Below are 53925 nucleotides of genomic sequence, written 5' to 3'. Positions count from 1 at the left end.
GACATTCCTGGTCGAGGTGGCGACCAGCAGCTCGATGTCGGGATGCTTGGACTGGAAGCGCTCCAGGCGCGGGATCAGCCAAGCGGTGGCGAAGGTCGAGAGCGTGCTGATCCGGAGCTCCACCCGGCGCCGGGTGAAGTCGGACAGGGCCTGGTCGATCCGGGCGAACGCCGGTACCACGGCATCGGCCAGGCGCCTGCCGTCCTCGGTCGGCACCAGGCCCCGGCCGACCCGGTCGAACAGCGGCACGCCCAGCCGCGCTTCCAGGTCGCGCAGGAGGTGCGACAGCGCCGAGCCGGTCACGCCGAGCTCGGCGGCGGCCTGGGCGACGCTGCCATGACGGACGATCGCGGCGAACGCCTGGACCGCCTTCAGCGAGATCATCGGACCGGTCCGGAAAGCATGAGCTCGTCTCAGCAGTAACGCTGCATGATCCGCTCTAGGATCGACCAGGACAAGACGTTTTGCGCAGCCTGCCTGCACCGGGGAGATGGGGGATGAGCCGATGACGAGCCAGACCTGGAACGCCGCCAGCTACCAGGAGAATGCCGGCTTCGTGCCGATCCTGGGCGGGCCCGTCCTGGAGCTGCTGGGCGAGGTGGCGGGGCAGGACGTGCTCGATCTCGGCTGCGGCGACGGCGTGCTAACCGAGCGGCTCCAGGCGGCCGGGGCCAGGGTGATGGGCGTGGACGCCTCGGCCGAGATGGTGGCGGCGGCGCGAAAGCGCGGCGTGCCGGCCGAGCAGATGGACGGCCAGGACCTCCGCTTCGACGCGCGGTTCGATGCCGTGTTCAGCAACGCGGCGCTCCACTGGATGCGGGACCAGGATGCGGTGCTGCAGGGGGTGTTCCGGGCGCTGCGGCCGGGCGGGCGGCTGGTGTGCGAGATGGGCGGCCAGGGCAATGTCGCCGCCGAGGTCGTGGCCCTGCACCAGGCGGCCGCGGAGTTCGGCCTGGACGGGGCGGCACTGCATCCCTGGCGCTTCCCGAGCCCGCAGGAGCAGGGCGACCGGCTGGCCGCCATCGGCTTCACGGTCCAGCGGATGGAGCTGATCCCGCGGCCGACCCCGCTGCCGACCGGCATGTATGGCTGGCTCATCACCTTTGCCGGCCCGTACACCCGCCATCTGCCGGTCGAGCGGCAGGAGCCGTTCCTGCGGCGGGTCGAGGCGATGCTGGCGCCGGCCCTGCGCGATCAGCAGGGCAACTGGACAGCGGACTATGTCCGGCTGCGCTTCGTGGCCGAGCGGCCCTGAGCCGTCAGCCGGTCGGGCGGCGGGTGAAGCCTGCTTGGCCTTCGGGCGGCAGGTCGCTGACCTGAACCGCGTCGACCCTGGCCAGGTACGGGCCCCTTCGGCAGCGGTCGGCCAGTTGGTCCAGTGCGGTGGCCGGCCCTTCGGCATGCGCCTCCACCGAGCCGTCCGGCCGGTTGCGCACCCAGCCGGCCAGCCCCAGCGCCACCGCCTGGCCCACCAGCCAGTCGCGATAGCCCACGCCCTGGACCCGCCCGGTGACCCGCAGCCGGGCCGCCCTGCGTGCCGGCGGAGAGGCCGGGGAGGCGCCTTCTGCCTCACCCCCATCGATGGCTATGGACACTGAAAACTCCGTGGCGCATCACGAGCGGCTGGTGTATAGGGACGAACGGAATGTGTCGCTACGCGAGAAGACGCCCTGTTCGTGACAGTCGCTTCATCTTTGACTTTCTCACCCTGCTACGGTGATGCGGCGGTTGCGCCTAGCTTCGTCGGGCTGATGGGGTTGGTCGGAGCGGGGCCCGTTGCAGCAGACGGGTCACGCGATCTGCATCCGACGACGCGCGCATCCCTTGCTTCCTCGATCGTACTCCCCACCCGCTTCCGCGGTTTTGCCGGACTCGCCGATGACTCGTAAGCTCTTCGTAGCCAATTTCCCCTATTCGACCACCCCTGAAGAACTCGAGCAGCTCTTCGCCCCGCACGGTGGCGTCGTGGCCGTCAAGATCGCGACCGACCGTGAGACGGGCCGCAGCCGCGGCTTCGGCTTCATCGAGATGGAGTCGGAAGAGGCCTGCGAGAACGCCATCCGCAAGATGGACGGCTTCCAGATGGCGGGCCGCGCCCTGGCCGTGCGCCAGGCCGAGGATCGTCGTCCGGCCGGTGGCCCGGGTGGCGGCGGCGGTTTCGGCGGCCCCCGTGGCGGTGGTGACCGTGGCGGCTTCGGCGGCGACCGCGGTGGTTTCGGCGGTCCGCGTGGCGGCGGCGACCGCGGCGGCTTCGGCGGCCCGCGCGGCGGCGGTGGCGGCTTCGGTGGCCCGCGCGGCGGCTTCGGTGCCGAGCGCAGCGGCGGCGGCTTCGGTGGCGACCGCGGCGGCTTCGGCGGCCCCGGTGGTGGTGACCGTGGTGGCTTCGGCGACCGCGCCGCCCCCAGCAGCCCGGGCGGCTTCGAGGATCGTGGCTTCGGCGATCGCCCGGCGCGCTCCCCCGGTGGTGGCCGTGGCCGTGGCCGTGGCGATCGCGGCGGCTTCGACGACAACTGGAACTGAGCAGTCCAGACGGGTCCAGGCGACCTGCAGGAAAGGGAGGGTCCCGCAAGGGGCCCTCCCTTCTTGCGTTCTGGGGCACTGAATCGGCGGCCCGGGCCGGGAAGGGCGCCGATGACGGAAGGGAGACCTGCCGCGGGTCCTGACGCTCAGGCAGGCTTGGCAGGCACGGGCGCGGCGACGGCGACGGCAGCCCGATGGGGATGCCGCCAGCCGTGCTGGATCAGCGCCGGGCGTGGTCCCCGTCGGGTTCGAGTGCGGCAGCCGGCTGGGGCTGGTCCACCGACACGCGCCAGACCGTGTTGGACAGGTCGTCCGCCACGATCACGGCGCCGCGCGGGTCCACCGTGACCCCGACCGGCCGGCCGCGGGTGTTGTTGCCGTCCGCGGTCAGAAAGCCGGTGACGAAGTCGATCGGCTCGCCGGCAGGCTTGCCGTCCTGGAACGGCACGAAGATCACCTTGTAGCCGGACGGATCGGTCCGGTTCCAGCTGCCGTGCTCGCCGACGAACGCCCCTTCGGCGAACTGTTCACCCATGACCGGGCTGGAGAAGGCCAGGCCCAGCGCTGCCACATGCGAGCCCAGCCCGTAGTCCGGGCGGATGGCCGCTGCGACCTTCTCCGGGTCCTGTGGCTGCGCGCGCGGGTCGACGGTCTGGCCCCAGTAGCTGTAGGGCCAGCCATAGAAGCCGCCCTCCTGCACGGACGTCAGGTAGTCCGGGACCAGGTCGGGGCCGATCTCGTCCCGCTCGTTCACCGCCGCCCAGAGCTGGTCGGTGCCCGGCAGGAAGGCGAGTGCCGTGGGGTTGCGCAGACCGGTGGCAAAGCGCTTGTGCATGCCCGTCTCGGCATCGATCTGCCACACCACCGCCCGGTCGACCTCGGCATCCATGCCGCGCTCGGTGATGTTGCTGTTGGAGCCGATGCCGACATAAAGGAAGCGGCCATCCGGACTGGCGGTCAGTGCCTTGGTCCAGTGATGGTTGATCGCGGACGGCAGCTCCGTCACCAGCTCCGGCGGCCCGCTCGCCTGCGTCTGGCCGTCGGCATAGTCGAAGCGCACCAGTGCATCCTGGTTCGCGACATAGATGGCGTTGTTGACGAAGGCCAGGCCATAGGGCGCGTTGAGATTGTCCGCGAAGACGCCCTGCGCCTCGTAGGTGCCGTCGCCATCGGCATCGCGCAGCAGGGTCAGCCGGTTGCCGCTCTTCACCGAGGTCTTGCCCAGGGCCTTGATGAAGTTCGCGATGATGTCCTTGGGCCGGAGCGCCGGTGCACCGCCGCCCGAGCCCTCCGCCACCAGGATGTCCCCGTTGGGCAGAACCAGGGTCTGGCGCGGGATCATGAGATCCGTGGCAATGGCCTCGATCCGGTAGCCCTGCGGCACGATCGGGCGCTCGTCGCCCCAGCCGGCCGGTCTCGGGATCTTCATGGTCGGCAGCAGGCCACGGTTCGGCTCGGGCAGGTCCGGGTTGGGGCCATACTGTGCGGGCTGGGCCCTGGCGTCCCAACTGGACAGGGCGATCACCGCGGCACCAAGCAACAGAAGCGAGCGCATCATTCCACCTCTCTGGTCCGGAACCCAGCATAGCCGATCCACGATGCGACCAGCGCCAGGAGCGCGGTGATCACCGACAGATAGAGGCCTTCCGGCATGGTGCCCCAGGCATCCTTGGCGTGGACCAGGGCGTTGATGAAACCCAGCACCCACATGGCGAGCAGCACGATGAAATAGACGACCGGGCGCTTGCGATGGCCGGCATGGCTGCGGAACAGGTTGATCAGCGCCCAGAGCAGGGCGAAGGCCCCGACCAGCAGCCCCCCGGCGATGAGCCAGGACGAGAAATTGGCCCACTGGATCTGGAAGGTTCTCCAGTAGGCGATGTCGCTCAGCAGCGCGCCCAGGAACAGGGGCAGCGGAAACGCCAGGAGGATGGCGTGAAGCGGATGGATCGGCCTCGGCAGGCTCGGGGCGTGTATGGCAACCACGGCGTCTCCTCTCATGCCAGGGCACGGCCGCGTGGCCAGCGCCCGGCAAAGCGTCGCCGGGGTAACGGATCAACCGTCAGAAAGTTGCGGGGCGGGGCTGGCCGCCTGGCTACTTCGGTGGCGTCGCCCCTGGTCCGGCCGGTGGGCGGGAATGCCGCTCAGTCCCGGCCTTCCTCCACCGCATGGCAGGCGACGAGTTGCGCGCCCGCCTGTGTCAGGCCCGGCACCTCCACCCGGCAGCGCTCGTTGGCGAGCGGGCAGCGCGGGTGGAACGGGCAGCCGGGCGGCGGGGCCAGCGGCGAGGGCAGCTCGCCCCGAGCCTTGATCCGGTCGCGCCGGCGGCGCGGATCGGCGATCGGGGTGGCCGCCAGCAGCACCCGCGTATAGGGGTGGCGCGGCGTGGCGAAGATCGCCGCCTTGGGGCCCTTCTCCACGGCCTTGCCCAGATACATCACCATCACGTCCTGGGCGATGTGCCGGACCACCGACAGGTCGTGGCTGATGAACAGATAGGCCAGCCGGAACTCGTCCTGCAGGTCCATCAGGAGGTTGAGCACCTGGGCCTGGATCGACAGGTCCAGCGCCGAGACCGGCTCGTCCAGCACCAGCACTTCCGGGTTGGGCATCAGCGCCCGGGCGACCGCGATGCGCTGGCGCTGCCCGCCGGAGAACATGTGCGGGTAGCGCTCGGCCTGCTCGCGGCGCAGCCCGACCTTCTCCAGCATGGTGAGGACCCGGTCGCGCCGCTCGGCGGCACTGGTGCCGCCCAAGATCTCCAACGGCTCGGCCAGCGCGTCGGCGATCTTGCGGCGCGGGTTCAGGGACCCGTAGGGGTTCTGGAACACGAGCTGGACCTTGCGCCGCAGCTCCGGGGTCACCTCCTCCGTCGGCTGCCCGTCCAGGCGCAGCCGGCCGCCCGAGGGCGGCTCGATCAGGGTGACGATCCGGCCGAGCGTGGACTTGCCGCAGCCGGATTCGCCGACCACCGCCAGGGTCTTGCCGGCATCGAGGGTGAAGCTCACCCCGTCCAGCGCCCGCACGGTGGCAGGCTTGGCGAACAGGCCGCGCCGGACCGTGTAGTGGCGGGACAGGTTGTCGGCTTCGACGATCGGGCTGGTGGGCGGGTTCGCGGGCAGGTTCACGGGCGCGTTCACCGGCGGGCTCATCGGGTCCCACCCAGCGGATAGTGGCAGACCGCCTGGCCCAGCTCCGGCCCGGCCGGCACCGGCCGGACCTCCACGCAGCGCTGGTCGGCGCGCGGACAGCGCGGATGGAACAGGCAGCCCGAGGGCTTGTCGAACTGGCCCGGCACCACGCCCGGAATCGAGGCGAGCCTCGCACCCTCGACGGCACGCTCCGGCAGGGCCGCCAGCAGGGCCGCGGTGTAGGGATGGTGAGGATGGTCGAACAGGCCGTACACGTCCTGCTTCTCGACCTGCCAGCCGGCATACTGGACCACCACGCGCTGCGCGGTCTCGGCGACCACGCCCATGGCATGGGTGATCAGGATCAGCGCCATGCCGCGCCGCTCCTGGAGGTCGACCAAGAGGTCCAGGATCTGCGCCTGGATGGTGACGTCCAGTGCCGTGGTCGGCTCGTCGGCGATGAGCAGGCGCGGGTCGCAGGCGATCGCCATGGCGATCATCACCCGCTGGCTCATGCCGCCGGAGAGCTGGTGCGGGTATGCGGACAGGCGCTGGGCGGGCGAGGGGATGCCGACCTGAGTCAAGAGCTCCACCGCCCGGTCGCGCGCCTGGCGCTTGTTCAGGCCGAGATGGAGCCGCAGCGACTCCTCGATCTGGAAGCCCACGGTGAAGCAGGGGTTCAGCGAGCTCATCGGCTCCTGGAAGATCATCGCCATGTCGGCACCGGTCAGCGCCCGGCGCCCGGCCGGGCTGATCGTCAGCAGGTCTTTGCCGTCGAAGGCGAGCACGTCGGCGGTGACCTGGGCGGTCGGGGGCAGGAGGCCCATGACCGCCAGCATCGAGACCGACTTGCCGGAGCCGCTCTCACCCACGATCGCGACGATCTCGCCCTTCTCGACGGAAAGGTCGACGCCCTCCACTGCGGTGAACCAGCCCGACGCCGTGGCGAAGCGGACCGTGAGGTTGCGGATCTCGAGGAGGCTCATGAGCGCTTCAGCTTGGGATCGAGGACGTCGCGCAAACCGTCGCCCATCAGGTTGACGGCGAGCACGGAGATCAGGATGGCGAGGCCGGGGAAGGTCACGACCCACCAGGCGCGCAGGATGAACTCGCGGGCATCGGCCAGCATGGTGCCCCATTCGGGCGTGGGCGGCTGGGCACCCATGCCGAGGAAGCCGAGCGCCGCCATGTCCAGGACCGCGGTGGAAAAGCCCAGTGTGGCCTGGACGATCAGGGGCGGGGCGCAGTTGGGCAGCACGGTGCGGAACATCAGCCGCCAGACCGAGGCGCCGGCCACCCGGGACGCGGTGACATAGTCCTTCTGCAGCTCGCTCATCGCCGAGCCGCGGGTGAGGCGGGCGTAGTGCGGCATGTACACCAGGGCCACGGCGAACATCGCGTTGAACAGGCCAGGGCCCAGGATCGCCACCACGACCAGCGCCAGCAGCAGGGACGGGATCGCCAGCAGCACGTCGAGCACGCGCATGATCAGTGTGTCGACGAAGCCGCGGGCGAACGCGGCACAGAGACCCAGCAGGATCCCGCCGGACATCGAGATGACGATCACGACCAAGCCGATGAACAGCGACCAGCGCCCGCCATGCATGATGCGGGAAAGCAGGTCGCGGCCGACCGCGTCGGTGCCCAGCAGGTGCGCGGTGCTGCCGCCTTCCTGCCAGAACGGCGGGACCAGCACGGCGGCGCGATCCTGGGCGTCCGGCGAATAGGGGGCGAGCCAGGGGGAGAAGGCCGCGATCAGCACGAAGGCCACGAACACGATCAGCCCGGCGAGCGCACCCTTGTTCTGCTTGAAATAGTGCCAGCCCTCGACGAAGGGATGGGGCGGGCGGGTGGCGATCTCAGCGGCCATGGCGGATCCTCGGGTCGATCAGCCCGTAGGTCAGGTCGACCAGGAGGTTCACGATCATGACCACGCTGGCGATCAGCAGGAGCCCGCCCTGCACGGACGGGTAGTCGCGGCGGAAGATCGAATCGATCAGCCACTTGCCCACGCCCGGCCAGGAGAAGATCGTCTCGGTCAGGATCGCGCCGGCCAGCAGCACGCCGGTCTGCAGGCCGATCGTGGTGACCACCGGGATCAGCGCGTTGCGGAACGCATGGAGGCCGACCACGCGGCGGGTCGGCAGGCCCTTGGCCCTGGCGGTGCGCACATAGTCCTCGCTCAGGACTTCCAGCATGGCCGAGCGGGTCTGCCGGGCGATCACCGCCAGCGGGATGGTGCCCAGCACGATGGTCGGCAGCACCAGATGGGAGAAGGCCGACATGAAAGCGCCGTCCTGGTCGGAGAGCAGCGAATCGATCAGCATGAAGCCGGTCACGGGCTCGAAGAAATAGAGGAGGTCGATCCGGCCGGAGACGGGGGTCCAGCCGAGGATCCCGGAGAACAGGATGATCAGGAGCAGGCCCCACCAGAAGATCGGCATGGAATAGCCGGTCAGCGTCGCGGCCATCACGCCATGGTCGAAGATGGTGCCGCGCCGGCTGGCGGCAAGCACGCCCGCGGGCAGGCCGAACAGGATCGCGAACAGGATGGCGCAGATCGACAGTTCCAGCGTCGCCGGGAACAGGGTCAGGAACTCGCTGAGGACCGGCGCCTTGGTGACGATCGAGTTGCCGAGGTCACCCTGAAGCACGTTGCCGAGGAAACTCGCGTACTGCTCCCACCAGGGCCGGTCGAAGCCGAAGCGGGCCATCAGCTCGGCATGGCGTTCCGGGCTGGTGCCGCGCTCGCCGGCCATCATCTCGACCGGGTCGCCGGGCAGGAGGCGGATGAACAGGAATGCGACCAGCGTCACCCCGAGAAAGGTGGGGATCAGCACCGCGATGCGGGACAGAAAGAAGCGGAGCAAGCTCGTCTCGATAGGAAGCGGGGCGGGAAGATCCCGCCCCGGCCGGGTTGCTCAGGTCATTCCTCGATGTCGACCTGGTAGAACTGGTGGCCGCCGAACGGGTCGATCTTGAAGCCCTTTACGCTCTTGAGCATCGGCTTGAACACCACCGAATGCGCAATGGTGGCCCAAGGATTCTGCTCCTTGAAGATCACCTGCGCCTCTTCATAGAGCCGGGTGCGCTCCTCCTGGTCGGTGACCCGCTTGGCCTGCACCACGATGTCGTCATAGGGCTTGTAGCACCAGCGCGCCCGGTTGGCGCTGCCGACCGCATCGCAGCCGAGCAGGGTGTGCAGGAAGTTGTCCGGGTCGCCATTGTCGCCGGTCCAGCCCATCAGCAGGGTCTGGTGCTCGCCGGCCGCGGTGCGCTTGAGATACTCGCCCCACTCGAAGCTGACGATGTTGGCCCGCACGCCGATCTTGGCCCAGTCGGACTGGATCATCTCGGCCATGCGCCGGGCGTTCGGGTTGTAGGGCCGCTGCACCGGCATCGCCCAGATGTCGGTCTCGAACCCGTCGGCGAAGCCGGCCTCGGCCAGGAGCTTCTTCGCGCCCTCGGTGTCGTAGGGCACGTCCTCGACGGCTTCGTTGTAGGACCAGATGGTCGGCGGGATCGGGTTCTTCGCGACGGTGCCCGCACCCTGATAGACGGCGTCGATGATCGCGGCCTTGTCGATCGCCATGGTCAGCGCGGTGCGGACCTTGGCATCATCGAACGGCTTCTTCTCGGTATTGTAGCCGAGATAGCCGATGTTCAGGCCTTCCTGCTGCATCAGGTTGATGTTCGGGTCCGACTTCATCCCCTCCAGGTCGGCGGGGTTCGGATAGGTCATCAGGTGGCATTCGCCCGCCTGGAGCTTCTGGAAGCGCACTGAGGCGTCCGGCGTGATCGCGAAGATCAGGTTGTCGATCTTCGCCTTGCCCTTCCAGAAGTCCGGGTTGGCCTGGTAGCGGATCACCGCGTCCTTCTGGTAGGCGACGAGCTGGAATGGCCCGGTGCCGACCGGGTTGTTGTCGAGCTTTTCCGGCGTGCCGGCCTGCATCATCTGGTCGGCATACTCGGCCGATAGGATCGAGGCGAAGTCCATGCCGAGATTGGCCAAAAACGGCGCTTCCGGCTCCTTCAGCGTGAACTTCACCGTATGATCGTCGATCTTCTCGATCTTGGTGATCAGCTCAGGCAGGCCCATCGAGTCGAAATACTCGTAGCTCGCACCGCCCACCGCGTGGAACGGGTGGTTCTTGTCGAGCTGCCGCATGAACGTGAACACTACGTCGTCGGCGTTGAACTCGCGGGTCGGGGTGAAGTCCTTGGTGGTGTGCCACTTCACGCCCTGGCGCAGATGGAAGGTATATTCCTTGCCATCCTCGGAAATATCCCAGGACTCGGCTAGGCCCGGCCCGAGCGTGGTCTCGCCATAGTTGAACTCGACCAGCCGGTTGAAGATCGTCTCCGACGTGGCGTCGAAGGTGGTGCCGGCGGTGTAGAACTGCGGATTGAAGCCCTCCGGGCTGCCTTCCGAGCAGAACACGAAGGTCTTGGCCTCCACCGCGCCGCTGCCCGCCGCAACGGCCAGCATGGCCGCGGACGCCAATAGTAACTTCTTCATGATATGTACTTCCGCATGCACCGACTCGGACATCGGTGCCGCAGGCCCGCCGCGGCACCGTTCCACTGCAAGGGAGGAAGGCACTCCGGTTGTGCCGAGTCAATCAGGTCGTGTGGAACCGCTCCAGAATGAAGGCGGCGACCAGGGCCCGCTCGTCCAGCGCGTCATATCGGCCGGACTTGCCGAAATGGCCCGCCCCCATGTTGGTCTTGAACAATAGTGGTGCGTCGTCGGTGCGGGTCGCCCGGATCCGCGCCACCCACTTGGCGGGCTCCCAGTAGCCCACGCGCGGGTCGGTCAGGCCCGCCGTGACCAGCATGGGCGGCCAGGCCTGCGGCCGGACATTGTCATAGGGGCTGTAGCCCAGGATGGTGCGGAACGCCGCCTCGTCCCTGATCGGGTCGCCCCATTCCGGCCATTCGATCGGCGTGAGCGGCAGGCTCGGGTCGGACATGGTGTTGAGCACGTCGACGAACGGCACGTCGGCCACCGCCGCTGCCCACAGATCCGGGCGCATGGTGACGACCGCACCCACCAGCAGCCCCCCGGCTGAGCCGCCCTGGAGCGCGATCCGGTCCTTGGCCGTCCAGCCGTCCCGGATCAGCATCTCGGCAGCCGCGACCGTGTCGGTGAAGCTGTTGCGCTTGTGCTCGCGCCGCCCGGCGAAATACCAGGGCCGGCCGAGCTCGTCGCCCCCGCGCACATGCGCGATCGCCACGGCGATACCCCGCTCCAGATAGGTCAGGCGCTGCAGCCCGAAGGAGGGGGAGAGGCCCATGCCATAGGAGCCGTAGGCGGTGAGCAGCACCTTGCCGCTGCCGTCCTTCGGGAAGTCCTTCGGATAGACGATGCTGACCGGCACTTTCGCGCCATCGTCCGCCAGGGCCCACAGGCGTTCGGTCCGCCAGCGCTCCGCCTGATAGCCGGACGGGATCCGCTGGACCTTGCGCACCTCCAGCCGCTCGTCCGCGACCTGATAGTCGTAGACGGTGGGCGGGGTGACCATCGAGGAGAAGCCCAGGCGGAGCGTGCCGGTGTCGAACATCGGGTTCTCGCCCAGCCCCGGGTTGCCCACGGCCTCGGGAAAGACGATCGGCCGTTCCCGCCCGTCGGCATGCGCCACCACCAGCCGGTCCAGCCCGTCCAGCCGCTCGCTGCGCACCAGGAAGCCGTCGAAGCAGTCCACGCCCAGCAGGTAGCGCTCGTCCGAGCCCGGCAGCACCTCCTCCCAGTTGGCCGGCTCCGGTGCCGACAGCGGTGCCCGGCACAGGCGGAAGTTCGGATGGGCGTCGTCCGTGCGGATCCACAGCGTGCCGTGGCGCTCGTCCACCTCGTACCAGCGGCCTTCCTTGCGCGCGTCGATCAGGCGCAGCGGCCCCTCCAGCGAGGGGTCGAGCAGCCGCACCTCGGCGGTCACATGGGTCGAAGTGGTGACCGTCACCGTGGCGCGCGAGCGGGTGCGGCCGATCGAGACGAAATAGGCGGGATCGCTCTCCTCATAGACCACCGGGTCCGGCCCGCCCGCACCGATGACATGCCGGCGCACCCGGAACGGCCGCAGCGACGGGTCCAGCTCGACATAAAGGAAGGAGCGGCCATCCGTCGCCCAGACCACCGCGCCGGACGTGCCGGTGGCGAGGCTGCGGGTGGTGTTGCCGGTGCCGGTGTCCAGCAGGTGGATCAGAAAGCGCTCCGAGCCGTCCTCGTCGGTGGCATAGGCGACCAGGCGGTGGTCGGGCGCCGGCATCGGCCCGGTGCAGCGGAAGAAGTCCAGGCTGGCGGCCAGCGCCGGCTCGTCCAGCAGCACTTCCGGCTGTTCCGCCTCCAGGGCGCGGCGGAACCAGGTGCGGTACTGGGCGCCGTCGCGAAACGCCCAGTGGTACCAGAACCCCTCGCGGCGCACCGGCACCGAGGCGTCATCGGGCGCCATGCGCGCCTTCATCTCCGCCTTGATCCGGGCGATCTTCGGCTGGAGGCCGGCGGTGGCAGCCGCCAGATAGTCGTTCTCCGCCGCCAGATGGGCCAGGATCTCCGGATCGGTCACGTCGGGAAAGCCCGGGTCGCGCAGCCAGGCATACGGGTCGTCCCAGCTCGTGCCGAACCGCTCGTGCCGCACGTTCACGGTGCGGGCCACGGGCGGGCGGGGCAGGGCTGGGCGGGCGGAGGGGTGGTCGGTGCTCATGGGGGTGATGTAGACAATGGATAGCGCCGGAAAAACCCGGCGATGTCCCATCCGCGAATCGACCGGGCGCTCGACCAGGGCAGCCGGGGCGCGATTGGCGGGTCGCGATTGGAAGTGGAGTGATGCAGTCTGCCCGGGCCGTCCCGTACCGTTTGCCGGTGATCCGCCTCCTGGCGGCCGGCCTCCTGCTCGGCACCGCCGTGGCTTGTGCCCCCACCTGGACGCCGGAAAGCGGCCGGCCGGCCACCGACTACAACGTGCCGGCGGATGCGCAGCGGGCGTTCGAGCGCGCGCGGTTCGCCGAGAAGTTCGGTGACCGCTACGGCGCCACCGCCAATTACGAGCTGGCCGCTGCCAGCGGCCACCCCAAGGTCCTGCTGTTCGAGGCGCGCTATTATCTGCGCGGGCCGGAGGGACGCGACCCGGCCAGGGCCAAGGCCGCCCTGGAGCGGGCGGTGCTGGTGGAATCGGAATGGCGGGGCGATGCCCAGTACCTGCTGGGCAAGATGCTGGTGCGCGGCGACGACGGCGTGCCGCCCGAGCCGGAGCGGGGCATGCCGCTGCTGGAGGCTGCCGCCGCGGCCGACGCGCCAGGGGCCGCCGCCGAGCTGGCCCGGACGCTGGAGCGCAGCGGCAGCACCGACCAGGCCCGGATCGACGGGCTGTGGGCACAGGCCGCTGCGGCCGGCGACGAGCAGGGCATCGTGCGCCATGCCGAGCGGCTGGTGGCTTCGGGCGATGATGGGCCGGCCAAGGCGGCCGCGGTGGCCGCCGCGATGTCGGCCCTGAACGAGCGGGCCGACAGCGGCGACGTGAACGCGATGCGCTCGCTCGCCCGGGTCTATGAGCGAGGTACCCTGGCGCCAGCCGATCCCGAGCAGGCCAGGCGCTGGCTGGCGCGGGCCGCCGAGGCCGGCGATGCCAGCTCCGCCACCCGGCTGGCCCGGCTCACCCGCGAATCCGGCGGCAGCGACGATGAGTGGCTGGACCTGCTCCGCCGCGCCGCGGACGGGGGCGACCCGCGTGCGGCCGGCGGGCTGGCGCGGGCCTATCTGGACGGCGACGGGGTCGAGCGGGATCCGGAGCAGGCCGAGGCCTGGGCGGCCAAGGCGATTGCGGGGGGCGACACCGGGACGATGGCGGTGTTCGGCCGGGCCTATGCCGAAGGACGCGGGCTGCCGCAGGACGTGCCGCGCGGCTTGGCCCTGCTGGAGGAGGCCGCTGCCGCCGACGAAGTGCGCGCCCATGCCTATCTGGCACGGCTCTATCTGCGTGCGGAGGACGTCCCGCCCGACCAGGCCAAGGCGGTCCGCTATGCGGAAGAGGCGGTGGCGGCCGGCGACGTCGCGACCAAGGGCAATTACGGCCGGGCCCTGCTGGAAGGGAAGGTGGTGCCGACCGACCCGAAGCGCGGCATCGCGCTCTTGCAGGAGGCTGCCGCCGAGGGCGACGCGCTGGCCAGCACCCAGCTCGGCATCGCTTATCTGGACGGCACCGGTGTCCCGGTCGACACGGGCCAGGCGGTGCCGCTCCTGGAGGTAGGTGCGGCGTCCGGCAATGCCAGCGCCATGTACCGGCTGGCCCAGGTGCTGCTGGATCCGGGCAGTGGCCAGCACGATGGGGCGGCAGGGCTGGCCATGCTGGAGCAGGCGGCGGCGGCCGGCCATTCCAGTGCGATGTTCACGCTGGGCCGGGCCTATCTGGAGGGCAACGGGGTGGCAAAGGACCCGGAGCTCGCCCGGCAATGGCTGACCCGGGCCAAGGCGGCCGGCCGCGGCGACGCCGACCGGCTGCTGGCCCAAATCCCGGAGGCCTGAGCCGGGCCGTCGTTCAGGCCGGGTGGCGGCGCATGACCAGGCGCTCGGCCAGGACGACGATGCCGAAGAACAGGAGGCCCAGCGCGGACGACGTGATCACCGCCGCATAGAGCCGGTCGGTCTGGTGGTTGAAGGTCGACTGGATGATCAAAGCACCCAGGCCCTGGTTCGCCCCGATCCACTCGCCGACGATGGCGCCGATCACGCAGGTGGTGGCGGCGATCTTGAGCGAGGTGAACAGGAGCGGCAGCAGCACGGCGGCGAGGTTGCCGATCAGGAAGCCCGCTTGACCGGGCGCAGGTCGACGATCTCGCGGACCCGGCCGGGGTATGCTGCCAGCACCATCACGCGCTGGCCATGACACCCTCGCATCCGCTCTGCGCCGGGGCCATGGAAGAGCAAGCGGTGGAGCAGGTAAAGCGGGCCGGCACCGGCCGGCCGGTGCCCGCCTCAGGCCCGGCGGCCGGCCGGCACCATCTGCGCCGCCGGTCGCCCGGCGGCCGCCGCCCCGCTCCGGCCGGCCAGCCAGTCGGCCGCGCTGGAGAGATCGCCGCCGGTCCAGCGGGTGGGCAGAAGGTCGACATGGTCGTGGATGAGCAGGTCGCGCTCGGCCAGCGGCAGCTCGCGCGGCCGGCTCGCCAGCCAAGCCCTCATCCACCGCCTGATCGCCATCCTCCCTCCACCACCGCGAAGTGCCGCACCGGTCGTGGTGCCAGGCATCGGTGGCAAACGGCCAGGACACTCGTCAACCGGAAGTGGCGGATTTCCGGCAACACCCGCAGGTCTAGCGTACCGAGGAGAAGCTGGTCGGCACCAGGATCTGGTTGCTGACCCGCTGGAGGATCGGCCCGTCCTGCTCGCTCTCCGCACGCTTGGCCAGCCATTCCGGGTCGCTCATGAACGCGTTCCATTTCTGCTCACGCTCGGCCAGCGACTCCCATTCGAGCAGGTAATAGAGCGTCTGGTTCGACTCGCCGATGCCGACCGTCCAGAACCCGGCCTGGCGGATGCCGAACCGTTCCCAGATGGCGAGCGTCACCGTCTCGAAGCGCTTGAGCAGGGCCGGCAGCCGGCCGGGCACGCAGTGATAGACACGCAGTTCATGGATCATCGTCGGACGCCCTCCTGACCCCGGCGGCTCATCCCGCCGGGTGCTGCCACCGATGGTCGATGCAGCGGCGAACGTCCATGGTCGTCTGGGTGCGGCGCCTGCCAGGAGGCCGGCACTGGTCAGCGATACACGAGCACCGGGATCTTCGAGAAGGCCAGCACCTTCATCGTCTGGCTGCCCAGGACCACCGCCGACAGTCCCCGTCGCCCGTGGGAAGCCATGGCGATCAGGTCACAGTTCCGCTGCAGCGCCGTTCCGACGATCACCTCATGGGGCTGATCATGCTCGACGCTGACCGTCGTGCATTGCACCCCGAGGGAGTTGGCCTGCGCCTCCGCCATGCTCAGGATCCGTTCGGCCTGTGCGGTCGCGTGCTTGTGGTAGTCGGCCGCGGTACTGCTGACCTGCTCCGGCGCCAGCGAGAACAGCTGGAACGGCTCGATCACCGTCAGCAGCGTCGCCTGCGCTCTGATCTCCCGCGCGAACCTCAGGGCCTTCTCCACGGCGGACGACGACAGGCTGGAGCCGTCGGTCGGAATGAGAATGTGACGGAACATGGATCCTCCCTTCCTGATCGAATCGCGAACCTGGAGCCTCCCATCGCCGCCGCAGGTTCATGCAGCGGCAGCGGCAGCGCATCGCAGGCGCCATTGCCCGGACCATCGCCCGTTCATGCAGGATCCGCCTTGATCTGACTCAAGGCAACCGCCGCCAGAGACGGCATGTATCGCGACGGCAACCGGATCTGGGTGTGCTCCTGCTCCGAATGGCAAATAGCCCGGGCCTGGCTGGGTGCGGTCCCTGGTCCAGCTGGGGAGCGTACTGACCGCAACGCTGCCGGTGGCGGCTGCAGCCAGCCGGAAAGCGCGCTACGCATCGGACTGCTGGCCTTCTGGCCCTGGGACCTTGCGGCCCAAGCCCAGGGGACCAGCGAGTTCGGTTCGCTCTACGCGGATGCGCACTTCCAGGACGTCGAGCAGATCGAGGGGATGCCCCCTAAGCAGCCGGCGGAGCTCCCCAAATGGCACCGAAACAACAACGGCCCGCTCCAAAGGAGCGAGCCGTTGTCGGACGAGGTTGCGTCAGATGAGGCTTCCTCGCTTGAAGGTCTTTCGGTCAAGGCCGGTAGCCAACTACGCAAGAGCATAGATCCTTCTCGCGGCCACACCTCCATATAGTCAACGAGCGTGACCTGGGGCAAGCGTTGGGTACCGACAACTGGTCGAGTGTATCCGGAATACGTAGCAGGGCAGGGACCCATGGAGGATTTACCCCTCCCCCGAGGTGTGGGAGTAGCCGGCTCCATGCTGTCGCGTTTCTCGTCGACGTTTGTGGCCAGGGATGAACGTTCGACCCGCGCCAAGCGTCGGAGCAGCGGAACCGGTGAAGGCTGGGCTCTTTGGCCGGCGTGCTGTCAGGGTCGCTTGATGTGAGAAGAGGCTGCGAAAGAGGCAGTCGTTGCCAAGCCTCACTTGATCTGGAGGGAACAGATGAGGGATGCGAGGTTCAAGCAGGGTGAGCCGCGTGGCGGTTCAAGGGACTGGGCCACGGGCCATACCAGCCGACCACGGACGGCGAACATCAGCCCGCCGCGGTGATGGTGCTTCCGGAGATCAGGGGCTTCCTGACGCTCTGCCGCGGCTAGACAATAAGTCTTTGAATTAGCTAGGGAAATGGTGCTGTCGACTGGAATCGAACCAGCGACCTCGTCCTTACCAAGGACGCGCTCTACCGACTGAGCTACGACAGCGCACCGCGTGCGGCAGCGGGTGACCCCTTGCTGCGCCGCGCGCTAGATGCCACGGGTGCCGCGGCGTGGCAAGGGGTAGTTGTGGCGATGGACAAGGTCGGGGGCAGGACGGCGAAGGAGGAGCGCGCAGCACGGCTGGCGGCGGCGATGCGCGAGAACCTGAAAAGGCGCAAGGCGCAGGAGCGGGCGCGGCAGGAGCGGGCGGAGCCTGCGGGAGCAAGGGAAGAGGGGGCGGAGCCGGACGGCCAGCCCGGTTGACCGCTTCTGCACCTGCGGTAGAAAGCGCGATCATGTGCGCACGTGCCCCCCAGCGCGTGCGGCGCCCACGCCTGACTTTTGGACGATGCCGACATGTCGATCATGCCCGACCACTGGATCCGGCAGCAATGTCTGGAGCACGGCATGATCGAGCCGTTCGTGGAGCGGCAGACCCGGGTCGAGGGCAAGGAGCGGCTGATCTCCTATGGCCTGTCGTCCTACGGCTATGATGCCCGGCTCGCGCGCGAGTTCCGGATCTTCACCAATGTCGACAACGCGCTGGTGGACCCCAAGAACTTCTCCGCCCAGAGCTTCGTCGAGCGCGACGGGCCGTTCTGCGTGGTGCCGCCCAACAGCTTCGCGCTGGCCCGCACGGTCGAGTATTTCCGCATCCCGCGCGACGTGCTGGTGATCTGCCTGGGCAAGTCGACCTATGCCCGCTGCGGCATCATCGTGAACGTCACCCCGCTCGAGCCGGAATGGGAGGGGCATGTCACGCTGGAGATCTCCAACACCACGCCGCTGCCGGCCAAGGTCTATGCGGACGAGGGGATCTGCCAGTTCCTGTTCCTCCAGGGCGCCAGCGCTCCGGAGGTGAGCTATGCCGACCGGGCCGGCAAATATATGGGGCAGCGGGGCGTGACCCTGCCGAAGATGTGATGGACCGGATCATCATCGAGGGCGGGGCTCCGCTCGAAGGCCGGATCCAGGTGAGCGGGGCGAAGAACGCCGCGCTGCCGCTCATGGCCGCGACCCTGCTGACCAGCCAGCCGGTCGAATTGTCCAACGTGCCCGACGTGGCCGATGTGGGCACGATGCAGCGGCTCCTGCAGCGGCTCGGCACCGCCTCGACCATGCAGCCGGGGGCACCCGGCACGCTGCGGCTGCAGACCGAGCAGCTCATGTCGACCACGGCACCCTATGACCTGGTGCGCCGGATGCGCGCCTCGGTCCTGGTGCTGGGGCCGATGCTGGCGCGCCAGGGCCTGGCGGCGGTGTCCCTGCCGGGCGGCTGCGCCATCGGTACCAGGCCGATCGACCTGCACCTGATGGGCCTGGAGCGCATGGGGGCGGTGATCGAGCTGGAGCAGGGCTACGTCAAGGCGACCGCACCCAGGGGGCTGAAGGGGGTCGAGATCAAGCTGCCGCAGCCTTCGGTCGGTGCCACCGAGAACCTGATGATGGCGGCCTGCCTGGCGGACGGCGAGACCGCCATCCTGGATGCGGCCCGCGAGCCCGAGATCGTGGACCTGGCCCGGCTGCTGAACGCGATGGGTGCGCGGATCGAGGGGGCCGGCAGCGCCACGCTCACGATCCGGGGCCAGGCGGCACTCGGCGGCGCCACCCACCGGATCATCGCCGACCGGATCGAGGCCGGCACCTATGCGATGGCGGCCGGCATCACCAGGGGCCGCCTGGTCCTGCAGGACGTGCGCGTCCAGGACCTGGGGGTGGCGGCCGAGCGGCTGGAGGAGGCCGGCCTGGTGCTGGCCGATGGCGAGGGCGGCCTGTCGGTGCGCCTCGGCAATGGCGGGCTCAAGGGCGTGGACGTGATGACCCGGCCGTTCCCGGGCTTTGCCACCGACCTGCAGGCCCAGTTCATGGCGCTGATGTGCCTGGCCGAGGGTGCCTCGATGATCACCGAGACGATCTTCGAGAACCGCTTCATGCATGTGCCGGAACTGGCGCGGATGGGGGCCAGGATCACCGTGCATGGCGGCTCCGCCCTGGTGCGCGGTCAGGCCCGGCTCACCGGCGCGCCCGTGATGGCGACCGACCTGCGCGCCTCAGTCTCGCTGGTTCTTGCAGGTCTTGCTGCATCCGGCCCTACAACCGTCAACCGCGTCTACCATCTGGATAGGGGATACGAGCGGCTTGAAGAGAAGCTGCGCGGCGTGGGGGCCCGGATCGAGCGGGCCGGCTGACGGAGGGCGAGACTTGGCCGAGAAACGCGTGCGCCTGCAGGCGACGGATGTCGAGGATCTGGCGGTGATCGCGGCGTTCCTCCAGGACGCGCGCACCTGCGTGGCCGAGATGGCCTACGATCCGGGGGCCAGGCGCTTCATGATCGCCTTCATCCGCTACCGCCGCGAGCAGTACCGCGACACCACCCGCTGCGAGGGCCTGACCGAGTGCTCGTCCGCCTTTGTGGTCGATGAGGTGACCAAGGTGCGCTACCGCGGCATCGACGAGACGGCGCGCCTGGCGGAGCTCAACCTTCTGACCATCGCCACCGAGCCCGCCCCGGGCACCGACCTGTTCGTGGACCTCGTGTTCGCGGGCCAGGGCACGATCCGCCTCCAGGTGCCGGCGGTCCGCGCCAAGCTCGACGACTTCAGCGATCCGGTACCGTGCCAGATCAGCCCCTGCGATCATTTCAACGCCGCCTAGACTAGCCGGCAGGGGGTCCTGGTCGCCGGGCCCCGGCTGGCCGATCCGGAGTTCCATCGCTTGCGCTTTCTTGATTCGCGGGCAGCCGACTTTCCCGCCAGCTTCGCCGCTCTGGCCGAACGCCGTCACGACGAGGCGGGCGATGTCGGCGCTGCCGTCCAGGCGATCATCCAGGACGTGCGCCGCCGCGGCGATGCGGCGCTGCTGGAGCTGACCCGGCGGTTCGACCGGTTCGACCCGGGCGAGATCGGCCTGCGGGTCGAGCCGAGCGAGCTGGAGCGGGCCTGGGCCGCCTGCCCACCTAAGCAGTTGCAGGCTCTGGAGGTCGCGGCGGCACGGATCGAGGCCTTCCATTCCCGCCAGAAGCCGAAGCCGCTCGACTGGACCGACGAGGCCGGCGTCCGGCTGGGCCAGCGCTGGACGGCGATCGATGCGGTGGGCCTCTACGTGCCGGGCGGCACGGCCGCCTATCCGTCCTCCGTGCTGATGAACGCGATCCCGGCCAGGGTGGCAGGCTGCCGGCGGCTGGTGGTGGCCGCCCCGACACCGGATGGGCAGAGCAATCCGCTGGTGCTGGCCGCCTGCCGGCTGGCCGGGGTGGACGAGATCTACCGGATCGGCGGCGCGCAGGCGATCGCGGCGCTGGCGTTCGGCACCGCCACGATCCGCCCGGTCGACAAGATCACCGGCCCGGGCAATGCCTATGTGGCGGAAGCCAAGCGCCAGGTGTTCGGCGTGGTCGGGATCGACATGATCGCCGGCCCCAGCGAGGTGGTGATCGTGGCCGACCGCAGTGCCGGCGCCGACCTGGTCGCGGCCGACCTGATCGCCCAGGCCGAGCACGACGTGCTGGCGCAGAGCATCCTGATCACCGACGACCCGGACCTGGCGCGCCGGGTCCCGGTCGAGGTCGAGCGGCAGCTTCAATCGGCCCCTAGGCGCGAGATCGCGGCACGGAGCCTGGCCGATCTGGGCGTGGTGATCCTGGTGGGCGGGCTGGACGAGGCGGTGCCGCTGGTCGACCGGCTGGCGCCGGAGCATCTGGAGCTGATGGTCGAGGACCCGGATGCGCTGGCGGCCAGGGTGCGCCATGCCGGGGCGATCTTCCTGGGTACGTGGACGCCGGAAGTGATCGGCGACTATGTCGGCGGGCCCAACCATGTGCTGCCCACGTCGCGCAGCGCCCGGTTCTCGTCCGGCCTGTCGGTCTACGACTTCATGAAGCGCACCACCCTGCTGGGCTGCGGCGAGCCGGGCTTCCGGCAACTGGCCGACGCCGCCCGGATCCTGGCCGAGGCGGAGGGGCTGGACGGGCACGCCAACGCGATCCGGCTGCGGGGGGCGAGGTGACCAGGCGATCCGACGGCCCCGACCGGATCGTCGCGATCGAACTCGACCAGGGAAGCGTGGTGCGCTGGACGCCGGAGGTGCAGCACGAGCGCAATGTCGCGATCTTCGACCTGCTGGAGGACAATTCCTTCCAGTTGAAGGACGGGTTTCCGGGACCCTACGAGGTGGCGCTGTCCTTGCGCGACAATAATCTGGTGATGGACGTGGTCCAGCGGGACAGCCGCACGCAGCGCGAGCTGATCCTGGCGGTGCGGCCGCTGCGCCGGGTGATCAAGGACTATTTCATCATCTGCGACAGCTACTTCCAGGCCATCCGGGGCGCCCCGCCGTCCCGGATCGAATCGATCGACATGGCCAGGCGCGGCCTGCACAACGAGGGGGCGGAACTGCTGCGGGAAGCGCTGGTGGAGAAGGCCGACGTCGATACCCAGACGGCGCGGCGGCTGTTCACCCTGGTCTGCGTCCTGTCGTTGCGGCGCTGATGGAGGGTGCGGTTCCAGGCGAGGTACCCGGCAGCGTGCTGTTCGCCTGCACGCATAACGCGATCCGCTCGCCCATGGCCGAGGGGATCCTGAAGTACCTGGCCGGCCACAAGGTCTATGTCGACAGTTGCGGGGTGCGGCCGCTGGGGATGGACCCGTTCGCGATCGCCGTGATGGACGAGATCGGCATCGACCTATCCCGCCACGCCCCCAAGGGCTTCGACGACCTGGAGGATGACTTCTTCGACCTGGTCATCTCGCTCTCGCCCGAGGCCCAGCACAGCGCGGTCGAGCTGACCCGGACGATGGACGTCGCGATCGAGTTCTGGCACATGCCCGATCCTTCCCTGGTCGAGGCGAGCCGCGAGGTGCGGCTGGACGCCTATCGCAGCCTGCGCGACGACCTGATGCGGCGCATCCGCCGCCGCTTCGCCGCTGTCCGTCCGCCCGGGTCGTGAGCGCCGCCGGGGCGGCCGCTGTGCCTCCTGTGCGCTTGACCCGCAGAAAAGCAGCGCGCAGAAGCCAGGGCAGCATGGCGCTCGCGCAAGGATGCGCCATATATCGGTAGAACGACGACCAAGTAAGGCCGCGGCGCCAAGCCACGCGCCGTGGACTGCCAATGGAGTGTCAATGGCGAAGGAAGATCTGATCGAGTTTGGTGGCGTGATCGCTGAAGTGCTGCCCAACGCGATGTTCCGGGTCAAGCTCGAGAACGATCACGAAGTGCTGGCCCATACCTCGGGCCGCATGCGCAAGAACCGGATCCGCGTGCTGACCGGCGACAAGGTCACGGTCGAGATGACGCCCTACGACCTCAGCCGGGGACGCATCACCTACCGGTTCAAGTGAGCCCCACTAGCGGGGAGCGCGTGCCCCTGGGGCTGGCGTCGGCGTCGCCGCGCCGGCTCGACCTGCTGCGCCGCTGCGGCATCGAGCCCAGCTGGGTGGTGGGACCGGATGTCGACGAGACGGCACAGCGGGGCGAGCTGCCGCGTGCCTATGCAGTGCGGGTGGCCAGGGCCAAGGCAGCGGCCGGTGCCGCGCAGGCGCTGGCGGCCGGCGCCTTCGTGCTGGCCGCCGATACGGTGGTGGCCTGCGGCCGCCGCATCCTGCCCAAGGCGCTGGACGAGCCCACCGCCGCTGCCTGCCTGGAGCTCCTGTCGGGGCGGCGTCACCGAGTCATGACCGCGGTGGTGGTCGCGACCCCGGAGCGCCGGCTGGTGGAGCGGCTGGTCGAGACGGTGGTGCGCTTCAAGCGGCTGAGCACGGCGGAGCGGGATACCTATCTCGCGTCGGGCGAGTGGCACGGCAAGGCCGGGGGCTATGCGATCCAGGGCCGGGCCGAGGCGTTCGTGCCGGCGATCCAGGGCAGCTACTCCAACGTGGTGGGGCTGCCGCTGTGCGAGACGCTGGGCCTGCTGGAAGGCCTTGGCTGGAAGAGGACATGAGCAGCGGTCTGGTGATCGAGGATACCGGGTTCGGCCTGCGCGCCGCCCGGCTGGAGGATGGCGATCTCGTCGAGGTGGTCGACCTCGACCATGACGAGGGCCGGGTGACGGACCGGCTGTTCGCGGCCCGGGTCGTGCGGGTCGAGCCCAAGATCGGGGCCGCCTTCCTGGACATCGGCCTGGGCCACAACGCCTTCCTGAACGTCAAGGACGCCCGGCACCTGCCGGGTGCTGACCCACGCATGCCGATCGAGCGGATCGTCGCCGAGGGCCAGCGCATCGTGGTCATGGGGCTGCGCGAGGCGGTCGACGAGAAGGGGCCCAGGGTCACCTGCGACGTGCGCCTGATCGGGCTGCACCTAGTGCTGCGGCCGTCCTCGCAGGCGGTGGAAGTGTCGGGCAACCTGGGCAAGCGCCAGCAGGCGCTGCTCAAGGAGCGCGGCCAGGCCCTGTTCCCCAAGGGCGGCGTGCTGCTGCGCAGAGGTGCCCAGGACCAGCCGGACGAGGTGCTGCTGGCCGAGCAGGAGGCGCTGCGCCGCCGCTGGCACGACAGCCTGGACCGGGCCAAGCTGAAGACCGGCCCGCTCGATGTCGACGACACGGTGGAGCGGCTGTTACGCACCATCCTGGGCAACCCGGTGGATGCGATCACCGTGGCCGACCCGGCGCTGGCCGCGCGCATCCGGGCGTTTCGTGACACGCATTTCCGCGCGAACGAAGGGCCGCTGGTCGAGCTGGTCGGCGGCGACGCGTTCGAGGTGACCGGCGTTGCCGAGCTGATCGAGGCGGCGCTGCAGCGCGAGGTGCCTCTGCCCGAGGGCGGGCGGCTCTGGATCGAGCGGACCCGGGCACTCACCGCGATCGACGTGGACAGTGGCGGCCAGCCGTCCTTCCGGGTCAATCTCGCCGCGGCCAGGGAGATCGCCCGGCAGCTCCGCCTGCGCAATATCGGCGGGATCATCGTCGTCGACTTCATCGACCTCGTGAGCAAGAACGAGCGGTTCCGCGTGGTCGAGACCCTCAAGAAGGCGCTGGCCGCCGATCCGGTGGCGGGGCATGTCCATGACGTGTCGCCCCAGGGCCTGGTCGAGATCGGCCGGCCGCGGCGCGGCATCGCCCTGGCCGAACTGCTGCTGCGCGACTGCCCCAAATGCCGGGGCGAGGGCACGGCGCCCTCCTTGCGCGCCAGCACCGAGCGGCTGGTCAAGGCGCTGCGCTGCTCGGCGCAGCCGCCCGCCACGCTCAGGGCCGCCCGCGACCTCGCCCGCTACCTGGCCGAAGCCGCTCCAGCCCGCGCACTGGCGGCAGCGGGCTTTGCCGGTGCCGTGACCGCGGATGACCGGCTGGCCTCGGGAGGCTTCGAGCTGGGATGAGCGATACGCCAGCCGCGACCCCGCGCTGCCCGATCTGCGGCAACCCCCGCGAGCAGCGGTTCCGGCCGTTCTGCTCGCGCGCCTGCCGCGACCGCGACTTCCTGGCCTGGGCGGACGGGCGCTACGCGATCCCGGCGGTGGAGGCCGAGGAACCGGATGGGGACGGGCAGCCCCTGCCGGAACGGCCCCAGGACGACCGCTGATCCGGCCGGAATGCCGGGCGCCATCGGCCATGGCTGTTTCTCTCCTGGGCCGCTAGGATGCTTCCATGAGCATATCCGACCCCCCGGCTGGGCAAGGCCTCGTCGGCGAGGAACCCGAGCGGCTGGCGTTGTTGCGGTCCTACCGCATCCTCGACACGCCGCCGGAAGCCGGCTTCGACGACCTGACGGCCCTGGCCTGCCATGTCTGCCAGGTGCCGATCGGGCTGGTGGGGCTGATCGACCTGGACCGGCTGTGGTTCAAGTCGGCGCTCGGCATGGCGGCGGACGCGGTGCCGCTGGATGGTGCCATCTGCAGCCATACGATCCGTTCGGCAGAGCCGCTGGTGGTGGAGGATCTCGCCGCCGACCCGCGCTTTGCCGGCAATGCGCTGGTCACCGGCGGGCCGCGGGTGCGCTTCTATGCCGGGGTGTCGCTGCGCAATGCCGACGGGATCCCGCTCGGCACGCTCTGCGTCATGGACCACCAGCCCCGCCGGCTCGGGGATGCGCAGCGGGACATGCTGGGCCGGCTCGGCCGGCAGGTGGCGTCCCTCCTGGAGCTGCGCCGGCTGAGCGTGAGGCACGAAGAACTGCTGGCCGAGCGCGTCGTGGCGCAGGATGCCGCCGAGGCGCTGGGGCGCGACCTGCAGCACCGCTTCAAGAACAGCCTGCAGACCATCGACAGCCTGATCAGCCTGCAGAGCCGGCGCGAACCGGACGAGCAGGTGCGCCGTGCGATCGCCCGGATGCGCGACCGGCTGCGGCCGCTCTACCTGATCCAGGACCAGGTGCGGTCCGGTTCCGCCGGGATGGTCGAGCTGCGGCCGTTCCTGCGCGACCTGGTCCGGGTGATGGTCGACTCCCGGCGCGACGCGGCGGGCGGGACCGTGGTGGCGGAGGAGCTGGCCGAGCTGGAGGTGGCGCGCGAGAAGGCGCTGCCCATCGGCCTGATCGTGAGCGAGTTCCTGTCCAACAGCTTCCAGCATGCCTTCACCGCAGGCGGCAGCCAGGCCGGGCTGGCGCTGGCGCAGCCGGAGAACGGGCGCGCCCGACTGGAGCTGTGGGACGACGGGCCCGGCATGAGCCTGCCGGCATCGCCCGCTTCCGGCGGGCTGGGCCTGCAGCTCATCCAGGCACTCAGCAGCCAGGTCGGCGCCAAGCCAGGCTGGGAATCAGCGGCCGGCACGCGGCTCGTGCTGGAGTTCCCGCTCCGCTAGGGGCGCGCCCAGGCCTCAGGTGACCTTGGCCGGGTCGAAGCCGTTGGCCAGCGCCTGGAGCTGGAGGAAGCGCCGGTCGTTCATGCTCCAGGCGCGCAGCGCGTAGCGCTCCTCGCCATGCACCACCAGCCGGACCTGCATGGCCAGCCCGAAGCCGCTGCTGTCCCAGTGGCATTCCAGGTCGGAGCGCTCGGGGCCGAGTTCCGGCTCGCCGCAGCCGCTGAGCGGCAGGGCGCCGAGCGAGGCGATGGTCGAGCCGGTGTCCTCCAGCCGGCGTGCGAGATCGCCGTCCTGCCCGGGCAGGTCGGGATCGTCGGCGAGACCCGTGAAGAAGCTGCCCAGGCCACTCAGGTCGACCGTCACCTGACGCTGCAGCCAAGCCGCCCGGTCGCTCGTGTCCTCGTCCGCGGGCAGGCGGCGGATGGTCAGGCCGGTGAACGCGCTGAACAAGGAGGCTTCGGGCGCGATGCTGGCCGAGGGCGGGGTGAACGCGTCACCCGGCCGGTCGGTGCAGGTCAGGCCCAGCTCCTCGGGGATCGGGATGGCCGGGCAGATCGCCGCCTGGGCCGAGCCCGGCAGGAGCCACAGGAGGAGCAGGGTGCAGAGCGACAGCCGCTTGATGAACTGCTCCACGACACGACCTCCGGCGCGTCAGTCCGGGACGAGCGAGCCCAGGAACTGGCGCAGATGAGCGCGGCCGTGCTGCGAGACGCGGAAGCGGCCGCGCGCGACCAGGAAGACCCGCTTGGCGACCAGCGACTGGCGCACGCACTGCGACGGGTTGCCGAGCTTGATGCCCTGCTCCAGCAAACGCTTGTTGGCTTCGGCGGTTGCGAACGTGTCGTCCGCGGAATTGACCTGGCTGTAATAGCCCGCGGCCAGCATGGTATCGACTTCCGTGGCCGTGCCGGGCAGGCGCTGGATGAAGGCGCCGAACTCGCCGAGCTCGGTGTCGGCCTCGCGCGCCGGTGCCGGCTCGGCGGCGGCGGCGAGCACGGGCCCGGCGCCATTGGCCAGCCGCTCCAGCAAGAGCTCGATCCGCTCGGTATATTCGCGCACGAAGGCCTCGCTGCCGGCCACCTCGAACTCTCGCTGGGCGAGATTGACCCTGAGCTTGGTCTGGATCGTGTCCACCCCGATCTCCGCGCGGTACCCGGCCCGGTTGGCACGGATCCGCCTTCGGGTAAAGTCAGATGGCAGCGCCCGTCAGCGGCTCCATCATCTGGCGCAGCGCTGGCGGGATCGGGGTCGGCCGGCGGGTGGCGCGGTCGACGAAGACGTGGACGAAGAACCCGTCCGCGGCCGCCAGTTCGGCACCGGCCAGGAACACCGCGCATTCCCAGCGCACCGAGCTGGTGCCGAGCCGGCCGACCCGGATGCCCACCTCCAGCGCATCGGGAAAGCCCACGCCCTCGTGGTAGCGGCAGCCGCTTTCCACCACGAAGTCCATCACCGGGCCGCCGGTCGGGTCGAGGCCGCCTTCCTCGATCATCAGCCGGTTCACCGCCAGGTCGAACCACTCGTAATAGAGCGCGTTGTTGGCATGGCCGTACATGTCGTTGTCGGTCCAGCGCGTCTGGACCGGGAAGAAGCGAAGGTAGTCGCCGCGCCCGGTCCGCCTCGGCCGTTCGCTCATGGCCGGTAGCGCCTGGCGATGGCGGCGTGGAGGGCCTGCAGGCCGGTGGCCTCGCCACCTTTGGGCCGGCCCGGCCGGCTCTCGGGGTTCCAGGCGAACAGGTCCAGATGGGCCCAGCGCTGCGTGCGGGTCACGAAGGACTGGAGGAACAACGCAGCGGTGATGGCGCCGGCGAACGGGCTCTGCCCGGCATTGTTCAAGTCAGCGACGCTGCTCTCGATCATGCGCCGGTAGGGCGCGTGCAGCGGCAGGCGCCAGAGCGGTTCCCCGGCATCCAGGCCGCCCTGGAGAAGCTCGGCCGCCAGCGCCTCGTCGGGCGTGAACATGGCCGGCAGGTCGGGGCCGACCGCCACCCGCGCCGCACCCGTCAGGGTCGAGGCGTCCAGGAGGAGATCGCACTCCTCCTCGTCGGCCAGCGCCAGGGCATCCGCCAGGATCAGCCGGCCCTCGGCGTCGGTGTTGCCGATCTCGACGGTGAGCCCCTTGCGCGAGCGCAGGATGTCGCCCGGCCGGAACGCGCTGCCCGAGATGCTGTTCTCGACCGCCGGCACGATCAGCCGCAGGCGTACCGGCATCGCACCCGCCATGATGGCGCTGGCCAGGCCGGTCAGGACCGCAGCACCGCCCATGTCCTTCTTCATGAGCAGCATGTTCGAGGACGGCTTGATGTCGAGGCCGCCGGTGTCGAAGCACACGCCTTTGCCGACCAGCGTGACCTTGGGATGGCGGGGATCGCCCCAGGTGAGGTCGATCAGGCCCGGCTGCCTGGCCGCGGCCCGGCCGACCGCATGGACCAGCGGGAAGCCCTTGGCCAGCAGCTCCTCGCCATGGATGCGGCGCACCTCCGCGCCATGCCGCTGCCCCAGGGCGGCGATCGCTTCCAGCAGCTCGCCCGGGCCCAGCTCATTGGCCGGCAGGTTGATCAGGTCGCGCGCCGTCCAGACCGCTTCCGCCAGCCGGACACCCTGCTCCGCCGCACCCCCGCCCGGCAGCACCAGCCGGGGCAGGCCGGCATCGAACCGGCGGAACCGCTCGAACCGGTAGGCGGCGAGCGCCCAGCCGAGCGCTGCCCGGTCGGCCGGCAGGAGGCCCTGCGGGTCGTCCAGCGCCCAGTCTCCCTCCGGGAGGGCACCCACTGCCTGGGCGATGTCGCCGGGCTCGGCCGGGTCGGAAAGGAGCAGCAGGGTGGCGGCAGGCTCGCCCCCATCACCCGGGACGAACAGCATTGCACCGGGCCGGGGCCGGAAGCCGGTGGCCTCCGCCCAGGCAGCGGCGGCTGGCGCCAGATCGGCCAGGCTGTCGGCCCAGCGGGCCGCGGGCACCAGGGTGATGCGGCGGGCGGGTGTGCCGGCCGGCAGGAAGCAGGCGAGGGTCATCCGGCGTCCCTTGCTGGGGGAAAAGGGGAAGGCAGGCGGGCGTCAGCCGCGCTTCTTGCCGATCTCCTCGATCTGGCGCTGCATGGCGGCCAGCTGGTTCTTCAGCTCCGTCACTTCGTCGCGGACCGGATCGGCCGCCGGCGGCGCGGGCTGGGCCGGCTCCTTCGTGCCGGCGGCCGCTGCCGCGGCGGCGAACGGATTGAACATCCGGGCGGCGTTCTGCAGCAGGGCCATGTTCTGGCGGGTCATCTCGTCGAACCGCTCGGCCGGGAAGAACGGCCCGAACGTGCCCTGGAGATAGGCGCGCATCTGATCCTGCTGCCGGGTGAAGCTCTCCATGCTGATGTCGAGATAGCGCGGGAGCACCTGCTGGAGGCTGTCGTCGTAATAGCTGATGAGCTGGCGCAGAAAGCCGATCGGCAGGAGGTTGCGGCCCTTGCCGTCCTCCTCGAGGATGATCTGGGTGAGCACCGAGCGGGTGATGTCCTCGCCGCTCTTGGCGTCGTAGACCAGGAAATGCTCGCCGTCGCGGACCATCCGGCTGAGCTCGTCCAGCGTCACGTAGCTGGAAGTCGCCGTGTTGTAGAGGCGGCGGTTCGCGTATTTCTTGACGATCGCGACCTTCTCGCTGCCGGTTTCCGCCGCGTCCGCCGTACGTGTGCTCATCTGGCGCCCCTTCGATGGACTTCGCCCATCCTGCAACCGAAAAGGGGCCCCCGAAGGAGCCCCTGATCTTCACCTGTATCCTGGCCCATCGACGGCCAGTTTGTGCACACGCACACAGGCTTTGCAACGCGGTTGCGCAGTGCAGCGAAACCCGACCCCGAAGTGGGGTTTTTTAGCGGATCGCCAGGATCTGCGCTTCCAGGTCGTCCTCGTCGTCGAGCTCGGCCTCCTCGGCCTCCTCCTCTTCGACCGGGGCGGCCTTGCCGGCCTGGATCTCGGCTTCCTCGACCGTGCGGGCGACGTTCACCGTGATGGTGACCTCGACCTCGGGATGCAGGGCCACGATCACCGGATGGAGGCCCGACGTCTTGATCGGGTTCTCCAGGCGGATCTGCTGGTGGTCGATCGACAGCCCGTCGGCGGTGAGCGCGGCGGCGATGTCGCGCGCGGTCACCGAGCCGAACAGGTTGCCGGCCTCACCGGCCTGGCGGATCTGCACGATCGTGCGGCCCTCGACGCTGCCGGCCAGGCTCTGCGCCTCGCCCTTCAGCTCGAGATTGCGGGCTTCCAGCTGCACGCGCCGCTTCTCGAAATCCTCACGCGCGGCCTTGGTGGCGTTGACCGCCTTGCCCTGCGGGATCAGGTAGTTGCGGCCGAAGCCGTTGCGCACCCGCACGATCTCGCCCATCTGGCCGAGCTTGTGCACGCGCTCCAGGAGGATGACTTCCATGTTCGGCCCTCCTCAGCCGGCCACGTAGGGCAGCAGCGCCAGCTCGCGGGCGCGCTTGATGGCCTGGGCCAGCGCGCGCTGCTCCTTGGCGGTCACCGCCGTGATGCGGCGCGGGACGATCTTGCCGCGCTCGCTGATGAAGCGCTGCAGCAGCTTGATGTCCTTGTAGTTGATCGCCGGCGCATCGGCATGCGCGAAGGGGCTGGCCTTCTTGCGGCGGAAGAACGGCCGGCGGATGGTAATCGCCGGCGGCTCGGCAGGACGGCGGCGTTCGCCGGCATCGTTGTCCATCATGCCACTTCCTCCTCACGGCGCTCGCGGCGCGGCTCGTCACGATCGCCGCGCGGGCGGTCCTCGCGCGGGCCACGGTCGTCGCGGTCACGGCGATAGCCGTCGTCGCGGCGGCCCCGCTCCTCGCGGCTGCTCTTGGCAACCATGATCTGCGACGGGTTGGGATCCAGCTCCTCGACCCGGACGGTCAGGTAGCGCAGCACATCCTCATGGATGCGCTCCTGGCGCTCCAGTTCCTCGATGCACGCAGCCGGCGCGTCGAGGTTGAAGTGCAGGTAATGGCCCTTCCGGTTCTTCTTGATCCGGTAGGTGAGATTGCGCAGTCCCCAGTACTCGACCTTGCTGACCGAACCGCCGTTGTCGGCGATGATCTGCGCGATGCTCTCGGAGAGCGTCTGCGCCTGCTGAGCCGAAAGATCGGGACGCGCAATCAAGGTGTGCTCGTAAAAGGGCATGACGTTCCCTTTGGCCTGCCTTGATATGGACAGCACGAATCCCCGCCACCACCAAAGCGGTACGGGTTGCTGATCCGTGCAGCACGCGACCCTCGGGTCCGGTTGCCCGGACCACGAAGCCGGCGGAACATAGCAGCGCATTTGCCCGATGCAAGCGCCGGCACGCTTGACATCCGCGGCTGCCTCGCATCCTCCACGAGCGCGCAAGGCAAGCCAAAAGGGAAGAAGCATGGCCGTGATCGCGGTGTTTCCTGGGCAGGGCGCGCAGGCAGTGGGCATGGGCAGTGCCCTGGCCGCGGCGTCGCCGGCCGCGCGCCGGCTGTTCGAGGAGGTCGACGAGGCGTTGGGCGAGAAGCTCTCCGCCCTGATCTTCGAGGGGCCGGCCGACCGCCTCACGCTCACCGCCAACGCCCAGCCCGCCCTGATGGCGACCTCGCTCGCGGCCGTGCGGGCCCTGGAGGAGCGGCTGGGCGGCAGGCTCGCCGACCGGCTGGACTATGTTGCCGGCCATTCGCTGGGCGAGTATTCGGCGCTCGCCGCGGCCGGCTCGATCGCCGTGGCCGACGCCGCCCGCCTCCTGCGCCTGCGCGGCGAGGCGATGCAGGACGCGGTACCGGCGGGCGAGGGCGCCATGGCCGCGGTGCTGGGCCTCGGCCCCGACGCCGCCATGGCGGTGGCCGATGCCGCCGCGGCGGATGGCGGGGTCTGCCAGCTCGCCAACGACAATGCGGACGGCCAGGCGGTCCTGTCCGGCAGCAAGGAGGCGGTCGAGCGGGCGGTCGCCATCGCCAAGGAGCGGGGTGCCAAGCGGGTCGTGCTCCTGCAGGTAAGTGCGCCGTTCCATTGCGCGCTGATGGCACCGGCGGCCGAGCGCCTGGAGCGCGCCCTGGCCGAGGTGCGGTTCGCCGCGCCGGCAGTGCCGCTGATCGCCAACGTCACCGCCGAGCCTGTGGCCGACCCGGCGAGCCTGCCGGGCCTCCTGGTCCGCCAGGCGACCAGCCGGGTGCGCTGGCGCGAGAGCATGGCCACCATGGGGCGGCTGGGCGTCACCAGCATGCTGGAGCTGGGGGCAGGCAAGGTGCTGACCGGGCTGGCCAAGCGCGCCGTGCCGGGCACCACCCTCCTCAACCTCGCCGAGCCGGCCGATCTCGACGCCGTGGCTGCGGCCCTGTCCTGATCCCTTCCTTTCGACCGATTTTCTTCCGGAGAAGCATGATGTTCGATCTCTCGGCGCGGCGCGCGCTGGTCACGGGTGCCACGGGCGGCATCGGCGAGGCGATCGCCCGGGCGCTGCACGCGCAGGGTGCCTCGCTGGTGATCACCGGGCGGCGCGAGGAGGTGCTGGCGAAGCTCGCGGCCGAGCTGGGCGAGCGGGTGCAGGTGGTGGTGGCCGATCTCGCGGCGCCGGATGCCGCCGAGCGGCTGATGAAGGAGGCCGAGGCGGCGGGCCCGGTCGACGTGCTGGTCAACAATGCCGGCATCACCCGTGACATGCTGGCGATGCGGATGAAGGACGACGACTGGTCGGCGGTGATCGAGACCAATCTGTCGGCGGTGTTCCGCCTCTCGCGCGCGGGCCTGAAGGGCATGATGAAGCGCCGCCATGGCCGGATCATCAATATCGGTTCGGTGGTGGGTGCTACCGGCAATGCCGGGCAGGCCAACTATGCGGCGGCCAAGGCCGGGCTGGTCGGCATGACCAAGGCGCTGGCTGCCGAGCTCGGCAGCCGCGGCATCACCGTCAACTGCGTGGCACCCGGCTTCATCGACACCGCGATGACCCAGAAGCTCGACGAGAAGCAGCGCGACAGCCTGCTCGGCCGCATCCCGGCGGGCCGGCTGGGCCAGGGTGCCGACATCGCGGCCGCCGTGGTGTACCTGGCCAGCGACGAGGCCGCCTATGTGACCGGTGAGACGCTGCATGTGAACGGCGGAATGGCGATGATCTGAGGGCTGTGCCCTTGTCTTCGGCAGAAACAATACGATCTGCGCACCGAGGCGAAGCCTTGACCGGCCGGACGCTGGTCAAGGTTCGAGCCATCGTGTAGGAAGCCCGCCACGCCCGGGGGTAGGTCGGCCGTATTGCTCGCGATGCGCCGGGTTCGGGTGTTCCAGTCAGTCCAGGGTCGAGGACCGTTTCCGATGAGCGATATCGCTGAGCGCGTTAAGAAGATCGTCGTCGAGCACCTTGGTGTCGAAGAGGCGAAGGTGCAGGAGAACGCGAGCTTCGTCGATGATCTCGGCGCCGACAGCCTCGACACCGTCGAGCTCGTGATGGCGTTCGAGGAGGAGTTCGGGGTCGAGATCCCCGACGACGCGGCTGAGAAGATCCTCACCGTGAAGGACGCGATCGACTTCATCAAGGCCAACAGCTGATCCTGGCTGAGGCCTTGGCATCCGTCGCAACGTTGGAACGATCGTCATGAGGCGTGTTGTCGTTACCGGGCTGGGGATGGTCTCCCCGCTGGGTACGGGGGTCGAGACGAGCTGGAACAGGCTCGTGGCCGCAGAATCCGGGCTGCGCCGCATCGATCGGTTCGACGTGTCGGACCTGCCGGCCAAGGTGGCCGGGCTGGTGCCGGGCGAGGGGGAGCCGGGCGGCTTCAAGCCGACCGACTTCATCGACGCCAAGGAACTGCGGCGCAACGACCATTTCATCGTGCTCGCCATGGCCGCGGCCGCGGAAGCGATCGCCGACAGCGGCATCCCGCTTGCCACGGATGAGCAGAAGAACCGGTCGGGTGTGCTGATCGGCTCCGGCATCGGCGGCCTGAACGCGATCGCCGACGCGGCCCTGGTCCTGGAAAAGCAGGGTCCCAGGCGGATCAGCCCCTTCTTCATCCCGAGTGCTCTGATCAACCTCGCCGGCGGCCAGGTCTCGATCAAGTACGGGCTGCGCGGACCGAACCATTCCGTGGTCACCGCCTGCTCGACCGGCGCCCACGCGATCGGCGATGCCTCGCGGCTGATCCGCTACGGGGATGCCGACGTCATGGTGGCCGGCGGCACGGAGGCGGCCGTTGGTCGGCTCGGTCTTGCCGGGTTTGCCGCGGCGCGGGCGCTCTCGACTGGCTACAACGACACGCCGGAAAAGGCGTCGCGTCCCTGGGACAAGGGGCGGGACGGTTTCGTGATGGCGGAAGGGGCCGGGGTGCTGGTGCTCGAAGAATACGAGCATGCCAAGGCCCGCGGCGCCAAGATCTATGCCGAGATCAAGGGCTATGGCCTGTCCGGCGATGCCTACCACGTCACCGCGCCCAGTCCGGACGGGGACGGCGGCTTCCGTTCGATGACGGCGGCCTTGCGCAGCGCTGGGCTGACGCCCGCCGACATCGACTATGTCAACGCGCATGGCACCAGCACGCCGCTTGGCGACGAGCTGGAGCTCGGCGCGGTGAAGCGGCTGTTCGGCGATGCGATGAAGAACGTCTCGATGTCGTCGACCAAGTCCGCGGTCGGCCATCTCCTGGGAGCCGCCGGTACGGTCGAGGCGATCTTCTCGATCCTGGCGATCAGGCACGGGATCGCCCCGCCGACCCTGAACCTGGAGAACCCCGAAGAGGCGGCCGAAGGCGTGGACCTGGTCCCGCTCAAGGCCAAGGAGCGCCGCATCCGCAACGCGCTGTCCAACAGCTTCGGCTTCGGCGGCACCAACGCCTCCCTGATCGTCGGCGTTCCGGACTGACGTGCGGATCCTCAGCCGCGGCCGGGTCCTGCTGCTCGTCACTGGCCTGTGCCTGGCTGCGATCCTGATCGGCGGCGCGTTCTTCGCCCATCGTCATCTCGAAGCCTGGATGACCACGCCCGGCCCGCTGGCGCAGGAGGTCGACATCCTCCTGCCGCGCGGCGTCGGCCTGGCCGGGATCGCCGCGCGCCTGGAGGAGGCGGGCGTGATCGACGACGCCCTGCGGCTGCGGCTCGCCACCCGGCTGTCCGGGCGCGACCGGCGCCTGCAGGCGGGCGAGTACCGCTTCGCCCCCGGCATCACGCCGGACGAGGCGCTGGCGATGATCGAGGCCGGGCGGCAGGTGCTGCACCGGCTGACCGTGCCCGAGGGCCGGACGGTGCGCGAGGCCTGGGCGCTGCTCGAGGCGGAGGAGCGGCTGACCGGCGACCTCCCGGAGCTGCCGCCCGAAGGCGGCATCCTGCCCGAGACCTATTTCTTCCAGCGCGGCGAGGAACGGCGCGCGGTGGCGGAGCGCATGGTGGCGGCGATGCGCAAGGCCCAGGAGGAGATCTGGGCGAACCGCGCCGAGGACCTGCCGTTCGACACGCTGGAGGAGGCGGTGACGCTCGCCTCCATCATCGAGAAGGAAACGGCGCTCGCCGACGAGTACCGGACGGTGGCGAGCGTCTATGTGAACCGGCTGCGCCGGGGCATGCCCCTCCAGGCCGACCCCACCGTGATCTACGCGCTGACCAAGGGCCTGTCTGACCTCGGCCGGCCCTTGACCCGCGCCGACCTCAAGCTCGACGACGACTACAACACCTACCAGCGTGCCGGCCTGCCGCCCGGGCCGATCGCCCTGCCGGGGCGCGCCGCCCTGGAAGCGGCGGTGAACCCGGCCGACACCGATTATCTCTACTTCGTGGCCGATGGCGGCGGCGGGCATGCGTTCGGCCGTACGCTCCAGGAGCACAATGCCAATGTTCGCAAGTGGCGGGCATTCCAGCGCTCCCAGCAGTGAGCGGCGCTACTCCTTCGGCGTCTGGCGCATCAGGATCGGGTCGCGCAGTGCGGCGGGCATGAGGCCCATGAACCGCGCCAGGAGATAGGTCGGCAGCGGGAAGGCGATGCGCGCCCGGCCGGCCTCGAGGCCCGCGTCGATGATCTCCGCGGCGCGCCCTGCATCCATCAGGAACGGCATGGGGAAGCGGTTCACCCGCGTGAGCGGCGTGTCGACGAAGCCCGGGCAGACCACGCTCAGCCGCACCCCGTCCCGCGCCAGCCGCGGGCGCAGCCCCTCGCCGTAGCGACGTACCGCGGCCTTGCTGGCGGCATAGGCGGGCCCGGTGGGCGAGGCCAGGAACGAGGCCAGCGAGCTCACCAGCACGACATGGCCGCGGCCGCGCGCCCTCATGCGCGGCAGGAGCGGCTCGACCGTGGCGATCTTGCCGACCGCGTTCACCGCCATGATCTCGGCACCGCTCACCCCGGGATTGCCGGCGATCCCGGCATTGGCCACCACCATGTCGACCGGGCGGGCCGCGTCACGCTCGCTGGCCCAGGCGGCCAGTGCGCCCGTGTCGCGCACGTCCACGCTGCGGATGTCGACGTCCGCGCCGGCCTGCATTGCGGCGGCCGCCACCTCCTCCAGCCGGGCCCGGTCGCGGCCCTGGAGGGAGAGCAGCGTGCCGGGCCGTGCCCAGCGCGCCACGAGTGCGCGGCCGATCCCGCTGGAAGCGCCCGTGATCAGCCGGTGCATGGTCCAGTCCCCTTGGATGATCCGGTGCCTGCCGATAGACCTCCGGGCGCTGCACTACCGGAGAGCCTGAGCGATGACCACCACCTCACCCGTGATCCGCCGGCGCGGGGTCATGCTGGTCGTCTCCTCGCCCTCGGGTGCGGGCAAGACCACGCTCACGCGCACGCTGCTGGAGCGCGACCCGGACGTGTCCCTGTCGGTCTCGGTGACCACGCGGCCGCCCCGCCCCGGCGAGGTGGACGGCGTCCACTACCATTTCATCGACAAGGACCAGTTCGGGAGCATGGTGGAGCGCGGCGAGCTGCTCGAGCATGCCCATGTCTATGGCTACAGCTACGGCACGCCGCGCCCGGCGGTGGAGCTGGCGCTGGCCGCCGGCAAGGACGTGCTGTTCGACATCGACTGGCAGGGCGCCCAGCAGCTTCGTCTGGCGGCCGAGCAGGATCTGGTCGGCATCTTCATCCTGCCGCCGACCATGGCCGAGCTGGAGCGGCGGCTGCGCTCGCGCGCCCAGGACCCGGAGGAAGTGGTGCGCCATCGGCTGGCCCAGGTCGCCAACGACGTCACCCATTGGGCCGAATACGACTATGTGATCGTGAACCACGACCTCGAAACCAGCATGCGCGCGCTCACCGGCATCCTGATCGCCGAGCGGCTGAAGCGCCGGCGTAATCTGGGCTTGGCGGAGTTCGTCGAGCAGTTCCGCCGCTCGGGCACAGGGTTGGCCTAGACGCCGTCCAGCGCGTTCGTGATCCGGGTGAATTCGGCCAGGTCCAGCGTTTCCGCGCGCCGGGTCGGGTCGATCCCCAGGCCCTCCAGGAGTGGCACCGGGTCCCTGACCAGCGGCTTCAGGCTCTGGCGCAGCATCTTGCGCCGCTGGCCGAACGCGGCCGCGAGCACGCTGCCGAGGCGCCGCTCGTCGCAGGGATGCTCCGGTGCTGCGCGCGGGGTCAGCCGCACCACCGCCGATTCCACTTCCGGCGGCGGGCTGAAGGCGCCCTTGGGCAGGCGGAACAGGTACTCGACCCGGCAGGCCCACTGGGTCATGGCCGCCAGCCGCCCCCAGCCCTCGCTGTCGGGCTTCGCCGCCAGCCGCTCGGCCACCTCCTTCTGGAACATCAGCACCAGACGCTGGAAATGCCGCCGCTGGGCCAGGAGGTGGAAGAGGAGCGGGGTGGAGATGTTGTAGGGCAGGTTCGCCACCACCAGCGCCGGCAAAGGCTCGAGCGCGGCGGCGTCGAAGGCCAGCGCGTCGCCGGCCACCACCTGCAGCCGCCCGTCGGCAGCCTCCACCAGCGGTGCCAGCGCCTGGATCCAGCGCGGGTCGCGCTCGACCGCCACCAGCCGTCCGGCACCGGCGCGCAGGATCGCACCGGTCAGGCCCCCCGGCCCGGGGCCGATCTCCAGCACGGTGCGGCCCCCGAGGTCACCCGCCGCGGCGACGATCCGGTCCAGGATGGAGGGATCGAGCAGGAAGTGCTGGCCCAGGCGCTTGTCGGCGCGGTGGCCGGACCTTTTCAGGATCTCGGCCGGGCCCGGCAGGCTCATGCCCTCAGGTCGACATAGGCGTCGCGGCGCAGGTCGCGCAGGTAGCGGTCGGCCAGCCGGTCGAGCTGCTGCGCTTCCAGGCGGCGCTGCACCGATTCGCGGTCCATGGACGGCAGCGGCGGGGGCGGCGGGGTGGGCTGGACCGGCCGCGGCGCCTCGGCCGCGCGCGGGAGCTGGCCGCCCTCCCGGTCGCAGACCATGATGAGCTGGATGCCGGCCGGCCCGGTAAGTGGCGGGCTCAGCCGGTTGTTCGGCAGGTTGCTGACGAGCTGCGTCAGCACCTGCGGCAGGTCGGCGACATCGAGCCAGCCGAGATCGCCGCTGCCTTCGCCGCCCGATTCCGCGGCCGCCGCCTCCAGGCTGCTGCAGGACTTGAAGCGGTTCTGGTAGCCCACCGCCTGCTCGAGCAGCTTGTTCCGCTCCGCCTCGCCGGCATCTTCCGGCACCGGGATGACGTACTGGGCCAGATGGACCCGGTCCGGCGGGATGGCCGGCCGGGCCGGGGCCGGCGGCGGCGGGGGCGGGGGCATCTCCACCTCGGCGTTCTCGCCGGCGGCACGCCGGGCGCGCATCATGAAGATCTGCCAGCCCGCATTGGTCCGGACCGGGCCCTGGATGTCGCCCACGCCCATGTCGGCGACGATGGTGCGGGTCTCCTCGGTCAGCCCCGATGGCCGCACCCAGCCCAGGTCACCGCCGGCCGCGGCCGTGGACGAGGCCGAGAACTCGCGCGCCAGCGCCGCGAAGGAGGCGCCCTTGTTCAGCGCGTCGACCAGCTCCTCCGCATCCGCGCGCACCTGGCTGTCCTGGTCGGTCTCGGTCACCGGCAGGGTGATCTCCGCCAGGAGCCATTGCGGCTCGTTGCGTGCCCGCTCCGCCTCGCGGATCGCGAGGTCCACCTGGTCGGGGCCGATGCGCACCCGCGGCCGGAGCTGCTGGCCCACCACCTTGGCCCACAGGATCTGGGCCTCGACCTGGCGCTTCAGGGTCAGGAGGCTGGCACCCTGCCCGCGCAGGAACTCGTCGAGCTGGTCCATGGTCATGGTGTTGCGCTCGGCGATGTTCGCCAGGGTCTGGCTGATCTCGTCGGGCGTGGCGGTCAACCCCAGCCGCTGCGCCTCCAGGCGCTGCAGGGTCTCGTCGATGAACAGGCGCAGCACCTGCGGGCGCAGCCGGTCGCGGTTCTCCGGCGTGTTCGCCAGGCCCGAGGACACCAGCGCCAGTGACACCCGGTCCTCCAGGTCACCCGTGGAGATGACCTGGTCCTCGACCACGGCGACGATCCGGCCGGCCGCGGCTGCCTCGCCCGGCAGGGTGGCCGCGCTGCCCAGCAGTGCCAGGGAAAGGAGGGCAGCGCGGGTAAGGGGTGCGATCATGCCGTTTTTTATCACCGCGGGGTTGCTCGGTGGCGGTTCAGCTGGTGCCGCCTCCGGTGAGGCTGGTCCGGCCGCCGAACTCGCCGAGATTCTTCAGCGTCACGCGGAATAGCAGCGTCGTTGCCGGCCCGGCGTCACGATCCTCCGTGTAGTCGCGTTCGAGGCCGGCGACCAGTACGAGACAGGGGTGATTGTAGACGAACCCGACCGCATAGGTCACCGGCTCGTCCGCGACCAGGTCCTGGCGCACGCCCGCCGAGAGGGAGAAGCTGTCGGTGATCCCGGCGCGCACGGTGGCGGTCAGCTCCTTGCGCTCCTGGACGTTCTCGAGATCGGGGTCGTCGGTCAGGCTGAGATAGCCCACGCCCAGGCCGAAGCGCCGCCAGTTGAACGAGGCCAGGAGGTCGTTCTTGGTCATCTCCTTCAGCTCGTCGTCGACCCGGAACCGGTAGGACAGGTTCAGCCACTGGGCCGGGTGCATCTCGATCCGGCCGACGAAGTCGGAGAAGTTCTCGTCCAGGCCGGTGCCGGGTTCGAACGTGCTGTCGTCCTTGAGGCGCCAGGACTGGCCGAGCATGCCCGAGACCCGGAAGGTCTCCGGCGAGAACGAGCCGAAGCGCAGGCCGTAGGCGCCGCGCGGGCCGCCCTCCACCCGGTCCAGGCCGGTGAAGCGGTTGGCCTGGAAGATGTTGGTGTCGTCCAGGTCGAAGGACTGGCTGTCCTCGTTGGGGATGTCTTCCGGGTTGCCGCCATAGGGCGACCAGTGGCCGACCAGCACCGGCTCCAGCAGGTGCTGCCAGCCGCTCTCGGTCGTCCTGATCAGCGGCAGGCTCCACTCGGCCGAGAGCAGCGGATAGAGCCGGCCGGTGGTGTTGCTGCCGCCATTGTCGGAGAAGGTCTCCGGGTCACCCTCGGTCTGGTAGCCGTCCGCCCGCATCGAGGCGGAAAAGCGCAGCACGTCGCCGAACCGCCCGACCATCGGCTTGCTCCAGCCGAGCCGGCCGGACAGCCGGCGCGTGTCCAGCCCGTCGCTGCGGGTAAGGGCCAGCACCGAGGTGTCGACGTCGTAGAAGCCGCCCCAGGAGCCGTTGGTCGGCGTGGACCAGCGCAACTGGCCGCGCGGCAGCACGAACGGGGTCAGGCCGGGGTCGTCCGACTGCAGCAGGCCCTGGAAGTAGAAGGCATCCAGCACGCCGTAATTCGTGTCCCAGGCCCGGTCCACCCAGGGCCGGTTCACCAGCAGGTTCTCGTCGTCGATGTCGTAGCGGCGCAGATAGGTGTCGTCCGAGGCCAAAAAGGCATCGAAGCCGCCGCCATAGCCGTCCTCGAACACATAGCGGCCGGTACCCTGGAAGTGGCCGCGGAAATCCTTCTCGGTGCGGGTGCCGTTGCTGCCGGCATAGCGGTCGGCATAGGTGGCGCTGCCCTCGAGCTCGGTCGGCCCGAACCGGTCCATCCGCCGGTACTCGCCGAACAGCGCCACGCCCTGCTCCGTGGTGACCAGCGGCGCGATCGTGACGTCCTCGGACGGCGAGATCACGTAGTAGTACGGGACCTGGATGAAGGCGCCGAGCCCGGTGCGGCTGCCGAAGCTCGGCTGGAGGAAGCCGGACCTGCGGTCCACCGACGGGTCAGGGTGGCTGAAGCGCGGCAGGTACATGACCGGGATGCCGAACAGGTCGAAGGTCGCGTCCTCGTAGATGACGTCCTTGGCGACCTGGTCGTGGGTCACCTTGCGGCTCTTGATCTGCCAGAGCGGCGAGCTGTCCGGGTCGTCGCACAAGGGGCAGGGGCTGTAGACCGCACGATCCAGCTCGGTCCGGTTGCCCCCTGAGCGCACCGCACGGCGGGCGACCAGCCGGCTGTCGTCGGCCAGCAGCACGCTCGCCTGCTGGATGAAGCCGGCGCGCAGGCTGTCGGACAGCTCGACCTTGTCGCCGAACACGGTCTCGCCTTCCTCGCTGATCAGGACGACGTTGCCCTCGGCGATGACGATGTCGGTGTTGCGGTCCCAGGTCACCTTGTCCGCGAGCAGGGTCCGCCCGTCGCGGTCGATCTGTACGTCGCCCTCGGCGGCGATCAGGTTGTCCCGCTGCTGGAAATCCAGCCGGTCGGCGGTCAGCAGGACCTCCGGCGGGGCCTGGTCCTGCGCCTGGGCGGCGAGGGCGAGACTGCAAAGCATGGTGGCGGCCAGCAAGGCCGGCTGCAGGCGACGCGCAAAATTCATCCGACGCTCAACCGTCCTCGGTGTGGAACAGAAGGGCGAGACCCAGCAGGATCGCCACGACCGCCGGGGTCCATGCGGCCAGCTCCGCTGGTAGCCGACCCGAAAGCCCCACCGCCAGCACGACATTGGCGAACACGAAGAAAACGAAGCCCGAGGCGATGCCCATCGCCACGAACACGAGCGTGCCGCCGCGCCGGGCGAAGCGCAGGGAGAACACGGTGCCGATCAGGAGCATCGCCGCGAACATGAGCGGCGTGGCGAGCAGGTTCTGGTAGTGCACCACATGGGCGCGCACCGGCAGGCCGATCGAGCGCAGCGTGGCGATGTAGCCGGGCAGCTCCCAGAACGAGATCGTCTCCGGCTGGGCCAGCCCGCCATGGATGCGCTCCAGCGTCAGGTTGGTCGGGACCTGCAGAACCGCGTCGCGCTCGACCTGGCCGTTCGGCCGCGTGGTCACCGCGTCCTGCAGCTCCCAGAACCCGTCCGTCAGCCGGGCGCCGGGCGCGTCGATCCGCCCGGCATAGCCGCCGGCTTGGTCCAGGAGGAAGATGGTCACGTCGGTCAGGCTCATCGTCTGGCTGTCCGCCACGCCACGCGCGTGGAAGACGATCGGCTGGCCGTCCAGGGCCTGGCGCAGCCACAGCCCGCCGCCGGCGACCTCCATCCGATCGAGCTCGCCATCGTCCAGGAGATCGGACTGCGCCTCGTAGCGGGCATAGAGGATGGTGCTGATCGGGTTCAGCACGGTGACGCTGATCGTGCCCAGCACGGCGGCGATCAGCCAGACCGGCATCAGGAACTGCCAGATCGAGATGCCGGCCGCCCGGGCCGCCACCAGCTCGTTGGTCCGCGACATCCGCCGGAAGGTGAGCATCGCCGCGAACAGCATGGTGAACGGCAGGAGCTGCTGGGCGGTGGATGGCGCGTGCCAGAGCGCCAGCTCGATCGCCTCGGCAAAGCCGCCTTCCTCCCGCGTGCCGGAGCGGCGCAGCTGCTCGATCGCGTCGAACAGCAGGACCAGCACGACCAGGCCCAGCGTGACCGTCAGCACCGATGAGATCAGGGCCCGGCCGAGATAGCGGGCGAATGTCCAGGAGAACCGCCAGCGGCGGCGGCGCGCCGGCAGGAGCGGGCCGGCCGCCGCCTGTTCAAGCTCCCGCACGCATTACCTCCCGGCTGGGCAGCTCGGCCGGGGCGGCCATGCGCCGTGGCCGCCGTCGGCGCAGCCGGCCGGTGAGCACCAGGAAGGCCAGGACCAGCGGGACGATCTGCGCCAGGTAGAACAGCGGCACGAAGGCCAGCGAGCTGATGGAGAAGCTGGTCACCGCGAGCTGGACGACCTGCTGGACCGTCGCCAGCAGGATCGCGAATGCGATCCGCTTGCCGTGGCCGCGCCGGTCGAGGTCGGCCGGCAGGAGCACCGCCAAGGCGATCGCCACCAGGACCAGCGGCGCCATCGGGCTGGTCAGCCGGTCATGGGCGGCCGACACCAGCCGGTTGTAGTTCTTCTGGTCGTCGATGTCGTCGGCCGGCCAGAGCAGCTCGTCGAGATAGCGCTCCTTGGGCTTGCGCCAGCGATAGGCGTCGTCCTCCTCCGACAAGGTGGTGAGGTCGACCGTGTAGGCATCGAAATGAAGGGCCGAGACCCGCCCGTCCGGCTCCCGCTCCTGCCGGGTGCCCCGCTCCAGGACCAGGCGCGGCTCGTCGCCCACCGTCACCAGCACGCCGCGTTCGGAGGTGATGGTGGAGGGGGCCTCGGGATCCCGCGCGTCGTCCACCAGCAGGCCGGTCAGCGAGCCGTCCGGCTGGCGCTTGTCCACATAGACGGTGATGCCGGGGGCCGGCTGGTTGAACACGCCTTCCTGCAGCAGCACGAAGGTGTAGCTGTTGCGGATCTCGTGCTCGAGGTCCTTGAACGCCCGGGCACCCGCCGGCATCAGCACGAGCGAGGTCAGGTAGCAGAGCAGCGTCACCCCGAGCGCCAGGTAGAGCGCCGGCTTGGCCAGCTCGAAATCGGAGCGGCCGGATGCCTTGAGCGCGATCAGCTCGCTGTCGTTCCATAAGCGCGCATAGGTGAAGATGGTCGCGGCCAGTAGCGCCAGCGGCAGCACCACCAGCAGGAGCGAGGGGAACAGGAGGGCCGTCAGCCACAGGAAGGTGGTGACCGGCAGGCCCTTGTTGACGATCAGGTCGAACAGCCGCAACGATTGCGACAGCCAGACCGCACCTGCGACGGCGATCACGGCCACCGCGGTGGGGATGGCCAGTTGGGACAGCAGGTAGCGCGCATAGACAGGCATGGGCGGCATCATAGACGCCCATCTCGGCGCCGGTCGATGGTACACCCACCTGAGTTTGGCCGGCCAAGGCCCGGTTGCCTGACGCGAGGACTTCGAGCGATGGACGTGACCCTGGAGCGCCCCGAGCTGCCGACCACCGGCCGGGTGGTGGTGCCGGTCGGCACCGGCGACGCGATCGGTGCGGCGGCGGCCAGCCTGGACGAGCAGACCGGCGGGCTGGTCCGGCGTGTGATCGAGGCAGCCGGGCGGCGCTGGAAGCATGGCGCCATCCTGGAGCTGCCGTTCCCGGCCGGCACCGGGCTGGAGCGGGTCTGGCTCTTAGGGATCGGCCGCGAGGAACTCGGCCGGCTGGAGCTGGAGCATCTGGGCGGCAGCCTGTGGAATGCGCTGGCCAAGGTCGAGGGCGGGCTGGTGACGCTGGCCTCGCCGGACGGGATCGAGCTGCCGCTGCCGGCCGACCAGGTGCAGATGGCCCTCTTGACCGGGCTGCGCCTGCGCTCCTGGCGGTTCGACAAGTACAAGCGCAGCGAGGAGGACGAGCCGGCACGGGGGCCCGACCGGCTGGCGGTCGCGGTGGGGGACGAGCGGCAGGCCGGGCAGGCACTGGCCGGCGTGGATGCGGTGATCGCCGGGGTGAACCATGCCCGGGCGCTGGTGACCGAGCCCGCCAACGTGCTCCATCCCGAGAGCTTCGCCGAGGAAGCCCTGAAGCTGCGCGACCTGGGCCTGGAGGTCGAGGTGCTGGACGAGGCGGCGATGAGCCGGCTCGGCATGGGCGCCATCCTGGGCGTGGCACGCGGCAGCCGCCGCGAACCGCGGCTGGTGGTGATCCGCTGGAACGGCGGGGGCGGCAAGGGCAGCCCGCTCGCCTTCGTCGGCAAGGGCGTGTGCTTCGACACGGGCGGCATCTCGATCAAGCCCAGCGCCGGCATGGAGGACATGAAGTTCGACATGGCCGGCGCCGGTGCGGTGCTGGGCGCCATGGAGGTGCTGGCCAGGCGCAAGGCCCCGGTCGACGTGGTGGGCGTGCTGGGCCTGGTCGAGAACATGCCGGATGGAAACGCCCAGCGGCCGGGCGACGTGGTGACTGCCATGTCGGGGACCACGATCGAGGTGATCAACACCGACGCCGAGGGCCGGCTCGTGCTGGCGGACGCGATCTGGTACACCCAGGACCGGTTCAAGCCGCGGCTGATCGTCGACCTGGCGACGCTGACCGGGGCGGTGATCGTGGCGCTGGGCCATGAGCATGCCGGCCTCTTCAGCAATGACGAGGAACTGGCGGCCCGGCTCACCAAGCTGGGCGAGGAGACCGGCGAGACGCTCTGGCGCCTGCCGCTCGGCAAGGCCTACGCCAAGCACATCAAGTCCGAGATCGCCGACATCAAGAACACCGGGCGCGCCCGCCAGGCCGGCAGCACGGCCGGCGCGGTGTTCATCGAGCAGTTCGTGAACGGCGTGCCCTGGGCGCATCTGGACGTGGCCGGCACGGTGTGGAGCAGCCGCGACCTGCCGCTCTCGGCCAAGGGGGCGACCGGGTTCGGCGTGCGCCTGCTCGACGCGCTGGCACGCTCCTACGAGGGCGAGGCGCGCTGAGCGAGGTCGGCTTCTATCACCTCACCCGCTCCAGCCTGGAGGAGGCGCTGCCGCGCCTCCTGGAAAAGGCCCATGCCGCCGGTATGCGCATCGTGCTGCGGGCCGGCTCGCGGGAGCGGGTCGACGCGCTGGACCGGCATTTGTGGGTCTACCGGCCTGATTCCTGGCTGCCGCACGGGTGCCGTGCCGACGGCAACGCCCCGCTGCAGCCGATCTGGCTGACCGAGCAGGTGGAGAACCCGAACGGGGCGACGCTGCTGGTGCTGGTCGACCAGGCAGCGGACGACGACCTCGCGAGCTTTGCGCGGGTGCTGGACCTGTTCGACGGCGGCAACGAGGACGAGGTGGCCGCGGCGCGGGCGCGCTGGCGGGCCCGGCGGGAGGCCGGCCACCGGCTGGTCTACTGGCGGCAGACCGAGCGGGGTGCCTGGGAAAAAGCCAGCGAGGAAGGCTGAGCCCTGGTGGTGGTCAGCGGGCCGGCGGGCTGCTAAAGGCGCGGCCCGACACCGTTTCCTTTCGCATCGGATGGGATTTCCCATGGCTCTCGAGCGCACCTTCTCCATCATCAAGCCGGATGCCACCCGGCGCAACCTGACCGGCGCCATCAACGACGTCATCGAGAAGGGCGGCCTGCGCATCGTCGCCCAGAAGCGGCTGCGCCTGTCCAAGGCCCAGGCCGAGGGCTTCTACGCCGTGCACAAGGAGCGGCCCTTCTTCGCCTCGCTGGTCGAGTTCATGACCAGCGGCCCGGTGGTCGTGCAGGTCCTGGAAGGCGAGAACGGGGTGGCGCGCTATCGCGAGATCATGGGCGCCACCAACCCGGCCAACGCCGCCGAGGGCACCATCCGCAAGCTGTTCGCCGAATCGATCGAGGCCAACTCGGCGCACGGCTCGGACAGCCCCGAGAATGCGGCGACCGAGATCGCGTTCTTCTTCTCCGGCATCGAGATCGTCGGCTGATACCGGGAGCGGCCGGCTTCGCCCTCAGGCGGCGCCGGCCGGCTTCGCCTGGCTGGCACTGGTGATCAGCCAGGTCACCAGGATCGACAGGAAGGTGGCGACCGCCGCCATGACCATCACGAGCTGCGGCTGGCCGCGGTCCAGGAGCAGGCCCACCAGGGTCGGCGCGAAGGTGGCGCCCAGGTCCAGCCCGGAATAGGCGAAGCCGAACACCTTGCCGGTCGAGCCCACCGGGGCCGCCGCCCGCACCATCAGGTCGCGCGACGGGGTGGTGGCGCCGACCGCGGCCCCGGCCACCGCGACCAGGGCCAGCAGCATCGCGTCGTTCAGTGGCAGGAAGCCCACGGCCAGCATGCAGACGGCACCGATGCCGAGGCCCCCGCTCATCAGCCAGTCCTGCCGGCCCGAGCGGTCCGCGAGCAGGCCGCCAATGCCCGTACCGACCGCACTACCCAGGATGAACGTGGTCACCGCGGTGGTGCCCAGCACCAGCGGCACGCCGTGGAGCTGGACCAGCGTCGCGGGCAGGAAGCCCTGCAGGGCGATCATGGCGATCGACTGCAGTGCGAAGAACAGGAAGCAACCCAGGATCGCCCGGCCGAACAGGGTGCCGAGCAGCGAGCCCTGCGGGGCGGCGCCGCTCGCCCGTGCCTGCTCGTGGCCGGTCGGGATCGCGATGTCCGGGCGTGATGCCAGCAGGGCCGCCAGGATCAGCAGGCCCGGCACGGCGGCGCCGACCAGCGCCACCCGCCAGCCGAAGCTGGTGGCCAGCAGGGTGACGAATACCGGGGCGGCCGCCCAGCCGAGCGTGCCGCCGATCGTGTGCACCGAGAAGGCCCGGCCCATCCGCTCGGGCCGCACCCGCTTGCCCAGGATCGCATAGTCCGCCGGGTGGAACACGCTGTTGCCGATGCCGGCCAGCGCTGCCAGCGGGATCAGCGCCGCCCAGCCGGGCATCAGGCCCATCAGGCCGATCGAGACGGTGAGCAGGGCCAGGCCCAGGATCAGGATGCGGTGCGCCCCGAACCGGTCGACCAGGAAGCCGGCGGGCGCCTGGGACAGGCCCGAGGCGGCGAAGAACACCGAACTCAGCAGGCCGAGTTCGGCCCAGCTCGCCCCGAGCTCCGTCCGGAGCAGCGGGAACAAGGGCGGCAGCACCAGATGGTAGAAGTGCGAGGCGAAATGCCCCGTGCCGATCAGCCCGATCACCTTCAGATCGGACGATGCCGGCGCGCTTGCCGCCATTGCCATGTCGCTGAGTCACCACTTTACCGTGCCCGCCGGACCGGCGGCGGGTCATTGCCGCGACACCACCCACCGGCAGGACCGGAGGGTGGTGTCGCGGTGACCGGTCTACTGGGTCCGGCCGCCCGCCGGAAGGGCGTCGGGCGCGTCATCCTGGACGACCGCCGGCTCGCGGCTGGTCCGGTAGAGCGAATAGGCCACGCCCGCGGCCAGGATGCCGAAGGTGACGCTGAGCGAAATGACCGGCGGCAGCTTGCCCCAGATCTGGGTGTAGAAGATCTTGCCGCCGATGAAGATCAACACCAGGGCCAGCGCATACTTCAGGTAGTGGAAGCGATGGATCATCGCCGCCAGCGCGAAGTAGAGCGAGCGCAGGCCCAGCACGGCGAAGATGTTGCTCGTGTAGATGATGAAGGGGTCGTCGGTGATGGCGAAGATCGCCGGCACCGAATCCACCGCGAACACGAGGTCGACGAACTCGATCATCACCAGCGCCATGAACAGCGGCGTGGCGTAGCTGACGAGCTGGCCGGTGCGCGGGTGGGCGGCCTTGGTGAAGAAATGGTTGCCGTCGAGCTGGTCGGTGACCCGGAACAGCCGGCGGGTGATCTTCAGCACCGGGTTGTTGGCGATGTCCGGCTGGCTGTCCACCGAGACCAGCAGCTTGACGCCGGTGAGCAGGAGGAACGCGCCGAACAGGTACATCACCCAGTCGAATTCCCGGACCAGGGCCGCGCCCAGGAAGATCATCGTGCCGCGCATGACGATCACGCCGATGATCCCCCAGAACAGCACCCGATGCTGGTAGATCCTGGGGATGTGGAAATAGGTGAAGATCAGGGAGATGACGAAGACGTTGTCGAGCGAGAGGCTCCACTCGACCAGGTAGCCGGTATAGAACTCGGCGGCGGCATTGCCGCCCATCTGCCAGAGCACGTAGAGGCCGAACAGGCCGGCCAGACCCATGTAGCCGGCGGAGAGCAGCATCGATTCCCTGACCCCGATCTCGCGCTGCTTGCGGTGCAGCACGCCCAGATCGAGCACGAGGATGGTCAGGACGATGCCGAGGAAGAACAGCCACATCCAGGCTGGCTTGCCCATGACGGGCGTGGCGACGAGGAGTGCGAGATCCATATCTGTGTCCGTCTCTTGCGACAGACCGGATGACGGCCTGCCAGCAAAGGCAGTCCGACATCACAGCCGCAAGGACGGCTGCCAGAGGGGCCCGGACCCAACGCGGCTGACATTGGGCACAGCCGGCGGATGTTCAAGGGGGCGCGCGCATCTGGCACTGGACGCCCGCATTGCTGTCGTGTCTGGCTTGAGACCTGCAGATTCCCCGGAGGAACGCTTGGCATCCAGCCTGCATTTCTGGGACCATTCGATCCTGCCGCCGGTGCTCGACCGGGTGATGGCCCGCAGCATGTTCGGCCGGCTGCGCGCCAAGGCCACGGCCCCCGCGTTCGGCCGGGTGCTGGAGATCGGGATCGGCTCCGGCCTGAACCTCGGCTATTATCCGCGGTCGCTGGAAAGCGTGATCGGGGTCGACCCGTCCATGCCGCTGCTGCGCCGGGCGCACCGGCGCGCCGCCTGGATGGCGTTCCCGGTCCATCTGCGCCAGGGCCGCGCCGAGAACCTGCCGATCGCCGACCAGTCGGTGGACGTCGCCGTCTCGACCTGGACCTTGTGCTCGGTGGACGACCCGGAGCGGGCGCTGGCCGAGCTGCGCCGGGTGCTGCGGCCGGGCGGCCTGCTCTGCTACTGTGAACATGGGTTGTGCCCGGATCCTGCCACCGCCCGCTGGCAGCGCCGGCTCACCCCGGCATGGCGGCGCGTGGCCGGCGGCTGCCGCCTGGACCGCCCGCACGAGCAGCTGATCGAGGCCGCAGGCTTTCGGATCGAGCGGCAGGTGGCCGGCCGCCTCCTGCCGGGCCCGGCGGTGCTCGGCTGGCACCAGCTGGGCCTCGCGCGGCTCTAGGTGACCTGGTCGATCTCCTCGGGCGTGAGGTCGCCCGGCACCAGGGTGACGGGGATGCGGATGCTGCTGCCCAGGTGCGACATCAGATAGGTGACGATCGGGCCGGGCGAGCTGCCCTTGGCGGTGCCCAGCACCAGCAGCGAGATGGTCCGGTCCTCCTGGAGCAGCTTGACCACCTCCTCGCGCCGGTCGCCCTCGCGCAGATGGAGGATCGGCATCTTGCCGGTCATCCGGTAGGCCTCCTCGGCCATCCGGTGCAGTAGGGTCTCGGCATCGCGGCGCTGGTCGTCCTCGATGACCTGGCCCACGCCCAGCCAGTTGCCGAGGTCGCTGGGCTCGACCACGGCCAGGAGTGCCACCCGGCCGCCCGAGTGCTGGGCGCGGCGCCCGGCAAAGCGCAGGGCGTTGCTCATTTCCTCGGTCTCGTCGGCCACCACCAGGAAGACCCGCTCCAGCAGGGGGTCGGGCGCGTCGGCTTCGTCGGCCATGGGGCTCAACTCCTTCGGAACGCGATATTGGCGAGCCAGCCCGCGGTGATCGCCAGCACGAGCGTGGCAAGCCCGTACCATAGGCCGTGGCGCTGCGCGAAGTCGGTGAGGTCCGCCTCCAGCCCCACCTTAGAAACGGTGAGGATGCTGGCCTGCGCCTCCACGACCTGGTTGGCGACCACGCGCAGCACCTGGACCTGGTAGGGGCCCGACGCGACGTTGGCGGGGAAGGCCAGGGTGGTGCGGAACAGCCGGTCGCCCAGCATCGACACCTCGCCCGTGGCGATGGGATAGAGGGCGTTGCGTTGCTGCAGGACGATCAGCGCCTCGCGGAAGCGCGCGATCCGGTGCGGGTCGAAGGCGGCCACCGGGCTCAGGCGCAGTGCCTCCACCCCCATCTCATGGCGCGCGCGCAAGGGCGGGGTGGTGAAGCTCTCGATCGGCCGGGTCGCCGCCACCGCATAGAAGCTCGGCACGCCGGTGAACGTCATCTCGTCGCCCGGCAGCCAGACCCCGGCCATGCGCTCGCGCTGCCGGACCGTCCGGTTGGTACGCGGGCCGGTCACCACCACCACGACGTCGCCGCCGGTCTCCTCGAGTGCCCCGAACAGGAGCACGTCGCTGCCGGTGAACGCGGTGGTGATGGCGATCAGGTGATGCGACAGATCGGCGACCAGCCCGGCTGCGCGGGCCGCGAGGCCACCGGCCAGCAGGACCAGCACGACCACCAGGCCGGCGCGGGCAGCCCGGCTCACTCGACGCTCCGGCCGCCCGGCGGCTCGTCCGGCCCGGCACCAGCATAGAGCCGGCCCAATGTCACGATCAGCTCCCGGGCCTCGCTGGAGGCCAGGGAATACCAGACGGTCTGGGCATCACGGCGGGCGCGGACCACGTTCTCCCGGCGCAGCCGGGCCAGGTGCTGGGAGATCGCCGACTGGCTGAGCCCGGTCTGGCGGGCCAGCTCGCCCACCGAGCGCTCCCTGGCGGCGATGCGGCACAGGATGGTCAGCCGGTGCTCGTTGGCCATGGCCCTGAGCAGTCGGCTGGCATGCTCCGCCCGCCCGGCCAGCAGCACCGTGTGCATCGTTCACCTCCCCCGGTTCCGGCCAGCAGGCTCAGGCGCCGGCGCTGTTTCGGCGCTGGGCGGCCCCATTCCCGAGATGGCTGCGCGCAGGCCGGGTCACCGGCTGAAGAACGAACGACCTTCCAGGACGCGCAGGGTCTGCCGGCATCCGACCGCCAGGGCGACAGTGCCGAGAATTGCGGCCGGTAGCAACGCGGCTGATCCGGAGACGGCGAGGCCGAAGCTGCAAACCCCGGCGAGCCCGCCCCCCAGGCCCATGAGCAGGCCACCCAGGAGATGGCGCTGGAGGTCGCCCGCATCCGCGAACCCCTCGAAGCGGTGGCTGCGCCGCACCAGGCCCAGCAGGGCGGCCCCGGCCAGCGTGCCGAGCACGAGCATGGCCCCGGCATGGGCACCGGGGCCCGACGACCAGCGGGCGAGCAGTTCGCCGAGGGGCAGGATGAAGGACGGCATCGGCGGCAGGGGGCCGGCCGTCACCAGGAGATGCCAGAGCGGGACCGTCAGGCCCAGCAGAGCGCCGGCGATGATGTCCTGGCGGGCCCGGCCGCGCTCCCGCGCCGGCATCAGCACCCAGGCGGCGAGTGCCAGTGCCGCCAGGGCCGCTGCGGCCGCCAGCAGGCCGGGCGGCAGGGACAGTACCGTCGCCGGCCGGCGCAGCCAGTCGGCCGGGGCGGCGAGGATGCCGCCGGTCACGGCCAGGGCGACCAGGCCCGCCACGAGCAGGGTGAGGCCCGCCTTGGCGCTGCCCAGGCCCGCGCGCACCAGGTTGCGGGTGATGCAGCCGCCGGCCAGGGTCATGCCGACACCGAAGGCAAGCGGCCCCAGCAACGCCGCCAGCCAGGGCAGCTCGCTCTGACCGGACCCGAATACCGGCCAGCCGAGGAAGGCCAGCAGCGCAGTGCCGGCCAGTGCCACGGCGAGCGCCGAAGCGATGCTGCGCAGCCGCCTGGTGCTGCCGAACAGGAAGAAGTCCGACAGCGCGCCCATGGTGCAGAAATGGGAGCGTGCTGCGACGACGCCGAACAGCAGGCCGATCAGGAACGGCGAGATCATTGCAAGCAGGGCAGGGATGGTCAGGCGTCGTGCTCGCGCGCTGCCAGCGGGTCGGTCAGGACGTCGCTGCCGGACAGGCGCCGGATCGCACCCTCCAGATAGGCACCCTCATCGATCTGCAGCACGTCGTGATGGATGTCGGCGAACACCCGGCAGCCGCGGATCAGATGGACCCGGCGGGCGTGCACGCTGCCGCGGACCAGGCCGTGCAGCACGACCTCGTCGGCCTCGATCCGGCCGTTGATCTCGCCGTCGCGGCCGAGCGTCACCATGCGCGCCTCGACCCCGCCCTGGATCCGGCCGTCGATCAGGAGGTGGCCATCGGCGGTCACGTCGCCCGTGATCATCAGGTCGGAGCCCAGGATGGTGGGCGCACCCCGGCCGCTGCCGGTCAAAGCGGGCACGCCGCCGCGCGGGGTCGTCGGGATCAGGGCCGTGCCGGTGGCGGTGCTTTCCCGGGCGGCGGCAGCAGCCTCCTTCGCGCGCCTATTCCTGCGAAAGAACATGAGCCAAGCGCACGCGCGCCTCCAGGAAGTCGGCGGGATCGACGGCCACTCCGTCGACCCGGATCTCATAATGCAGATGCCGCCCGGTGCTGCGGCCTGTCGAGCCGATCCGGCCCACGGCGGTACCCTGCGTCACCTGCTGGCCGACCTTTACCGCGATCCCGGCCAGATGTGCATAGCGCGTCGTCACGCCGAAGCCGTGGTCGATCTCGACCAGATTGCCATAGGCGCCGGCCCGCCCGGCATACGACACATGGCCCGGCCCGCTGGCGACCGCCAGCCCGTCGGAGCCCGGAGTGAAGTCCAGGCCGGTATGCATCGCCTTGCGCCGGGTGAACGGGTCCGTGCGCACGCCGAAGCCGCTGCGGGTCTCCGCGTCCGCCACCGGCATGCCCAGCGGCAGTGCAGTGAGGATGCCGCTCAGGAGGTCGACGGCGCGGGCATCCTCGCCAAGCTCGGGCGGCAGCGGCACCAGCGTGCTGCGCCCGGCCCGCGGGTCGGTCAGGGAGAGCGGCACGTAGGGGCCGCCTTCGCCGCTGAGCTTCGCCTCCGCCTGCTCCACGAGCGGATCGACCCGCATGCCGGACGTCCTGAGCACGCCGCGCAGCATGCCGTAGTGCTGCTTCACCCAAGTCTGGAACTGTTCCTTGGTCGCGGCCAGCTCGGCGTCCTTCTGGTCCAGCTCGCTGGCCAGCGCGGCGCTCTTGGCGGCGAGTGCGCGTACCGTCACCTCGGCGGCCGCCTGGTCGGCCAGCGCCCGGTCCAGCGCATCGGTCAGCCGGTCCGAAACGGCGTGCCCGTCCGCCGGGGCGAAGCCATGCCTGGCCGACAGGCGCTCCAGCGCGGCTGCGACCTGCATGCGCCGCGCGTCCGCATCCGCCATCTTGGTCGGCAGGTTGGCGGGCATGTCGAGCCGGCCGTCCTGCAGGTCCGCCAGCAGGCCGATGGTGCGCTGCTGGTCATCCGACGCACGGCTCAGGGCCTCGACTTGGGCTTCCAGCTTCTGTGCCTGGGCCTGGGCATCTAGCAGCGCCTCGTTGCGGCGTGCGAGCTGCTCGATCGTCGCCTCGCGCAGGGCCAGATCGGTCTTGAGCTGCCAGCCCCACCAGCCGGCACCGGTCAGCGCCACCGCCGCGCCTGCCAGCAACCCGGCAACGAGCCACCGCGCCGGGCGGTCGCGGCGGACGGGTCGGCGGTCGGCAACGGGCGCATCCTGTGGACGCATCGCGCCG

Annotated in this window: 61 protein-coding genes, 1 tRNA gene and 1 pseudogene (1 of these 63 only partly in view); 26 read left to right on the top strand and 37 right to left on the bottom strand. The window is 70.2% G+C overall.

The window, feature by feature from the left end; all coding sequences use genetic code 11:
* On the bottom strand, positions 1 to 384 hold the start of the coding sequence (locus HLA95_RS08330) for a LysR substrate-binding domain-containing protein (RefSeq protein WP_222182973.1). The gene continues 510 nt to the left of window position 1, outside the view; only the first 384 of its 894 coding nucleotides appear in the window; its start codon is at positions 382 to 384; the stop codon falls past the left edge of the window.
* A 121-nt stretch (positions 385 to 505) separates the two neighbouring features.
* On the opposite strand from HLA95_RS08330, the gene HLA95_RS08325 reads away from it, so the two are divergent.
* Entirely contained in the window at positions 506 to 1255 is a 750-nt protein-coding gene (locus HLA95_RS08325; RefSeq protein ID WP_223861813.1) for a class I SAM-dependent methyltransferase, read from the top strand.
* Positions 1256 to 1259: 4 nt separating this feature from the next.
* Here the strand turns inward: HLA95_RS08325 and HLA95_RS08320 are convergent, their stop codons facing one another.
* On the bottom strand, positions 1260 to 1595 hold the full coding sequence (locus HLA95_RS08320) for an acylphosphatase (RefSeq protein ID WP_322100115.1): 336 nt from the start codon (positions 1593 to 1595) through the stop codon (positions 1260 to 1262).
* A 283-nt stretch (positions 1596 to 1878) separates the two neighbouring features.
* On the opposite strand from HLA95_RS08320, the gene HLA95_RS08315 reads away from it, so the two are divergent.
* Positions 1879 to 2520, top strand: a complete 642-nt coding sequence (locus HLA95_RS08315) for an RNA recognition motif domain-containing protein (protein ID WP_222182972.1) — start codon at positions 1879 to 1881, stop codon at positions 2518 to 2520.
* Positions 2521 to 2740: 220 nt separating this feature from the next.
* On the opposite strand, the gene HLA95_RS08310 is transcribed toward HLA95_RS08315, so the two are convergent.
* From HLA95_RS08310 to HLA95_RS08275, 8 genes are all read right to left on the bottom strand, one after another.
* Entirely contained in the window at positions 2741 to 4075 is a 1335-nt protein-coding gene (locus HLA95_RS08310; protein ID WP_191061876.1) for a PQQ-dependent sugar dehydrogenase, read from the bottom strand.
* Positions 4075 to 4521: a DUF2231 domain-containing protein gene (locus tag HLA95_RS08305; RefSeq protein WP_191061877.1), complete on the bottom strand. Its 447-nt coding sequence runs from the start codon at positions 4519 to 4521 to the stop codon at positions 4075 to 4077. Before HLA95_RS08305 ends, HLA95_RS08310 begins: the two co-directional genes overlap by 1 nt.
* Positions 4522 to 4664: 143 nt before the next feature.
* Entirely contained in the window at positions 4665 to 5672 is a 1008-nt protein-coding gene (locus tag HLA95_RS08300) for a dipeptide ABC transporter ATP-binding protein (protein WP_222182970.1), read from the bottom strand.
* The gene (locus HLA95_RS08295; protein WP_191059929.1) at positions 5669 to 6637 is read right to left on the bottom strand and encodes an ABC transporter ATP-binding protein; all 969 of its coding nucleotides are present in this window, start codon (positions 6635 to 6637) and stop codon (positions 5669 to 5671) included. The genes HLA95_RS08300 and HLA95_RS08295 overlap by 4 nt, the downstream gene beginning before the upstream one ends.
* Positions 6634 to 7521, bottom strand: coding sequence for an ABC transporter permease subunit (locus HLA95_RS08290; RefSeq protein ID WP_191059930.1), 888 nt, complete (start codon positions 7519 to 7521; stop codon positions 6634 to 6636). The genes HLA95_RS08295 and HLA95_RS08290 overlap by 4 nt, the downstream gene beginning before the upstream one ends.
* Entirely contained in the window at positions 7511 to 8521 is a 1011-nt protein-coding gene (locus tag HLA95_RS08285) for an ABC transporter permease subunit (RefSeq protein WP_191059931.1), read from the bottom strand. The genes HLA95_RS08290 and HLA95_RS08285 overlap by 11 nt, the downstream gene beginning before the upstream one ends.
* 56 nt (positions 8522 to 8577) lie before the next feature.
* Complete coding sequence (locus HLA95_RS08280) at positions 8578 to 10170, bottom strand: ABC transporter substrate-binding protein (RefSeq protein WP_191059932.1); 1593 nt, start codon at positions 10168 to 10170, stop codon at positions 8578 to 8580.
* Positions 10171 to 10273: 103 nt separating this feature from the next.
* On the bottom strand, positions 10274 to 12352 hold the full coding sequence (locus HLA95_RS08275) for a S9 family peptidase (protein ID WP_191059933.1): 2079 nt from the start codon (positions 12350 to 12352) through the stop codon (positions 10274 to 10276).
* Positions 12353 to 12474: 122 nt separating this feature from the next.
* Here HLA95_RS08275 and HLA95_RS08270 point away from each other — a divergent pair, with 122 nt between their 5' ends.
* Positions 12475 to 14169 carry a tetratricopeptide repeat protein gene (locus HLA95_RS08270; RefSeq protein WP_222182969.1) on the top strand — a complete coding sequence of 565 codons (1695 nt, stop codon included), beginning with the start codon at positions 12475 to 12477 and terminating at the stop codon, positions 14167 to 14169.
* Positions 14170 to 14182: 13 nt separating this feature from the next.
* Here the strand turns inward: HLA95_RS08270 and HLA95_RS08265 are convergent.
* The 4 genes and pseudogenes from HLA95_RS08265 to HLA95_RS08250 all read right to left on the bottom strand — a co-directional run.
* A pseudogene (locus HLA95_RS08265) lies at positions 14183 to 14416 on the bottom strand (ABC transporter permease); the annotation flags it as partial.
* Between the two features lie 203 nt (positions 14417 to 14619).
* Positions 14620 to 14841 carry a hypothetical protein gene (locus tag HLA95_RS08260; protein ID WP_222182967.1) on the bottom strand — a complete coding sequence of 74 codons (222 nt, stop codon included), beginning with the start codon at positions 14839 to 14841 and terminating at the stop codon, positions 14620 to 14622.
* A 112-nt stretch (positions 14842 to 14953) separates the two neighbouring features.
* Complete coding sequence (locus HLA95_RS08255; protein WP_191059792.1) at positions 14954 to 15280, bottom strand: NIPSNAP family protein; 327 nt, start codon at positions 15278 to 15280, stop codon at positions 14954 to 14956.
* A 119-nt stretch (positions 15281 to 15399) separates the two neighbouring features.
* On the bottom strand, positions 15400 to 15837 hold the full coding sequence (locus HLA95_RS08250; protein ID WP_191059793.1) for a universal stress protein: 438 nt from the start codon (positions 15835 to 15837) through the stop codon (positions 15400 to 15402).
* A gap of 165 nt (positions 15838 to 16002) precedes the next feature.
* Between HLA95_RS08250 and HLA95_RS08245 the strand changes: the two genes are divergently transcribed.
* Positions 16003 to 16458: a hypothetical protein gene (locus tag HLA95_RS08245; protein WP_191059794.1), complete on the top strand. Its 456-nt coding sequence runs from the start codon at positions 16003 to 16005 to the stop codon at positions 16456 to 16458.
* A 496-nt stretch (positions 16459 to 16954) separates the two neighbouring features.
* Here HLA95_RS08245 and HLA95_RS08240 read toward each other — a convergent pair.
* Positions 16955 to 17030 (bottom strand) — tRNA-Thr (locus tag HLA95_RS08240).
* 87 nt (positions 17031 to 17117) lie between these two features.
* On the opposite strand from HLA95_RS08240, the gene HLA95_RS08235 reads away from it, so the two are divergent.
* From HLA95_RS08235 to HLA95_RS08180, 12 genes are all read left to right on the top strand, one after another.
* On the top strand, positions 17118 to 17288 hold the full coding sequence (locus tag HLA95_RS08235; RefSeq protein ID WP_191059795.1) for a hypothetical protein: 171 nt from the start codon (positions 17118 to 17120) through the stop codon (positions 17286 to 17288).
* 93 nt (positions 17289 to 17381) lie between these two features.
* Positions 17382 to 17948 carry a dCTP deaminase gene (gene dcd / locus HLA95_RS08230; RefSeq protein WP_191059796.1) on the top strand — a complete coding sequence of 189 codons (567 nt, stop codon included), beginning with the start codon at positions 17382 to 17384 and terminating at the stop codon, positions 17946 to 17948.
* Positions 17948 to 19213 carry a UDP-N-acetylglucosamine 1-carboxyvinyltransferase gene (gene murA / locus HLA95_RS08225; RefSeq protein ID WP_191059797.1) on the top strand — a complete coding sequence of 422 codons (1266 nt, stop codon included), beginning with the start codon at positions 17948 to 17950 and terminating at the stop codon, positions 19211 to 19213. Before dcd ends, murA begins: the two co-directional genes overlap by 1 nt.
* A 13-nt stretch (positions 19214 to 19226) precedes the next feature.
* A complete protein-coding gene (locus HLA95_RS08220; RefSeq protein WP_191059798.1) occupies positions 19227 to 19679 on the top strand; it encodes a DUF2948 family protein in 453 nt (150 codons plus the stop codon).
* A gap of 60 nt (positions 19680 to 19739) precedes the next feature.
* On the top strand, positions 19740 to 21029 hold the full coding sequence (gene hisD, locus HLA95_RS08215; RefSeq protein WP_191059799.1) for a histidinol dehydrogenase: 1290 nt from the start codon (positions 19740 to 19742) through the stop codon (positions 21027 to 21029).
* Entirely contained in the window at positions 21026 to 21511 is a 486-nt protein-coding gene (locus HLA95_RS08210) for a UPF0262 family protein (protein ID WP_223861518.1), read from the top strand. The genes hisD and HLA95_RS08210 overlap by 4 nt, the downstream gene beginning before the upstream one ends.
* Positions 21511 to 21969, top strand: coding sequence for an arsenate reductase/protein-tyrosine-phosphatase family protein (locus tag HLA95_RS08205; RefSeq protein WP_191059800.1), 459 nt, complete (start codon positions 21511 to 21513; stop codon positions 21967 to 21969). Before HLA95_RS08210 ends, HLA95_RS08205 begins: the two co-directional genes overlap by 1 nt.
* 172 nt (positions 21970 to 22141) lie before the next feature.
* Positions 22142 to 22360, top strand: a complete 219-nt coding sequence (gene infA, locus HLA95_RS08200; protein ID WP_027134740.1) for a translation initiation factor IF-1 — start codon at positions 22142 to 22144, stop codon at positions 22358 to 22360.
* A gap of 20 nt (positions 22361 to 22380) precedes the next feature.
* On the top strand, positions 22381 to 22959 hold the full coding sequence (locus HLA95_RS08195; protein ID WP_322100114.1) for a Maf family protein: 579 nt from the start codon (positions 22381 to 22383) through the stop codon (positions 22957 to 22959).
* Positions 22956 to 24332, top strand: a complete 1377-nt coding sequence (locus HLA95_RS08190) for a ribonuclease E/G (RefSeq protein ID WP_222182965.1) — start codon at positions 22956 to 22958, stop codon at positions 24330 to 24332. The genes HLA95_RS08195 and HLA95_RS08190 overlap by 4 nt, the downstream gene beginning before the upstream one ends.
* The gene (locus tag HLA95_RS08185) at positions 24329 to 24535 is read left to right on the top strand and encodes a DNA gyrase inhibitor YacG (RefSeq protein ID WP_191061860.1); all 207 of its coding nucleotides are present in this window, start codon (positions 24329 to 24331) and stop codon (positions 24533 to 24535) included. Before HLA95_RS08190 ends, HLA95_RS08185 begins: the two co-directional genes overlap by 4 nt.
* 65 nt (positions 24536 to 24600) lie before the next feature.
* Complete coding sequence (locus HLA95_RS08180) at positions 24601 to 25752, top strand: sensor histidine kinase (RefSeq protein ID WP_191061859.1); 1152 nt, start codon at positions 24601 to 24603, stop codon at positions 25750 to 25752.
* Positions 25753 to 25767: 15 nt separating this feature from the next.
* Here the strand turns inward: HLA95_RS08180 and HLA95_RS08175 are convergent, their stop codons facing one another.
* The 8 genes from HLA95_RS08175 to rpsF all read right to left on the bottom strand — a co-directional run bounded on the left by HLA95_RS08175 (position 25768) and on the right by rpsF (position 30906).
* Positions 25768 to 26385, bottom strand: a complete 618-nt coding sequence (locus tag HLA95_RS08175; RefSeq protein ID WP_191061858.1) for a hypothetical protein — start codon at positions 26383 to 26385, stop codon at positions 25768 to 25770.
* A gap of 18 nt (positions 26386 to 26403) precedes the next feature.
* Positions 26404 to 26886, bottom strand: a complete 483-nt coding sequence (locus HLA95_RS08170; protein WP_222182964.1) for a hypothetical protein — start codon at positions 26884 to 26886, stop codon at positions 26404 to 26406.
* A 55-nt stretch (positions 26887 to 26941) separates the two neighbouring features.
* Positions 26942 to 27388: an acyl-CoA thioesterase gene (locus HLA95_RS08165; protein WP_191062253.1), complete on the bottom strand. Its 447-nt coding sequence runs from the start codon at positions 27386 to 27388 to the stop codon at positions 26942 to 26944.
* Positions 27385 to 28764: a leucyl aminopeptidase family protein gene (locus tag HLA95_RS08160; RefSeq protein ID WP_222182963.1), complete on the bottom strand. Its 1380-nt coding sequence runs from the start codon at positions 28762 to 28764 to the stop codon at positions 27385 to 27387. Before HLA95_RS08160 ends, HLA95_RS08165 begins: the two co-directional genes overlap by 4 nt.
* Positions 28765 to 28806: 42 nt before the next feature.
* Positions 28807 to 29430, bottom strand: a complete 624-nt coding sequence (gene phaR / locus HLA95_RS08155; protein WP_222182962.1) for a polyhydroxyalkanoate synthesis repressor PhaR — start codon at positions 29428 to 29430, stop codon at positions 28807 to 28809.
* A gap of 172 nt (positions 29431 to 29602) precedes the next feature.
* Entirely contained in the window at positions 29603 to 30160 is a 558-nt protein-coding gene (gene rplI / locus HLA95_RS08150) for a 50S ribosomal protein L9 (protein WP_191062272.1), read from the bottom strand.
* A 12-nt stretch (positions 30161 to 30172) separates the two neighbouring features.
* Complete coding sequence (gene rpsR / locus HLA95_RS08145; RefSeq protein ID WP_157505604.1) at positions 30173 to 30454, bottom strand: 30S ribosomal protein S18; 282 nt, start codon at positions 30452 to 30454, stop codon at positions 30173 to 30175.
* Complete coding sequence (gene rpsF, locus HLA95_RS08140; protein ID WP_191062640.1) at positions 30451 to 30906, bottom strand: 30S ribosomal protein S6; 456 nt, start codon at positions 30904 to 30906, stop codon at positions 30451 to 30453. The genes rpsR and rpsF overlap by 4 nt, the downstream gene beginning before the upstream one ends.
* 229 nt (positions 30907 to 31135) lie before the next feature.
* On the opposite strand from rpsF, the gene fabD reads away from it, so the two are divergent.
* From fabD to mltG, 5 genes are all read left to right on the top strand, one after another.
* A complete protein-coding gene (gene fabD, locus HLA95_RS08135) occupies positions 31136 to 32083 on the top strand; it encodes an ACP S-malonyltransferase (RefSeq protein WP_222182961.1) in 948 nt (315 codons plus the stop codon).
* A gap of 38 nt (positions 32084 to 32121) precedes the next feature.
* Complete coding sequence (fabG, locus tag HLA95_RS08130; protein WP_222182960.1) at positions 32122 to 32856, top strand: 3-oxoacyl-[acyl-carrier-protein] reductase; 735 nt, start codon at positions 32122 to 32124, stop codon at positions 32854 to 32856.
* A 192-nt stretch (positions 32857 to 33048) separates the two neighbouring features.
* Positions 33049 to 33282: an acyl carrier protein gene (locus HLA95_RS08125; protein ID WP_159713379.1), complete on the top strand. Its 234-nt coding sequence runs from the start codon at positions 33049 to 33051 to the stop codon at positions 33280 to 33282.
* Between the two features lie 46 nt (positions 33283 to 33328).
* Positions 33329 to 34591 carry a beta-ketoacyl-ACP synthase II gene (gene fabF / locus HLA95_RS08120; protein WP_191061828.1) on the top strand — a complete coding sequence of 421 codons (1263 nt, stop codon included), beginning with the start codon at positions 33329 to 33331 and terminating at the stop codon, positions 34589 to 34591.
* Position 34592: 1 nt separating this feature from the next.
* Positions 34593 to 35594 (top strand): endolytic transglycosylase MltG, encoded by a 1002-nt coding sequence (gene mltG / locus HLA95_RS08115; RefSeq protein WP_322100113.1) that lies wholly within the window; start codon positions 34593 to 34595, stop codon positions 35592 to 35594.
* A 6-nt stretch (positions 35595 to 35600) separates the two neighbouring features.
* Here the strand turns inward: mltG and HLA95_RS08110 are convergent, their stop codons facing one another.
* Positions 35601 to 36332, bottom strand: coding sequence for an SDR family NAD(P)-dependent oxidoreductase (locus tag HLA95_RS08110; protein ID WP_222182959.1), 732 nt, complete (start codon positions 36330 to 36332; stop codon positions 35601 to 35603).
* 73 nt (positions 36333 to 36405) lie between these two features.
* Here HLA95_RS08110 and gmk point away from each other — a divergent pair, with 73 nt between their 5' ends.
* On the top strand, positions 36406 to 37062 hold the full coding sequence (gene gmk, locus HLA95_RS08105) for a guanylate kinase (protein WP_191062429.1): 657 nt from the start codon (positions 36406 to 36408) through the stop codon (positions 37060 to 37062).
* Here gmk and rsmA read toward each other — a convergent pair.
* From rsmA to lptF, 5 genes are read right to left on the bottom strand one after another with little or no spacing between them, the layout of a single operon-like run.
* Positions 37059 to 37880 carry a 16S rRNA (adenine(1518)-N(6)/adenine(1519)-N(6))-dimethyltransferase RsmA gene (rsmA, locus tag HLA95_RS08100; protein ID WP_222182958.1) on the bottom strand — a complete coding sequence of 274 codons (822 nt, stop codon included), beginning with the start codon at positions 37878 to 37880 and terminating at the stop codon, positions 37059 to 37061. The two genes, gmk and rsmA, sit on opposite strands and share 4 nt — an antisense overlap.
* Entirely contained in the window at positions 37877 to 39256 is a 1380-nt protein-coding gene (locus HLA95_RS08095; protein WP_222182957.1) for a peptidylprolyl isomerase, read from the bottom strand. Before HLA95_RS08095 ends, rsmA begins: the two co-directional genes overlap by 4 nt.
* Positions 39257 to 39293: 37 nt before the next feature.
* Positions 39294 to 41483, bottom strand: a complete 2190-nt coding sequence (locus tag HLA95_RS08090) for an LPS-assembly protein LptD (RefSeq protein ID WP_191061202.1) — start codon at positions 41481 to 41483, stop codon at positions 39294 to 39296.
* A 7-nt stretch (positions 41484 to 41490) separates the two neighbouring features.
* Positions 41491 to 42645, bottom strand: coding sequence for an LPS export ABC transporter permease LptG (lptG, locus tag HLA95_RS08085; protein ID WP_222182955.1), 1155 nt, complete (start codon positions 42643 to 42645; stop codon positions 41491 to 41493).
* Complete coding sequence (gene lptF, locus HLA95_RS08080) at positions 42632 to 43783, bottom strand: LPS export ABC transporter permease LptF (RefSeq protein WP_191060894.1); 1152 nt, start codon at positions 43781 to 43783, stop codon at positions 42632 to 42634. Before lptF ends, lptG begins: the two co-directional genes overlap by 14 nt.
* Before the next feature lie 99 nt (positions 43784 to 43882).
* Here lptF and HLA95_RS08075 point away from each other — a divergent pair, with 99 nt between their 5' ends.
* The 3 genes from HLA95_RS08075 (at position 43883) to ndk (ending at position 46339) form a co-directional block, all read left to right on the top strand.
* Complete coding sequence (locus HLA95_RS08075; RefSeq protein WP_191060895.1) at positions 43883 to 45379, top strand: leucyl aminopeptidase; 1497 nt, start codon at positions 43883 to 43885, stop codon at positions 45377 to 45379.
* Positions 45376 to 45834, top strand: a complete 459-nt coding sequence (locus HLA95_RS08070) for a DNA polymerase III subunit chi (RefSeq protein WP_191060898.1) — start codon at positions 45376 to 45378, stop codon at positions 45832 to 45834. The genes HLA95_RS08075 and HLA95_RS08070 overlap by 4 nt, the downstream gene beginning before the upstream one ends.
* An 82-nt stretch (positions 45835 to 45916) precedes the next feature.
* Positions 45917 to 46339, top strand: a complete 423-nt coding sequence (gene ndk / locus HLA95_RS08065; RefSeq protein WP_191060896.1) for a nucleoside-diphosphate kinase — start codon at positions 45917 to 45919, stop codon at positions 46337 to 46339.
* A 24-nt stretch (positions 46340 to 46363) separates the two neighbouring features.
* Here the strand turns inward: ndk and HLA95_RS08060 are convergent, their stop codons facing one another.
* Positions 46364 to 47590 carry an MFS transporter gene (locus HLA95_RS08060; protein WP_222182952.1) on the bottom strand — a complete coding sequence of 409 codons (1227 nt, stop codon included), beginning with the start codon at positions 47588 to 47590 and terminating at the stop codon, positions 46364 to 46366.
* A gap of 102 nt (positions 47591 to 47692) precedes the next feature.
* On the bottom strand, positions 47693 to 48718 hold the full coding sequence (locus HLA95_RS08055) for a TerC family protein (protein ID WP_191061948.1): 1026 nt from the start codon (positions 48716 to 48718) through the stop codon (positions 47693 to 47695).
* A gap of 217 nt (positions 48719 to 48935) precedes the next feature.
* On the opposite strand from HLA95_RS08055, the gene HLA95_RS08050 reads away from it, so the two are divergent.
* Positions 48936 to 49562, top strand: a complete 627-nt coding sequence (locus HLA95_RS08050) for a class I SAM-dependent methyltransferase (RefSeq protein ID WP_222182950.1) — start codon at positions 48936 to 48938, stop codon at positions 49560 to 49562.
* On the opposite strand, the gene HLA95_RS08045 is transcribed toward HLA95_RS08050, so the two are convergent.
* The 6 genes from HLA95_RS08045 to HLA95_RS08020 form a co-directional block, all read right to left on the bottom strand.
* The gene (locus HLA95_RS08045) at positions 49559 to 50050 is read right to left on the bottom strand and encodes a universal stress protein (RefSeq protein WP_191062549.1); all 492 of its coding nucleotides are present in this window, start codon (positions 50048 to 50050) and stop codon (positions 49559 to 49561) included. The two genes, HLA95_RS08050 and HLA95_RS08045, sit on opposite strands and share 4 nt — an antisense overlap.
* A gap of 5 nt (positions 50051 to 50055) precedes the next feature.
* Positions 50056 to 50805, bottom strand: a complete 750-nt coding sequence (locus tag HLA95_RS08040) for a TIGR02186 family protein (RefSeq protein WP_322100112.1) — start codon at positions 50803 to 50805, stop codon at positions 50056 to 50058.
* Positions 50802 to 51134: an ArsR/SmtB family transcription factor gene (locus HLA95_RS08035; protein WP_222182949.1), complete on the bottom strand. Its 333-nt coding sequence runs from the start codon at positions 51132 to 51134 to the stop codon at positions 50802 to 50804. The genes HLA95_RS08040 and HLA95_RS08035 overlap by 4 nt, the downstream gene beginning before the upstream one ends.
* Before the next feature lie 96 nt (positions 51135 to 51230).
* Positions 51231 to 52187, bottom strand: coding sequence for a YeeE/YedE thiosulfate transporter family protein (locus HLA95_RS08030; RefSeq protein WP_222182948.1), 957 nt, complete (start codon positions 52185 to 52187; stop codon positions 51231 to 51233).
* A gap of 20 nt (positions 52188 to 52207) precedes the next feature.
* Positions 52208 to 52693 (bottom strand): bactofilin family protein, encoded by a 486-nt coding sequence (locus HLA95_RS08025; RefSeq protein WP_191062185.1) that lies wholly within the window; start codon positions 52691 to 52693, stop codon positions 52208 to 52210.
* The gene (locus tag HLA95_RS08020; protein ID WP_222182947.1) at positions 52674 to 53918 is read right to left on the bottom strand and encodes a M23 family metallopeptidase; all 1245 of its coding nucleotides are present in this window, start codon (positions 53916 to 53918) and stop codon (positions 52674 to 52676) included. The genes HLA95_RS08025 and HLA95_RS08020 overlap by 20 nt, the downstream gene beginning before the upstream one ends.
* Positions 53919 to 53925: the final 7 nt, after the last annotated feature.

The sequence above is a fragment of the Geminicoccus harenae genome, from assembly GCF_019800005.1.
In the GTDB taxonomy this organism is placed as follows: Bacteria; Pseudomonadota; Alphaproteobacteria; order Geminicoccales; family Geminicoccaceae; genus Geminicoccus; species Geminicoccus harenae.
The sequence above is the reverse complement of the archived record's forward strand: the minus strand, read 5'-3'. Positions and strand labels throughout refer to the sequence as shown.

Bases quoted from the DNA above. Each gene is read 5' to 3' on its own strand.
- fabD (WP_222182961.1), top strand. From the start codon at position 31,136: ATGGCCGTGATCGCGGTGTTTCCTGGGCAGGGCGCGCAGGCAGTGGGC.
- HLA95_RS08075 (WP_191060895.1), top strand. From the start codon at position 43,883: ATGGACGTGACCCTGGAGCGCCCCGAGCTGCCGACCACCGGCCGGGTG.
- HLA95_RS08055 (WP_191061948.1), bottom strand. From the start codon at position 48,718: ATGGATCTCGCACTCCTCGTCGCCACGCCCGTCATGGGCAAGCCAGCC.
- HLA95_RS08325 (WP_223861813.1), top strand. From the start codon at position 506: ATGACGAGCCAGACCTGGAACGCCGCCAGCTACCAGGAGAATGCCGGC.
- fabF (WP_191061828.1), top strand. From the start codon at position 33,329: ATGAGGCGTGTTGTCGTTACCGGGCTGGGGATGGTCTCCCCGCTGGGT.
- HLA95_RS08110 (WP_222182959.1), bottom strand. From the start codon at position 36,332: ATGCACCGGCTGATCACGGGCGCTTCCAGCGGGATCGGCCGCGCACTC.
- phaR (WP_222182962.1), bottom strand. From the start codon at position 29,430: ATGAGCACACGTACGGCGGACGCGGCGGAAACCGGCAGCGAGAAGGTC.
- HLA95_RS08020 (WP_222182947.1), bottom strand. From the start codon at position 53,918: ATGCGTCCACAGGATGCGCCCGTTGCCGACCGCCGACCCGTCCGCCGC.
- HLA95_RS08125 (WP_159713379.1), top strand. From the start codon at position 33,049: ATGAGCGATATCGCTGAGCGCGTTAAGAAGATCGTCGTCGAGCACCTT.
- HLA95_RS08185 (WP_191061860.1), top strand. From the start codon at position 24,329: ATGAGCGATACGCCAGCCGCGACCCCGCGCTGCCCGATCTGCGGCAAC.
- rpsF (WP_191062640.1), bottom strand. From the start codon at position 30,906: ATGCCCTTTTACGAGCACACCTTGATTGCGCGTCCCGATCTTTCGGCT.
- HLA95_RS08180 (WP_191061859.1), top strand. From the start codon at position 24,601: ATGAGCATATCCGACCCCCCGGCTGGGCAAGGCCTCGTCGGCGAGGAA.
- gmk (WP_191062429.1), top strand. From the start codon at position 36,406: ATGACCACCACCTCACCCGTGATCCGCCGGCGCGGGGTCATGCTGGTC.
- rsmA (WP_222182958.1), bottom strand. From the start codon at position 37,880: ATGAGCCTGCCGGGCCCGGCCGAGATCCTGAAAAGGTCCGGCCACCGC.
- HLA95_RS08090 (WP_191061202.1), bottom strand. From the start codon at position 41,483: ATGAATTTTGCGCGTCGCCTGCAGCCGGCCTTGCTGGCCGCCACCATG.
- HLA95_RS08275 (WP_191059933.1), bottom strand. From the start codon at position 12,352: ATGAGCACCGACCACCCCTCCGCCCGCCCAGCCCTGCCCCGCCCGCCC.
- HLA95_RS08095 (WP_222182957.1), bottom strand. From the start codon at position 39,256: ATGATCGCACCCCTTACCCGCGCTGCCCTCCTTTCCCTGGCACTGCTG.
- HLA95_RS08295 (WP_191059929.1), bottom strand. From the start codon at position 6,637: ATGAGCCTCCTCGAGATCCGCAACCTCACGGTCCGCTTCGCCACGGCG.
- HLA95_RS08270 (WP_222182969.1), top strand. From the start codon at position 12,475: ATGCAGTCTGCCCGGGCCGTCCCGTACCGTTTGCCGGTGATCCGCCTC.
- HLA95_RS08165 (WP_191062253.1), bottom strand. From the start codon at position 27,388: ATGAGCGAACGGCCGAGGCGGACCGGGCGCGGCGACTACCTTCGCTTC.
- ndk (WP_191060896.1), top strand. From the start codon at position 45,917: ATGGCTCTCGAGCGCACCTTCTCCATCATCAAGCCGGATGCCACCCGG.
- HLA95_RS08305 (WP_191061877.1), bottom strand. From the start codon at position 4,521: ATGAGAGGAGACGCCGTGGTTGCCATACACGCCCCGAGCCTGCCGAGG.
- murA (WP_191059797.1), top strand. From the start codon at position 17,948: ATGGACCGGATCATCATCGAGGGCGGGGCTCCGCTCGAAGGCCGGATC.
- HLA95_RS08250 (WP_191059793.1), bottom strand. From the start codon at position 15,837: ATGTTCCGTCACATTCTCATTCCGACCGACGGCTCCAGCCTGTCGTCG.
- HLA95_RS08160 (WP_222182963.1), bottom strand. From the start codon at position 28,764: ATGACCCTCGCCTGCTTCCTGCCGGCCGGCACACCCGCCCGCCGCATC.
- HLA95_RS08310 (WP_191061876.1), bottom strand. From the start codon at position 4,075: ATGCGCTCGCTTCTGTTGCTTGGTGCCGCGGTGATCGCCCTGTCCAGT.
- HLA95_RS08300 (WP_222182970.1), bottom strand. From the start codon at position 5,672: ATGAGCCCGCCGGTGAACGCGCCCGTGAACCTGCCCGCGAACCCGCCC.
- HLA95_RS08060 (WP_222182952.1), bottom strand. From the start codon at position 47,590: ATGGCAATGGCGGCAAGCGCGCCGGCATCGTCCGATCTGAAGGTGATC.
- HLA95_RS08255 (WP_191059792.1), bottom strand. From the start codon at position 15,280: ATGATCCATGAACTGCGTGTCTATCACTGCGTGCCCGGCCGGCTGCCG.
- infA (WP_027134740.1), top strand. From the start codon at position 22,142: ATGGCGAAGGAAGATCTGATCGAGTTTGGTGGCGTGATCGCTGAAGTG.
- HLA95_RS08025 (WP_191062185.1), bottom strand. From the start codon at position 52,693: ATGTTCTTTCGCAGGAATAGGCGCGCGAAGGAGGCTGCTGCCGCCGCC.
- HLA95_RS08045 (WP_191062549.1), bottom strand. From the start codon at position 50,050: ATGGCCGACGAAGCCGACGCGCCCGACCCCCTGCTGGAGCGGGTCTTC.
- rpsR (WP_157505604.1), bottom strand. From the start codon at position 30,454: ATGATGGACAACGATGCCGGCGAACGCCGCCGTCCTGCCGAGCCGCCG.
- dcd (WP_191059796.1), top strand. From the start codon at position 17,382: ATGTCGATCATGCCCGACCACTGGATCCGGCAGCAATGTCTGGAGCAC.
- HLA95_RS08290 (WP_191059930.1), bottom strand. From the start codon at position 7,521: ATGGCCGCTGAGATCGCCACCCGCCCGCCCCATCCCTTCGTCGAGGGC.
- HLA95_RS08035 (WP_222182949.1), bottom strand. From the start codon at position 51,134: ATGCACACGGTGCTGCTGGCCGGGCGGGCGGAGCATGCCAGCCGACTG.
- HLA95_RS08280 (WP_191059932.1), bottom strand. From the start codon at position 10,170: ATGAAGAAGTTACTATTGGCGTCCGCGGCCATGCTGGCCGTTGCGGCG.
- HLA95_RS08260 (WP_222182967.1), bottom strand. From the start codon at position 14,841: ATGGCGATCAGGCGGTGGATGAGGGCTTGGCTGGCGAGCCGGCCGCGC.
- lptF (WP_191060894.1), bottom strand. From the start codon at position 43,783: ATGCCTGTCTATGCGCGCTACCTGCTGTCCCAACTGGCCATCCCCACC.
- HLA95_RS08315 (WP_222182972.1), top strand. From the start codon at position 1,879: ATGACTCGTAAGCTCTTCGTAGCCAATTTCCCCTATTCGACCACCCCT.
- HLA95_RS08205 (WP_191059800.1), top strand. From the start codon at position 21,511: ATGGAGGGTGCGGTTCCAGGCGAGGTACCCGGCAGCGTGCTGTTCGCC.
- fabG (WP_222182960.1), top strand. From the start codon at position 32,122: ATGTTCGATCTCTCGGCGCGGCGCGCGCTGGTCACGGGTGCCACGGGC.
- HLA95_RS08235 (WP_191059795.1), top strand. From the start codon at position 17,118: ATGGACAAGGTCGGGGGCAGGACGGCGAAGGAGGAGCGCGCAGCACGG.
- HLA95_RS08190 (WP_222182965.1), top strand. From the start codon at position 22,956: ATGAGCAGCGGTCTGGTGATCGAGGATACCGGGTTCGGCCTGCGCGCC.
- rplI (WP_191062272.1), bottom strand. From the start codon at position 30,160: ATGGAAGTCATCCTCCTGGAGCGCGTGCACAAGCTCGGCCAGATGGGC.
- HLA95_RS08030 (WP_222182948.1), bottom strand. From the start codon at position 52,187: ATGATCTCGCCGTTCCTGATCGGCCTGCTGTTCGGCGTCGTCGCAGCA.
- HLA95_RS08245 (WP_191059794.1), top strand. From the start codon at position 16,003: ATGTATCGCGACGGCAACCGGATCTGGGTGTGCTCCTGCTCCGAATGG.